Source organism: Methanomicrobia archaeon (assembly GCA_011049045.1).
Lineage (GTDB): Archaea > Halobacteriota > Syntropharchaeia > Alkanophagales > Methanospirareceae > JACGMN01.
The window spans coordinates 1-57671 of record DSCO01000038.1 but is presented as its reverse complement, the minus strand read 5'-3'; the positions used below and the strand labels follow the sequence as shown (position 1 = coordinate 57671).

The 57671-nt window shown below is 53.9% G+C and carries 50 protein-coding genes, 1 tRNA gene and 2 pseudogenes (1 of these 53 running past the window's edge); 25 read left to right on the top strand and 28 right to left on the bottom strand.

Annotation, left to right across the window (positions count from 1 at the left end; all coding sequences use genetic code 11):
- The 3 genes and pseudogenes from ENN68_04670 to ENN68_04660 form a co-directional block, all read left to right on the top strand.
- A protein-coding gene (locus ENN68_04670; GenBank protein HDS45374.1) for a glycosyltransferase crosses the window boundary here: on the top strand, positions 1–4 show its end. The gene continues 1139 nt to the left of window position 1, outside the view; the window shows 4 of its 1143 coding nt (coding positions 1140–1143); the start codon falls outside the window, past its left edge; the stop codon is at positions 2–4.
- Positions 5–95: 91 nt separating this feature from the next.
- The gene (locus ENN68_04665) at positions 96–1610 is read left to right on the top strand and encodes a flippase (GenBank protein HDS45373.1); all 1515 of its coding nucleotides are present in this window, start codon (positions 96–98) and stop codon (positions 1608–1610) included.
- Positions 1611–1676: 66 nt separating this feature from the next.
- Positions 1677–2552, top strand: a pseudogene (locus tag ENN68_04660) (IS5 family transposase).
- A 340-nt stretch (positions 2553–2892) separates the two neighbouring features.
- Here the strand turns inward: ENN68_04660 and ENN68_04655 are convergent.
- Positions 2893–3606 carry a hypothetical protein gene (locus tag ENN68_04655; protein ID HDS45372.1) on the bottom strand — a complete coding sequence of 238 codons (714 nt, stop codon included), beginning with the start codon at positions 3604–3606 and terminating at the stop codon, positions 2893–2895.
- Positions 3607–4052: 446 nt separating this feature from the next.
- Between ENN68_04655 and ENN68_04650 the strand changes: the two are divergent.
- The 3 genes and pseudogenes from ENN68_04650 to ENN68_04640 all read left to right on the top strand — a co-directional run bounded on the left by ENN68_04650 (position 4053) and on the right by ENN68_04640 (position 6525).
- Positions 4053–4583 (top strand): annotated as a pseudogene (locus tag ENN68_04650) (transposase).
- Positions 4584–4778: 195 nt separating this feature from the next.
- Positions 4779–5486 carry a phosphocholine cytidylyltransferase family protein gene (locus ENN68_04645; protein HDS45371.1) on the top strand — a complete coding sequence of 236 codons (708 nt, stop codon included), beginning with the start codon at positions 4779–4781 and terminating at the stop codon, positions 5484–5486.
- A 1-nt stretch (position 5487) separates the two neighbouring features.
- A complete protein-coding gene (locus ENN68_04640; GenBank protein HDS45370.1) occupies positions 5488–6525 on the top strand; it encodes a hypothetical protein in 1038 nt (345 codons plus the stop codon).
- A 4-nt stretch (positions 6526–6529) separates the two neighbouring features.
- Here the strand turns inward: ENN68_04640 and ENN68_04635 are convergent, their stop codons facing one another.
- Positions 6530–7759, bottom strand: coding sequence for a hypothetical protein (locus ENN68_04635; GenBank protein ID HDS45369.1), 1230 nt, complete (start codon positions 7757–7759; stop codon positions 6530–6532).
- A 209-nt stretch (positions 7760–7968) separates the two neighbouring features.
- Entirely contained in the window at positions 7969–9099 is a 1131-nt protein-coding gene (locus ENN68_04630; GenBank protein ID HDS45368.1) for a glycosyltransferase family 1 protein, read from the bottom strand.
- A 62-nt stretch (positions 9100–9161) separates the two neighbouring features.
- Here ENN68_04630 and ENN68_04625 point away from each other — a divergent pair, with 62 nt between their 5' ends.
- The 4 genes from ENN68_04625 (at position 9162) to ENN68_04610 (ending at position 14824) form a co-directional block, all read left to right on the top strand.
- On the top strand, positions 9162–9935 hold the full coding sequence (locus ENN68_04625; GenBank protein HDS45367.1) for a glycosyltransferase: 774 nt from the start codon (positions 9162–9164) through the stop codon (positions 9933–9935).
- Between the two features lie 139 nt (positions 9936–10074).
- On the top strand, positions 10075–13032 hold the full coding sequence (locus ENN68_04620) for an oligosaccharyl transferase, archaeosortase A system-associated (GenBank protein HDS45366.1): 2958 nt from the start codon (positions 10075–10077) through the stop codon (positions 13030–13032).
- Positions 13033–13295: 263 nt separating this feature from the next.
- Positions 13296–14201, top strand: coding sequence for a transcription initiation factor IIB (gene tfb, locus ENN68_04615; GenBank protein ID HDS45365.1), 906 nt, complete (start codon positions 13296–13298; stop codon positions 14199–14201).
- A gap of 113 nt (positions 14202–14314) precedes the next feature.
- Complete coding sequence (locus tag ENN68_04610; protein HDS45364.1) at positions 14315–14824, top strand: hypothetical protein; 510 nt, start codon at positions 14315–14317, stop codon at positions 14822–14824.
- A 115-nt stretch (positions 14825–14939) separates the two neighbouring features.
- Here the strand turns inward: ENN68_04610 and ENN68_04605 are convergent, their stop codons facing one another.
- Positions 14940–16823, bottom strand: coding sequence for a phosphoenolpyruvate carboxykinase (GTP) (locus ENN68_04605; GenBank protein ID HDS45363.1), 1884 nt, complete (start codon positions 16821–16823; stop codon positions 14940–14942).
- A gap of 108 nt (positions 16824–16931) precedes the next feature.
- Between ENN68_04605 and ENN68_04600 the strand changes: the two genes are divergently transcribed.
- Together ENN68_04600 and ENN68_04595 are read left to right on the top strand one after the other, a co-directional pair.
- The gene (locus ENN68_04600) at positions 16932–17411 is read left to right on the top strand and encodes an Lrp/AsnC family transcriptional regulator (GenBank protein HDS45362.1); all 480 of its coding nucleotides are present in this window, start codon (positions 16932–16934) and stop codon (positions 17409–17411) included.
- 40 nt (positions 17412–17451) lie between these two features.
- A complete protein-coding gene (locus ENN68_04595; protein ID HDS45361.1) occupies positions 17452–18978 on the top strand; it encodes a dihydropteroate synthase-like protein in 1527 nt (508 codons plus the stop codon).
- A 174-nt stretch (positions 18979–19152) separates the two neighbouring features.
- Here ENN68_04595 and ENN68_04590 read toward each other — a convergent pair whose 3' ends face one another.
- The gene (locus ENN68_04590) at positions 19153–20556 is read right to left on the bottom strand and encodes a hypothetical protein (protein HDS45360.1); all 1404 of its coding nucleotides are present in this window, start codon (positions 20554–20556) and stop codon (positions 19153–19155) included.
- Positions 20557–20792: 236 nt separating this feature from the next.
- Here ENN68_04590 and ENN68_04585 point away from each other — a divergent pair, with 236 nt between their 5' ends.
- The 5 genes from ENN68_04585 to ENN68_04565 all read left to right on the top strand — a co-directional run bounded on the left by ENN68_04585 (position 20793) and on the right by ENN68_04565 (position 25854).
- Positions 20793–21698 carry a shikimate kinase gene (locus ENN68_04585; GenBank protein HDS45359.1) on the top strand — a complete coding sequence of 302 codons (906 nt, stop codon included), beginning with the start codon at positions 20793–20795 and terminating at the stop codon, positions 21696–21698.
- A gap of 79 nt (positions 21699–21777) precedes the next feature.
- Positions 21778–22710 (top strand): branched-chain amino acid transaminase, encoded by a 933-nt coding sequence (locus ENN68_04580; GenBank protein HDS45358.1) that lies wholly within the window; start codon positions 21778–21780, stop codon positions 22708–22710.
- Positions 22711–22798: 88 nt separating this feature from the next.
- Entirely contained in the window at positions 22799–23338 is a 540-nt protein-coding gene (locus ENN68_04575) for a hypothetical protein (GenBank protein ID HDS45357.1), read from the top strand.
- Positions 23335–24495 carry a hypothetical protein gene (locus ENN68_04570; GenBank protein HDS45356.1) on the top strand — a complete coding sequence of 387 codons (1161 nt, stop codon included), beginning with the start codon at positions 23335–23337 and terminating at the stop codon, positions 24493–24495. Before ENN68_04575 ends, ENN68_04570 begins: the two co-directional genes overlap by 4 nt.
- Before the next feature lie 42 nt (positions 24496–24537).
- The gene (locus ENN68_04565) at positions 24538–25854 is read left to right on the top strand and encodes an HAD family hydrolase (GenBank protein ID HDS45355.1); all 1317 of its coding nucleotides are present in this window, start codon (positions 24538–24540) and stop codon (positions 25852–25854) included.
- Here the strand turns inward: ENN68_04565 and ENN68_04560 are convergent.
- Positions 25557–26513, bottom strand: a complete 957-nt coding sequence (locus ENN68_04560; protein HDS45354.1) for an NDP-sugar synthase — start codon at positions 26511–26513, stop codon at positions 25557–25559. The two genes, ENN68_04565 and ENN68_04560, sit on opposite strands and share 298 nt — an antisense overlap.
- Positions 26514–26609: 96 nt before the next feature.
- On the opposite strand from ENN68_04560, the gene gatC reads away from it, so the two are divergent.
- Positions 26610–26891 (top strand): Asp-tRNA(Asn)/Glu-tRNA(Gln) amidotransferase subunit GatC, encoded by a 282-nt coding sequence (gene gatC / locus ENN68_04555; GenBank protein ID HDS45353.1) that lies wholly within the window; start codon positions 26610–26612, stop codon positions 26889–26891.
- Positions 26892–27051: 160 nt separating this feature from the next.
- Here gatC and ENN68_04550 read toward each other — a convergent pair whose 3' ends face one another.
- The 9 genes from ENN68_04550 to ENN68_04510 are packed head-to-tail and all read right to left on the bottom strand — an operon-like array spanning position 27052 to position 34643.
- Positions 27052–27219 (bottom strand): 30S ribosomal protein S27ae, encoded by a 168-nt coding sequence (locus ENN68_04550; protein HDS45352.1) that lies wholly within the window; start codon positions 27217–27219, stop codon positions 27052–27054.
- Positions 27220–27247: 28 nt separating this feature from the next.
- On the bottom strand, positions 27248–27559 hold the full coding sequence (rps24e, locus tag ENN68_04545) for a 30S ribosomal protein S24e (GenBank protein ID HDS45351.1): 312 nt from the start codon (positions 27557–27559) through the stop codon (positions 27248–27250).
- 18 nt (positions 27560–27577) lie between these two features.
- On the bottom strand, positions 27578–27766 hold the full coding sequence (locus ENN68_04540) for a DNA-directed RNA polymerase, subunit E'' (GenBank protein ID HDS45350.1): 189 nt from the start codon (positions 27764–27766) through the stop codon (positions 27578–27580).
- Positions 27767–27791: 25 nt separating this feature from the next.
- Positions 27792–28406, bottom strand: coding sequence for a DNA-directed RNA polymerase (locus ENN68_04535; protein ID HDS45349.1), 615 nt, complete (start codon positions 28404–28406; stop codon positions 27792–27794).
- On the bottom strand, positions 28397–30805 hold the full coding sequence (locus tag ENN68_04530; GenBank protein ID HDS45348.1) for a phosphoenolpyruvate synthase: 2409 nt from the start codon (positions 30803–30805) through the stop codon (positions 28397–28399). The genes ENN68_04535 and ENN68_04530 overlap by 10 nt, the downstream gene beginning before the upstream one ends.
- Positions 30806–30849: 44 nt before the next feature.
- On the bottom strand, positions 30850–31638 hold the full coding sequence (locus ENN68_04525) for a hypothetical protein (GenBank protein HDS45347.1): 789 nt from the start codon (positions 31636–31638) through the stop codon (positions 30850–30852).
- A gap of 8 nt (positions 31639–31646) precedes the next feature.
- Complete coding sequence (locus ENN68_04520; protein HDS45346.1) at positions 31647–32648, bottom strand: HD domain-containing protein; 1002 nt, start codon at positions 32646–32648, stop codon at positions 31647–31649.
- 54 nt (positions 32649–32702) lie between these two features.
- Positions 32703–33506, bottom strand: a complete 804-nt coding sequence (locus ENN68_04515) for a 4-hydroxy-tetrahydrodipicolinate reductase (GenBank protein ID HDS45345.1) — start codon at positions 33504–33506, stop codon at positions 32703–32705.
- 39 nt (positions 33507–33545) lie between these two features.
- Positions 33546–34643 (bottom strand): TGS domain-containing protein, encoded by a 1098-nt coding sequence (locus ENN68_04510; GenBank protein HDS45344.1) that lies wholly within the window; start codon positions 34641–34643, stop codon positions 33546–33548.
- Positions 34644–34724: 81 nt separating this feature from the next.
- Between ENN68_04510 and ENN68_04505 the strand changes: the two genes are divergently transcribed.
- Positions 34725–35852 (top strand): hypothetical protein, encoded by a 1128-nt coding sequence (locus ENN68_04505; protein HDS45343.1) that lies wholly within the window; start codon positions 34725–34727, stop codon positions 35850–35852.
- A 58-nt stretch (positions 35853–35910) separates the two neighbouring features.
- On the opposite strand, the gene ENN68_04500 is transcribed toward ENN68_04505, so the two are convergent.
- The 4 genes from ENN68_04500 to ENN68_04485 all read right to left on the bottom strand — a co-directional run bounded on the left by ENN68_04500 (position 35911) and on the right by ENN68_04485 (position 40576).
- Positions 35911–36912: a prenyltransferase gene (locus ENN68_04500; protein HDS45342.1), complete on the bottom strand. Its 1002-nt coding sequence runs from the start codon at positions 36910–36912 to the stop codon at positions 35911–35913.
- A 217-nt stretch (positions 36913–37129) separates the two neighbouring features.
- On the bottom strand, positions 37130–37576 hold the full coding sequence (locus tag ENN68_04495) for a response regulator (GenBank protein ID HDS45341.1): 447 nt from the start codon (positions 37574–37576) through the stop codon (positions 37130–37132).
- Positions 37569–39854 (bottom strand): PAS domain S-box protein, encoded by a 2286-nt coding sequence (locus ENN68_04490; GenBank protein ID HDS45340.1) that lies wholly within the window; start codon positions 39852–39854, stop codon positions 37569–37571. Before ENN68_04490 ends, ENN68_04495 begins: the two co-directional genes overlap by 8 nt.
- 56 nt (positions 39855–39910) lie before the next feature.
- Positions 39911–40576, bottom strand: coding sequence for a DUF115 domain-containing protein (locus ENN68_04485; protein ID HDS45339.1), 666 nt, complete (start codon positions 40574–40576; stop codon positions 39911–39913).
- A 179-nt stretch (positions 40577–40755) separates the two neighbouring features.
- On the opposite strand from ENN68_04485, the gene ENN68_04480 reads away from it, so the two are divergent.
- Positions 40756–42186 (top strand): potassium transporter TrkA, encoded by a 1431-nt coding sequence (locus ENN68_04480; protein HDS45338.1) that lies wholly within the window; start codon positions 40756–40758, stop codon positions 42184–42186.
- A 75-nt stretch (positions 42187–42261) separates the two neighbouring features.
- Here ENN68_04480 and ENN68_04475 read toward each other — a convergent pair whose 3' ends face one another.
- Positions 42262–42570, bottom strand: a complete 309-nt coding sequence (locus ENN68_04475; protein HDS45337.1) for a DUF424 family protein — start codon at positions 42568–42570, stop codon at positions 42262–42264.
- Between the two features lie 82 nt (positions 42571–42652).
- On the opposite strand from ENN68_04475, the gene ENN68_04470 reads away from it, so the two are divergent.
- The 3 genes from ENN68_04470 to ENN68_04460 all read left to right on the top strand — a co-directional run bounded on the left by ENN68_04470 (position 42653) and on the right by ENN68_04460 (position 44461).
- Positions 42653–42727, top strand: a tRNA-Ile gene (locus ENN68_04470).
- A gap of 95 nt (positions 42728–42822) precedes the next feature.
- Entirely contained in the window at positions 42823–43185 is a 363-nt protein-coding gene (locus ENN68_04465; protein HDS45336.1) for a DUF2102 domain-containing protein, read from the top strand.
- 61 nt (positions 43186–43246) lie between these two features.
- Positions 43247–44461: a bifunctional 5,6,7,8-tetrahydromethanopterin hydro-lyase/3-hexulose-6-phosphate synthase gene (locus ENN68_04460; GenBank protein HDS45335.1), complete on the top strand. Its 1215-nt coding sequence runs from the start codon at positions 43247–43249 to the stop codon at positions 44459–44461.
- A 490-nt stretch (positions 44462–44951) separates the two neighbouring features.
- Here the strand turns inward: ENN68_04460 and ENN68_04455 are convergent, their stop codons facing one another.
- Both ENN68_04455 and ENN68_04450 read right to left on the bottom strand, forming a co-directional pair.
- Positions 44952–45596, bottom strand: coding sequence for a V-type ATP synthase subunit D (locus tag ENN68_04455; protein ID HDS45334.1), 645 nt, complete (start codon positions 45594–45596; stop codon positions 44952–44954).
- A gap of 118 nt (positions 45597–45714) precedes the next feature.
- A complete protein-coding gene (locus tag ENN68_04450) occupies positions 45715–46284 on the bottom strand; it encodes a 50S ribosomal protein L6 (GenBank protein HDS45333.1) in 570 nt (189 codons plus the stop codon).
- A 111-nt stretch (positions 46285–46395) separates the two neighbouring features.
- Here ENN68_04450 and hisD point away from each other — a divergent pair, with 111 nt between their 5' ends.
- Together hisD and ENN68_04440 are read left to right on the top strand one after the other, a co-directional pair.
- Complete coding sequence (hisD, locus tag ENN68_04445; GenBank protein HDS45332.1) at positions 46396–47649, top strand: histidinol dehydrogenase; 1254 nt, start codon at positions 46396–46398, stop codon at positions 47647–47649.
- Between the two features lie 132 nt (positions 47650–47781).
- Positions 47782–48918, top strand: a complete 1137-nt coding sequence (locus ENN68_04440; protein ID HDS45331.1) for a pyridoxal phosphate-dependent aminotransferase — start codon at positions 47782–47784, stop codon at positions 48916–48918.
- A gap of 180 nt (positions 48919–49098) precedes the next feature.
- Here the strand turns inward: ENN68_04440 and ENN68_04435 are convergent, their stop codons facing one another.
- The 6 genes from ENN68_04435 to ENN68_04410 all read right to left on the bottom strand — a co-directional run bounded on the left by ENN68_04435 (position 49099) and on the right by ENN68_04410 (position 57132).
- Positions 49099–50733, bottom strand: coding sequence for a peptidase S8 (locus ENN68_04435; GenBank protein HDS45330.1), 1635 nt, complete (start codon positions 50731–50733; stop codon positions 49099–49101).
- A 233-nt stretch (positions 50734–50966) separates the two neighbouring features.
- On the bottom strand, positions 50967–51941 hold the full coding sequence (locus tag ENN68_04430) for a hypothetical protein (GenBank protein HDS45329.1): 975 nt from the start codon (positions 51939–51941) through the stop codon (positions 50967–50969).
- A 40-nt stretch (positions 51942–51981) separates the two neighbouring features.
- The gene (locus tag ENN68_04425) at positions 51982–52989 is read right to left on the bottom strand and encodes a hypothetical protein (GenBank protein ID HDS45328.1); all 1008 of its coding nucleotides are present in this window, start codon (positions 52987–52989) and stop codon (positions 51982–51984) included.
- Positions 52990–53027: 38 nt separating this feature from the next.
- Entirely contained in the window at positions 53028–54287 is a 1260-nt protein-coding gene (locus tag ENN68_04420) for a hypothetical protein (protein ID HDS45327.1), read from the bottom strand.
- A 32-nt stretch (positions 54288–54319) separates the two neighbouring features.
- Positions 54320–55828 carry a hypothetical protein gene (locus ENN68_04415; protein HDS45326.1) on the bottom strand — a complete coding sequence of 503 codons (1509 nt, stop codon included), beginning with the start codon at positions 55826–55828 and terminating at the stop codon, positions 54320–54322.
- 602 nt (positions 55829–56430) lie between these two features.
- The gene (locus ENN68_04410) at positions 56431–57132 is read right to left on the bottom strand and encodes a hypothetical protein (GenBank protein ID HDS45325.1); all 702 of its coding nucleotides are present in this window, start codon (positions 57130–57132) and stop codon (positions 56431–56433) included.
- Positions 57133–57671: the final 539 nt, after the last annotated feature.

Here is a 57671-nt window from a genome sequence, read left to right as displayed (position 1 = left end):
CTAAAGAGGTGATAAATCGCATCAACTGCGACGTTAAATGCTTTTTGATAGCTTTTTGGCCTTTTATATAGCCATTTAACCATTATGTTCGTATCATGATCGCGCGAAAATCGACGTTGATCATTATCACGCATCTCCTCAATGGCTTGCTAGGCTATATCGCGTTAAAGTTCATCGCGCTGTACATGGAGCCGTGGGAATACGGCGTTGTCGGTTTTGCTTATGGTTTTGTCGCGTTATTTTCTTTTTTGAGTGACCTTGGATTTAATGCTGCGCATATAAAGAGGGTCTCAGAAGGCCGGGACCTGGAAACGTGCATAGCTACCTTTGCGGTGACAAAGCTCGCTTTAGCTGGTTTGATGGCAAGCGTCGTTATTGGTTCTCTGGCGGTATGGAAGTATGTAGTTGGTAACAGTTTTGAGACTCCATACCATGAATCCGCTGTCTATATTCTTCTCGCTTCCTTCCTTTTGCTCGGCGTTACCCGAACGATGATTTTTACGTTTAACGCGCGACAGGAAATCGCTAAGTCACAGCTACCGCATTTTGTGGCCACACTGGCACGAGTTGTTGCAACTATAGTTGTCGCTTATTTGGGATGGGGCGCATTAGCGCTGGCTTACACCTATCTTTTCGGTGAACTCTTTCAATTTAGTCTCGCGCTTTTTTTCTTCCGTAATTATTCGTTCGGTAGACCCTCTGCAGACTATTTCCGTGATTATCTCCGGTTTGCTCGTCCTATGGCACTGGCATCAGCCGCCTATATCATCATGACGAGCATGGATAAGGTCTTCATCCAGTTTTTCTGGGGTGCCACGCAGGTCGGCGAATATTTTGCCGTGTTCAATCTGTCTCACTTCGTCCTTTTATTTGTATATGCCGTTGGAACGCTTTTATTTCCGGCTATATCTGAATATCATGCGATCAACAACATTGAAGGCGTGAGAAAACTCTTTTTACAATCTGAGCGCTATTTAAGCATGATCGTTTTTCCGCTCGTTGTTTTGCTGGCCGCTCTGGCAGAACCGGTAATACACATATTGATCAGTGATCAGTACCTGCCAGCAGTACAAGTCTTGCGTATCTTACCCTTTTTTGTAGTACTTGAGACGTTATCGCTACCGTATGTGAGCAATTTACAGGGCATGAACGAGCCGCAAAAAGTACGTAATAGAGTTATTATAATGCTTATATTAAATATTACACTCAACCTTGTCTTAATTCCGCAAGAACTAGAAATAATCGGGCTACAATGCGCGGGTTTAGGAGCGCTCGGAGCAGCAATAGCAACGGTTGTAGCATATTTTGTAGGACTGATTTATATCAAACAGGTTGCCTTGAAGCTCATCGGAATAAAAGGATCGGGACGTATTATGTGGCATGTCATTGCTGCTGCATTGATGGGCGCTATCGTGCTTTATACAAATAATATTATGGCTATTGGAAGATGGTACGAATTATTGGGGATAGTAGTGGGTGGCTTACTCCTTTACTTTGTACTTCTGGTTGTATTCAGGGAATTTACTAGAGAAGACCTCGATTTCTTTCTGTATACCTTAAATATAAGGGAGTTGTTTAGGTACCTTAACGAGGAGCTCCGAGGGAGATAAGGCTCAAAAGATGATTCAAAAGCTGCAGAAGATCACCGGTAGTGGTAGATGTAACGTGATTACCCAATATCACTCGCGGGGGGCTTGAACGAGGCGAACAAGCGGGTGGCATAACTCGGCGATAAACTTGCAGAGATAGAATCGTTGCTTGATTGGGAAGCGTTCCGTCCGATAGTGGCCGAGCTGTACGATAACAAGAGCGAACGAGTCGGTCGACCGAAAAACGATGAAGTGCTGATGATCAAGCTGCGGTGCTTCCGCAGTGGCACGGGCTCTCTGATCCCGAACGGGAGAAAAAGGTCGCGGATCGGCTCTCGTTCAGGGTTCCTCGGGTTTCCACAGACTATTCCTGATTTTACGACCGTCTGGAGGTTTCGAGAGCGGTAGGCAGAGACCGGCAGAGATCAAGCGATCTGGGCGGAGCTCCAGCGGCAGCTTGGTGCGCTCGGCCTGCAGGTGCGAAAAGGAGTCGTTCAGGACGCGACTTTTATCACCGCGGATTCTGGGCATGCGAAGACGGACACGCCACGCGGCGATGAGGCGAAGACGCGGCGAAGCGCCAACGGGACGTGGGCGAAGAAGAACAATAAAACCTCTTTTGGCTATAAAGTCCACACCAAGGTAGATACAGACTTTGGTCTCATACGAGAGCTCGAAACGACCACTGCGTCGGTCCATGACAGCCAGATAGACCTCTCCAACGAGGGCGAGGTCGCCTATCGCGATAAGGGATATCAGGGTGCGGGATGCAGGGGCTATTCCGCGACGATGAAACGCGGGGCTCGTGATCATCATATCGGCATCTGTGATACGCTGCGAAATCGCCGCATCAACAAAAAGAGAGCCACTGGTGAACGTCACAATGCGATCAAGGATGTATTCACCGCTGGGCACGTGCAGCTTACCACGGTAGTGCGGGTCAACGTGAATATGACCTTTTAGCTTCAAACTGTTCCGGTTACGGAATTTCGAGCGGTAAGGAGTGATTTGAGGTAGCGTGAGCTTTCGAGAAAAAACGAGGAAAAAAGGAAAATAACGTCGAAAAAGCGTAAAAACCCCCAAAAAGACCTGCGAGAGACGAAAGGAAGCAGGAGAAAAATGGCTGGGCGTTGAAAAGGGCTAAATCAAAATCCACTGAGATAGATATAGGGAAACACACTTTCTGCTCGCTCAATCCGCCCTTTTGCTTTTTGCCCGCGCTTCTCCATTCTACAACTCGGGAAAAAGAAAAGACACTTAGCTCTCCCGAGCCATATTTACTTTGAAGTTAGCATAAAACTACCTAGCAGTTTTTGTCCTCCTTTTTTTCTCCATGGACTAATAAATAAGTAGGTTTATCATTAGAATACCACCATGAATACGAAACAGTATATCCTAACTCTTTTAACCTATCGACATATTCAAATTCATTGCCGTTATGAACTTCCATCTCAATTATTCTAAATCCTAACAAATCCGCATCTCTAAAACTCCACTCTGCACCCTCTATATCGCTTTTGAGAATTGTAGGTTCATATCCTTTATTTCTAATCAACTCCAAAAAATATCTAAGAGGTTTCGTTGGTACTGTAACTTTTTCATTATGCCATTGTACTATAATTTCTTTTGTATCTTCTGCAATAGCAAACTGTAACGGTATAATTTTACCTTCAACTCCGTTTAATTTAAGATTCAGTAATAATTTATCGTAATATACGGGTTCAACTGAAAAGACGGTACAGCCATACAAAGCTAAAGGTATTGAAATATCCCCAACGGTAGCGCCGAGATCAAGAATTATATCATTTTTAAAAATTTTATCTGGATGTAATAAAGGGTATTGATCCCATTCATAATAAATCTTTTTTATGATAACTGTTTTGTACGATCCAAAAGGGCTAGGAACTACAGCATATATCCCTTTTTCTTCCAAACGTTTTAAATCAACAATTGCCTTTCCTTGTTTTTGAAGATATGCATCAAGATACCCGCCCGCTAAATCCTTGAATCTACCCATTTCTCTCTGAAAAATTTTATTCTATCAGTTTAAAAAAGTGGCACTTCTCCTCTCTAAAAAATACCTCGCCCTATTTAGCCATGCGTTCTGATCCTATCTATACTTTACCCTCACCGTTCACATCAAGCGACATTCATCTTTTCGTGCTTTCCTCGGCACATGGTTACGCATCGTCAACGGCGGGCTCTACCCATTTTGACGATCCTCGAAGTGATCAGGGAGAAGACGATGCTCTTTACCTTAGGTTGTTTACAAGCTTCCTGCTTCGTTAATACCCAATAGACCGACTCTGCAAGATGACGCGCGGTAGCCACGTTCGATTTTTAAGCGCCTCTTCGCGCCCTTCACCTTCTGATAGATCCACTGGAATCGATTCTATATGGACGCCTCGGAGTTCGTAAAGAGGAGGCGTGCGCCCAGATTTGTCTCATTAAGTTAAAGCAGCCGTTCAGGACGCGACTTTTATCACCGCGGATCCTGGGCATGCGAAGACGGACACGCCACGCGGCAAGGAGGCGAAGACGCGGCGAAGCGCCAACGGAACGTGGGCGAAGGAGAGCAATAAATCCTATTTTGGCTACAAACTCCATAGCAAGGTAGATAATGACTTTGGTCTCATCCGAGAACTTGAAACGACCACTGCGTCGGTCCATGACAGCCAGATAGACCTCTCCAACGAGGGCGAGGTCGCCTATCGCGATAAGGGATATCAGGGTGCGGGATGCAAGGGCTATTCCGCGACGATGAAACGCGGTGCTCGGGAACATCCTATCGGAATCTTGGATACATTGCGAAATCGCCGCATCAGCAAAAAGAGAACTCCTGGTGAGCGGCACTATGCCGTAATCAAGAGAGTTTTCAAAGCCGGACACGTGCTGGTTACCACAGCCGAGCGGGTCCATGTGAAGATGATCTCCACAGGTCTTAGCTTCAATCTGTACCAGTTATGCACGCTCAAGAGGCAGGGAGCAGTTTAGGGTAGCGTAAGCTTTCGAGAAAAAGCGAGAAAGCGAGGAAAATAACGTCTAAACGGCGTAAAAAACCCCAAAATAGAACAAAAAAAGATGAAAAACCCGGGGGGAAAAATTTGGATGGCTTTAGATACACTTAATCAAAATCCTCTTATGTTATCATCGTAAAAATAATGAGTATCGTAACTCTGGGGAAGAAGCATGAAGGCAGTTATTCTCGCTGCAGGAAGAGGTACAAGGTTGGGCGAGATTACATGCCATAATCCCAAATGTTTAATGGATATAGGAGGGAGAACTATCCTAGAGCGCCAAATTGACCTATTATTTAAAAATTCTGTTACTAAGATCTATATCGTAATTGGATTCATGGCAGATAATATAAAAAAAAAACTTAAAAGCACCGAGAATTTAATATTCATAGAGAACAGGGAATACGAAACTACGGAGAATATATATTCGCTTTATTTGGCTTCTAACTATGTTAAAGGTGAAGAATTTTTTTTATTGAATGGGGATACAATTTTTGAAGAGGACATAATTAAAAAGTTGCTTAATTATTCAGAAAAAGACGTTGCTCCCGTGGATAGCTATTATTATGATCTAGAAGAACTTAAGGTGAAGGTAGAGGAAGGATTTATTAAAGAGATATTACCAAAAACCGCACCAAAAATGAGTAGTGATGGTTCAACAATTGGAATTTTTAAATTTTCTTCACATGGTAGTAGAATATTATTTGATGAGATAGAAACGCTTATTGCAAAAAACATAAAAAACAAGTGGTTTGAATATGCGTTAAATGAAACATTACGAGATATGAAAATGCACAAATTGGATATCCGTGGATTAAAATGGGTTGAGGTGGATACGTTAGAAGATATTGAAAAAGCAAAGGAGATCTTTATTACGTAAAATGATAATCAGCATTGTCGGAACAGGTATGTTTGGTTTTGCGCTCGCGCATCATCTGGGGGTAAAATATCTAGAAAATAAAGAGAATACCATAGTGACATATGATTCAAATTCTGAACTAATGCGGCATCTGGAGACAGATAGAAGCCACCCCTATCATTTTAAAGACAAAAAATTGCCAAAAAATGTATATTTCGCAAGAACCAAAAAAGAATTAATAGAAGATGCAGATGTTGTCATTTTAGCTGTTACATCACAAGCTATAAGAGAGATTATAAAAGAGATTAAGGCTTATTTAAAAGATAACATAATAATTGTAAATACCGCCAAAGCTCTAGAAATTGGAACAAACAAATTGTTCTCTGAAGTTATAGAAGAAGGGATAAGCAACACCACGTCAAATTATACCATTGCGAAACTATCAGGAGGCACTTTTGCAGAAGATCTGGTAAATGATGCCCCGTTAGGAGCTGATATCAGCTGTGAAAATATTGTCGTCCTCAAGAAGTTGCAAGAAATATTTCAGGGTAGAAATCTTAGAATATACGGGAATACTGACTTGATTGGTGTTGAATATGCCGGTGCGTTTAAAAATGTTATAGCAATTCTTGCAGGCGTTATTAACGGTTTAGGTTTACCATACGGAAGTGAAACACACATGATTTCGAGAGCTGCGAAAGAAGCTAAAGAAATTGCAGTTGCTTTAGGGGCACACCCGCACACTTTTTCAATGGAAAGTCAGTGCTGGGGTAATGATTTATGGATGAGTTGCACTGGGAGATCTAGAAACCGCGAATTTGGTAGACTAATCGGCACGGGATTATCTCCCAGCGATGCGCTGGAGAAAATGAAGGCAGGGCGTAAACTAGTAGAAGGATATTATACCATTGGAGCTATCCCGCAACTATGTAAAAAAGCGAATCTACGATCGCCAATATTTAATGAAATATACAATATGGTTTATGAAGAAAAAGCACCCAAAGGATCGATAAAGCATCTAATGAACAGGGAGGCGGAACATATAGGTGAAACTTTTTGATTTTTTACGAATTTAATAGTTTTTCTATAACTTTTACAACTCTTTCTGAGGCTTTACCATCAACGTCTCCGTGAATTATTTTTAATAACTTCTCCTGCTTTGCTTCAAATATGTTTCCGTTTTTTAAAACAGTTTCCAACGCTTCATAAAACTCTTTAGTATTATGAGCTATTTCTCCAACCCTACATTCTGGAGGTATTTCAGGTTTTCCTCTTAGTTCTGTTAAAAAATCTTTATTTGCTTCTAAATAGATAATTGGTCTTTGTGTTAAAAAATAATCCGTATAAATTGAAGACCAATCAGTAACCAGAATGTCTGAAAGAGCAAGCAATTTCATTGTATCTGGCTCTTTGGACATATCAAGCCAGTAAACGTTATCGTACTTGTTTATAATTTTTTTAAGTAGTCGCTTTTTAATTTTCGTATATGGGTGAAGCCGTAAAATCAGGATTAAATCATTTTCAGTGAAAAATTTGCAAAAATGATCAAATTCATAATAAGCATCACCCCAAGGCCATAGCCCCACATCGTAGGTAGGGGCATACAAAAGAATAACACCAGTGTTTTTTATTCCTACATCCTGCAATAACTTATCTCTTGAAATTATCAAATAATTATAAAGCATATCCATTTCGGCGAAGCCCGTCACCTTTAATCTCGCTTCAGGTGCATTCCATAATTCTATGTGCCTTTGCTTGGAATATTCTGACGCTAAACACCAGATATCATGCATTTCATAGTCTTGTAAGGTATGATGAATGCCTTTTGGTCCAACACCATGCCAGAGTTGTATAAGCTTATAATTTTTATGCGGCAGAAACGAGAAAACATCAAGTCCCGGGTGTGACCTGATCCATACATCTGTATTCAAAAACCACTTCAATCCAAACAGACTGTAAGAATAAAATACCTTACCCCCCGTCTTCTTAACGTGTTTTAGAGTCTCCCATCGCTTAGCGACCCAATAGCAATCGTATTTATCAGAGTACTCCTTCCTGATTTTTTCAAATACAGCTCGCGGATTGCCGGTATAATGGACACTGCTAAAAGCTAGTATAACTTTATTTTTTTTTTTAGTTTTGTTATAAAAAAGATAATAATATAGCCTGACTGCAATATAAAATAAGACAATATTAAAAATCCATAAGATTGATATTGGTAGAGAATGTAGCTTTCTTAAAAAAACAAAGCCACTTGTTAGACCACTCTTTAAATATATTATTTTATATATCATCTAATAGCACCTTCTTATAGAGCAACAAAATTCTGTTTATTATTTTTGCTTTATGGTTGCTTCTAGTTGATATACTTATTGCCTTCGTATAAAATGCCAATACTTTTCTAAGAAGTAACAACAAGTAACCGTAAACGCCCTTACACTTCAAGGTTCTATTTAAGTCAATAGCGCAGTATTCACTAAATGGTACCATTATAACTGGTCTATTATTGCACAAGCCTCTCGTACACCCCATCGATTTGTTTTACAACCCCTTTCCAATCAAATTTTTCTTTGACCTTTTCAAAACCACTCTCTCCAAATACAGCAGTATCCCACGCTTTTAATGCCTTATCATACAGATCGTCAATATCATCAGGCTCGAAAAGATAACCATCTGTTCCATCCGTTATTATCTCCTTAGGTCCTGCATTATTCGCGCCAACTACCACTTTCTTACAAGCCATAGCCTCCAACAAAACTGAGGGGAATGTGTCGTATTTACTTGTTAGAATGAAAACACTGCACGCCGAAAAGGCATTTATGAGATCTTCCCGAGTTAGTTCACCTAAACAGGTGAGATTTTGTGGCAAATCTGCCCCATAGTAATTTCTAACTTTATCGGGTGTAAGGTCTCTTCCCACCATCACAAATTTCCTATCTGTTATCCTTTCAGCCAAGTAAATGAACAAATTCGGTCTCTTGTATTCATCAAGCCGCCCTGCAAACAAATAAAAATCGTCACTCACAGCGAATTTTGCCCGAAAATCAGCAGGATGAGCAGTTGTAAATTCCGCTACATTTATGCCGTTGGGAATATAAAGTGCATCTACACCAGCTTCTTTGAGCCATGCTTTGAGCCATCGAGCAACTGCAATAACAACGTCACTTTCTTTGCAGGCGTTGAGCATTCGTTCATTCAATAAAGACCGATAATCCCAATCGTCGGGGTAATCCTCCTGCGTGTAAATACCGTGAACCGTATGAATATACTGTGCTTTTTTCTTCCGCGGTTTCGAATACAAACCCGGCCATTCAGGATGGCCATGCAGATGAACGATATCGTAGCAGGGTAAAAGTAGTTTGCTGTAAAAGAGCCCGTATACATCGAGAAATGACACCTTCCTGGTTGTTAACAGCGACGAGGCCGGCCGCAAATATCGGCTGTACGATGATAACAGAGGCGTGATTGGTTTCAAATCATATTTCGAATAGTCCATAATATTGAGTATGTGGCGCTGCACACCCCCGAATCCCGTTATCTGTAAGATAAGAGGTCCTATAGCTATCTTTTTGCTCGTGTCCTTCTTGGTGACGCTACTAGCCTCTTTCATGCCTTTCATAGCTTCTTCAGTCAACAAAGGTGGCGCGGTTTCCTGTCAAAATAAAGATATATAGGAGCTCCACTTAATATATTCTCGTGTTGGTTAGCATCGTAATAACGGTAAAGAATGAGGCACGGAGCATTGGTAAATTACTTGACAGCCTGCTCGCGCAAGAAAAAACGTTTGAAATTATTATCGTGGATGCTCATAGCATTGACACCACTCGTCAAATAGTTGAGGAGTATGCTGAGCAAAATCCCGAAATCCGGTTGTTTGTACATGAAGGAACCAGAGGCTACGGGAGAAATTTCGGTGTAGAAAAAGCACAGGGCGAGGTTATAGCATTCATAGACGGCGGCTGTAAAGCTGATAGTAAGTGGCTAAAAGAACTGCGAAGATCAATCGTAGAAGGTTATGATATAGTAGCGGGGAAAACCATAAATGTGGGCCCCTTCGCGGACATAACAAGGGTTGAAGTGAACCATAAAGGATATGATGTTACGTTTCCTGCGTGTAATCTCGCATACAAGAAAGAAATATTCCAAAAAATTGGCGGATTTGATACTGGTTTCGTTACTGCTGAGGATGTTGATCTCAATTTCAGGGCCGTCGATGCTGGTGCTCAACTGGCTTACAACGAACATGCCGTGGTGTATAGGGATACGAGCAGATCGGTAGTAGGTTTTTTGAAACAGGCGTTCTGGTATGGCTATGGACGGAAGCAGCTCACAATGAAGCATGGCAAATTATGGAGCAGGTATTCACCCCAAAAAACGCTTCAGACGCATTTTTCGCTCTTCGGCATTCTCCGGTTAGTTTTTGGATCACTGGGGTATATTTCGTGCTCTCTGCGAAGTAGAGCGATATAACGCGATTGCGGAGGGATACGGATCCGGACAACCAACCCGGTGAGACGATTCTCGTTGAAACCACTTCTACCCAAATGATAGCTATTTATAAAAGCGCATCTGAACTATAAAGGGGACGGTAAAGGGGAGATAAGAACGGATGGAGCTACCACAGATTCAGGTGAAACGGATTGATAAGCTGTCGTTGATCTATGGCGTCGCGGTCGCGCTGCTGGTCGCTGTATCGCTCTACATACGGGTCGCACTGCCCTATGACAGTGTGCTTGGCGGCGCGTTCGTGCGCTTCGGCGGTAACGACCCCTGGTACCACATGCGCATCGTTGATAACACGCTCCATAACTTCCCGCACCGGATCTATTACGATGCTTATACGTATTACCCCTACGGAACGACCAAGGGGTTCGCGCCACTCTTTGGCTACCTCCTTGCGGCCATTATCTGGATAATCGGGCGGGGGAACCCGTACGCTACGCTTGGCCAGGATAGCATCGATGTTATCGGTGCGTGGTATCCCGCGGTGCTGGGCGCGCTTACGGTCATACCCGTCTATTTCATTGGCAAGGCGGTGTGGAACCGTAATGCGGGGCTGCTTGCCGCTGCGCTTATCGCGATCCTTCCCGGGCAGTTCCTGTCACGGTCCATAGTGGGGTTCACGGACCATCACGTAATGGAAACCCTGCTCAGCACGACTGCTTTGCTGTTTTTCATTTTGGCACTCAAAGCGGCGAAGAATAACGAAATCACCTATTATTCGCTACTGGAAAAAGACTGGACCGCATTGAAACGGCCGATTAGCTATTCTCTTCTCGCTGGTATATTCCTCGGGAGCTTACAGCTCGCGTGGATCGGTGCCCCGCTCATCATGTTTGTCTTGATCGTGTATGCCATAGTGCAATATATAATTGACCACCTACGAGGAGCGAGCACAGATTATCTGTGCATAGTGAGCATTCCGGCCTTTATTATAGCATTACTTATGCTAGCACCGATACCCAAGTTCGGCGCACTCACGGGCATTCAGATGATCTCCATTTTCCTTGCTATCGCGGTAGTCCTGGCGCTGGGCGCGGTTTCATTTGTGCTGAACGCCAAAAAAATAGTGCCATATGTATTTCCTATTGTTGTTGTTCTACTCGCAGTGGTCTCACTTGTTCTGCTGAACGCTCTGGCACCCGCGCTCTATGCAAATGTTATCGGCGCGCTTCATGTCTTCGTCCCTTCGGAATCCAGCCTCACGATCGCGGAAGTGCACCCGATGCATATCTTCTCGCAGTATACGGGCAAGATTGTTGATGGCGAGGCCTGGCGGTGGTTCAGCACGACCTTTTTCATCGCCTTCGCCGGCTTTATCTTGCTCGGCTACAACATCGCGAAGCAGTTCCGTGCTGAAGAGGTGCTCGTCCTCGTATGGAGTGGCATCATGCTCTTCGCCTGCTTCGGGCAGAACCGTTTTGCCGCGCACTATGCGATCAATGTCGCACTGCTCTGCGGTCTCGTTTGCGGGGCTATTATTGATTATGTCTGGTCACGCGGCAAACCGTCGAGAACCGGCAAAGCGGCTACAAAGGGTGGCAAGGTAAAAGGGAAGATGAAGCTGAACGCAAAAGGCGGCGCGACAGAAAAGTCAAAAACCAAAACTACCGCTGCAGAGCCGGAAAACCGGCTCAAAGTTAATACCGGAAAAATTAGCGCTACCGTACGGCCTGAGCTCATCCTCGCGATTCTTGCTATTGGTCTGATCGTCTTCTACCCGCCGCTCACGACCACATTAGCGAGTGCGCGATCTGGTGGCGGGCCGGATGATAACTGGTATAAAGCGCTTACGTGGATGAAGGCGAACACACCCGAGCCAGGTCTGGATTACTACGGGCTTTACGAGGAGCCACCCTTCAACGAGACGACGAACGAAAGAGGGGTATATGATTACCCAGAACCCGCATATTCGGTTATCAGCTGGTGGGACTACGGGCACTGGATCACCCGTATCGGCCACCGGATACCTGTCGCTAATCCGCTCGGCCAGGACGGTATCGGCGGCCCCTATCGAGATAATGCCCCAGGTGCCTCTGTCTTCTTCATTGCGAATAATGAGCCTGATGCGAACGAGATTGCCGATGCGCTCGACGTGAAATACGTGGTCAGCGATTTCATGATGGCTGATGTCTGGAATTCATACTACAACAAATACGGCGCGATGACCGTCTGGGCCGGCGACCCACAACGGTACAGCAGCCTCGGGTACTACTACTATACCATGGTGGCACGCTTGCACATGTTCGACGGTACACGCACCAACGTGGATGGCACGATCTTTCCCGCCCTGCACCACTATCGCCTGGTGCACGAGTCTCCCACGTTCTTCCTGCCCATACTCTTTATGGACACGAACACGGGCTACATGAACTGGCGGAGCTACTCCAACGACTATACCACGACTGCCGCGCAGGCGCAGATCCTGCACGGGCATCTCTTCGAGTTCCCTGCCGGAACCTGGATCGAAGACGACCTGAACAACAATACGCTGCCGGAACTGCTCGTTAGCGCCTTTACGTCCTCCGGCATACCCTTCTCCGAGCAGAGCACCGTGAGCAAGATGGACGAAGGCCGGTGGATGATCCGCGATGTGACCAACAATAACGTCTTCATCATCGCCAGGACCGAAGAGGGGATGCTGCGGGTGAACCTCTACGGGGTCGGGACCGGGCAGGAGAATCTTAAAGCATGGACGCCCGAGTACCTCAACCCCGTGGGCTTCGTGAAGGTCTTCGAGTACGTGCCGGGCGCGCACATCACCGGTACCGCCGCGAATGGCTCCGTCATCGAGATTTCCACCGCGATCACCACGAACCAGGGCCGGCGGTTCACCTACGCGCTCGAAACCACCGCTTCACCGACCAACACCTACGAGTTCATTGTGCCCTACTCCACGGACGGCCCGATCGCAGGAGGTACACAGTTCGACCTCTCCGTAACCCCCTACACTCTGCGCGCAGGGCATTATGAGAACGGGACGTTGATCTGGGATACGGAGCAGGAAGTCCATGTTTCCGAAACGGACGTGCTCAACAGAGGAACGATCACCATCGACCTGTTGTGAGGTGCGTGAGCGCGACGAGGTGACAACAGCTACACCACCGGTTCGCACGGCGCCCCGCCCGTACCGTTGTCCGCCAGGATAGGGAATTAAATTTCCTGCAACTTTATATAGTATGAATGTATAGGTACTATCGTAACACCTTCCTTGGGAATAATGAAACTCCTTAGGATTACAATAGTAAATTATTGTGCGCTGAGTTCTGCAGTTCTTATGAGCGCGAGCGAGCGTCGTGTTACTCCGGTTTAGAGGTGCGGAGAGAATAGATGGGTGAGCGAATACGGACATGTCCTGAATGCGGATCGAAGAACATCGTCGTTGATTCAAAGCATGCTGAGTTGTACTGCGGTGACTGCGGGGTCGTCCTGGTCGAGGATATCGTTGATCTCGGCCCTGAATGGCGCTCCTACGACGAAGAACAGGCAGCGAAGCGGATAAGAACCGGACCACCCATGAGCTACCGGATACACGACAAAGGGCTGGGCACGCCGATGCCCGGACTGCCGGCACGTACCAAGCGGTTGCGCGGCATAAGCATCGACTCCAGCGACAAGACCCTTGCACTTGCGCTCGTCGAGATCGATCGCATGGCCTGTGCCCTGAAGCTCCCGAATAATATCAAGGAAGAGACCTCGGTCCTGTACCGTAAGGCGATGAAGAAGAACTTGATCAAGGGCCGCAGTATCGAGGAGCTGGTCTCCGCAATGCTGTATATCACCTGCCGCCGGTACGAGGTACCGCGCACCTTGAAGGAGATTGCCGCGGTCTCCCGGAGCCCGTTGAAGAAGATTCGAAGGGCCTATATCTTTCTCCTGCGCAAGTTGGAGATCAAGCTCGCGCCGGCCAATCCTGCACTCTATATCCCGCGATTCTGCTCGAAGCTCGGGCTGAGTGAGGAGATCAGGGAGCGGGCGATTGAGATCCTGAAGGATGACCAGGGAACCGGCGTCGCAAAAGGTTGGGGGCCGATAGGAACTGCCGCAGCCGCCATTTACATAGCCGCGATGCTGAGTGGCGAGAAGATCACGGAGAAGGAGATCGCTAAAGTCGCTGGCACTACCGAGATCACGATCAGGGACCGGTACAAGGAGCTGGTTAGTCGGTTGAATATCGACATGCTCGCGCCGCATACCACGCGAGAAGGGAAATACCTGGGGCTTGGAGTTACGTAACGTAAGTAAACCCAGCCGCGTCTTCTACGGATTGGGGGTTCTTTGGTAGCTCATTGCTGTACCATATAATTAATACAGAATCCGGGTAACCTGCACTGCACTGCACGAGCGTCATGAAAGCCATCATCAGCGTATACGATAAAACAAAGCTGGTAGAACTCGCGAAGGCATTGCACGAACGCGGCATCACCATTATCGCAACCGAAGGTACCGCCCGGACCATTGAGCGCGAAGATATCCCGGCCATTCCGGTTGCTGCGTTCACCGGTACCCCGGAGCTGCTCGGCGGCAGGGTGAAAACGCTGCATCCCCGCATCCACGCTGAGATCGCGACCGGGGAAATTGGTTTCGTCGTCGTCAATCTCATACCCCCTGATCAGAACTCCACGAAGCCGCTCGACCGAATGGACATCGGTGGCGTAGCGCTGCTCCGAAACGGGATAAAGCACTTCGAGCACGTTACCGTGATCGTGAACCCCGCGAGCTATGATGAGGTAGGTGCAGAGCTCAGAAAAGACGGAACGATCGCTCGTACTACTCGCCTGCGACTGGCAAGAGCGGCTATGAGCTATCTTTTAACGTATGACGTAAAAATCGCGCAGATGCTGGAGCTACTTGAGTAGTCCTTTCCGCGGTCGCTGATCTGATCGCTCTCGTATCCTCAGTCCGGTCATTGGGTATAGCCTTTCACTGACCAAACCAGCCGGTGATGAAAATACGCTGCATATCGTGCCCGTGCTATTCAAAGGCAAACGGGGATATGTAGTCCCCGTGTTGTTTCCGCGCCTCCTCGAGCCGTTCTTTCTGCTCGGCCAGAACGGTATAGAGCGCCGGCGGCGTGTCCGGCACGTTCGTCCGGTAAAACTGCTCCACGCGCTCGATCTTGGCCAGATTCTCCCGTACCCGCACGGTGAATTGCTGGCGGTACGCTGCTTCAGTATACTGCTTCTTGAGCACCGCTGCAAACAGCTCCTTGAGGTCATTGTAACGCGGAATACCCCCCGTGGGCGTTATGAACACCTCCACCTCGTTATGCACACGCCGCTCCATCCACTTCAGCCAGACCGCTTTGTCCGCCTTATCGTTCAGGAATTGCCCGCGTTTGTCGCGTATGAAATAGTTTACCGAGAAGATGCGCGGCGGCGCCTGCAATACCGTACCGAATTCGAGGTGCGCATCGATATAGGCGCCCAGCGGGATGGAGAGGAAATCCAGGTTCGACATCGGGTTGATCTTGCGCACGCCCTCTTTTCCCAGTGTCGCTGCGGTCGTCTCAGACTCCAGTGCGGCGCCCATGGTGATGACGCCGTGCACCCAATCAAAGGATTCCTCGAGCGGGACTTTCGTGTCCGAATCCCGGCCGCCGTAAATGATACCGCCGATCTCTACACCAGAGGGATTATTCAGCTCAGGATCGAGATTCTCTAAGAGCTGCATATCGAGCGTAAAGCGGGCATTCGGATGTGACGGGGGTATCTCGTTGCCGTCCTCATCTTTCTTCCCGAGGTACCACGCACCCGAGTGATTGAGCCCCCTTCGTGGTACTTCACCATCTTTCCCGATCCAGTATACCCCTTTATCCGCCGTTACCAGCACGTTGGAGAAGATGATCTCCGCCGGGCTGTGGAGCGCATCCCAGATGATCGGATCATCTTTGGCATTAACGCCCTGAATGATCCCGAATATGCCCCGCTCCGGATTTACGGCACGAATAACACCGTCCACTATCCGTAGATACGCGATATCATCGCCCACGATCGTCTCACCCTCCACCATAGACGTGGAGGTCTTACCGCAGAGCGAGGGGAAGGCCCCGGTAAAATACGTCACACGGTTATGTGGCCCGTGCACACCCATGATGAACATGTGCTCGGTCAGCCAGCCTTCTTCCGATGCACGACGGATCGCGGGCCGCATCGCCAGCTTCTTGTGCCCGATCGTGTTCCCGCCATACTGGGTATTCGCACTGTACACCGTTTCGTCCTCGAGATCGATGTACACGCGTCTATTCTCGATGTCCGTGCAGTTCTTGCGTTCGTCCAGCTCGCCCGCGGAATGCACGAACGTGAAGAACCGCGCCGTTCGGCCCAGGCGCACGAACTCCTCGTAGCCCTGCCGGTAGAGCAGATCCTCTGAATGCGCGACATAGCCGGAATCAGTAAGCTGAACGGCAGGGATGGAGAAGGTTGAGCTGAGCGGGCCCAAACAGAAGAAACGGACAAATAACTGGTGCCCCTTCATGATACCCTTCAAGATCTTGTGTATCTCTTCCAGCCCGGCCGCTCTACCCATGGCATTGATATCCGAGCCCAAATCAACGCCCGGTGGTAGCAGAAACTTCGTGTTCTTCTTGTCGCGTGCCTGATCGTAATAGCCATCGAAATGTGCCGTATGACCCGCGAGCGCGAGCTCAAGCTCCTCACCCGCCCGGATCGCCGCCTGCCGCACGTACGCGATATCCTCGACCGAATCCGTGCTGACAAATACACTATCTGGCTCACAGAGCTCAACGTACCGAGCTATTAAATGGTGCAGTGGTGGATGATCGATCTTCTCGAGTTTCCGAGCGTTGTCCTCACCCACCAGTGCGCTTAATCTCTCCACTATTCGTCCTTCTTCCATCTATCTGTACCCCTCCAGTTGCTTCACCGTCCGCTTTCGCAATCGTTGCTCAGCCAAGAAGAAAAAAAAGATAACTATTTATAAAATTTTCGATATTTATTTTTACAAATGGAATACCTGAAGCTGAAGAATAAGGACAAATGCATCCTCCGCGCGCTGCTCGCGGACGGACGTCGCTCGTACTCCGAACTGGGCCGGCAGTGCGGGGTGAGCAGACAGCTTGCCTTAGAGCATGTCCGGAAGCTTGCCGCAGCGGGTATTATCCGGGGCTTCTCCGTCTCCCTGGACGCTGAGAAGCTCGGGTTCGCGTTCCAGGCCTACACGCTGATCATCGCCAAGCCCGAGCGGCACCTGCGCGAGGAGCTCTCTGCGTTCTTAAGAGAGAGCACGCACGTGCGGAGGATCCAGCTCCTCTTCGGCCGGTTTGATTTCTTCCTCGAGCTGCTGTTCAGGGACAAGAACGAAATGACCGCGTTCCTGCAAGAGCTGCAAGCCTTTGAGGCGATCGAGCGAACTGAGACGTTTATCGTGAATCAAACGATCAAAGACAAACCGGATGACGCGTTTTTAGGCTTCCTTGCACAATAAATAAATACATATCCAGATAGAACGGTACAGGCGTGGACTCATGAGGATCACTCTGGCTACCGGGCGGAAAGCGGAAGGCATGGTGCGGGATGCGCTCAAAACCGCGGCTGTGCCCGATATCTCCTGCAAGGTGCTGACGCAGGACTTGAACATCGCCGCGTTTAGCACTCCGAGATCGTTGAAGCGCGCGCTCGAGCAGCAGCAGCACGCGACAGCGAGCGATCTGATATTAATCTCGGGCTTCTGTACCGCGGACTTCAGCGCCCTGGAAGCTGAGCTAGGAACACCCATACGCCTGGGACCACGGCACGCATACGACATTGGCGAGGCGTTACGATACCTGGAGGAGATCGAGTTCTCGGCACACGTTCCGGCCGATCAGTTCCTGACGACCAAGCGCCGAGCGGCTGCGAAGCAGAACCTGGAGGAGTTTGAGCGCCGAGCACGAGCGGTATTCTCCCTGAACGGGCTGAAGATCGGCGGTGGTTCGCGGATGAAGGTCTGCGCGGAACTCGTGGACGCCACGCTCATGACCGCGCGAGAGATACAGCGGCTCACGCACCAGTATCTGAGCAGCGGCGCGGACATTCTGGACGTGGGTGTTCATATCGGTGCGACCACAAGCGAGGTGGCACGGGCGGTACAAACGGTGCGGTCGTTCGCGCCGCACGTGCCCGTTTCCATCGACTCCCTTGATGTCGAGCATATTCGCACGGGTGTCGAGAACGGGGTGGACATGGTGCTCAGCGTGAACCGGGAGAACATTCCGGAGATTGGTGCCGCAGTTGCGGATCACGATGTGGCCGCGGTCGTTATACCGGACAGTGCTGACCCGCGGACAGCGAATGAGAGCTTGCTGGCGAATATAGCAGAAGCGAGAGCGGCAGGCATTACCCGCATCATCGGCGACCCGATCTTGAATGCCGTGGGCTATGGCATCGCCGATTCGTTGTACAACTATTATACGTTCCGCATGCAGGACAAGCACACCCCGCTCTTCTTCGGCGTCGGCAACGTCACTGAACTCATGGACGCTGATTCCGTGGGTATCAACGCGACCCTGGCCGGCATCGCTTCTGAACTGCGGGCCGATATCCTCTTTGCACCGGAATGCAGCGATAAGGCCCGGGGGAGTGTGCGCGAGTTGCGCGTGGCCGCGGAGATGATGCTGCTCGCGCGTGCGCGTCGTAGCGCACCGAAAGACCTCGGCATTGACCTGCTTGTACTCAAGGAGAAGCGGAAAGGACCACTTACTGACGTGCACGGCGATCAACTTGTTGCTGCGGCACCGGCCGAAACCTGGCAGCGTGATCCCCGGGGCTTCTTCAGGATCTTTCTCTGCGTGCTCGATAACGCAAGCGATTCACCGCGGCAGATCTGCGCGCACCATTCGCCCAGTGGCAAGCGGATCATCGGTGAAAGCGCAGGGGCGATAATGGATACGATACTACGTCTGGAGCTGGCTTCAATGCCGTCCCATATCGCCTATTTGAGTAGAGAGCTCACCAAAGCTGAACTCGCTCTCCGGCTGGATCGCACGTACGAGCAGGATGAGGCGCTCTTTTGATACCCGCGTTCTGCGGTGGTAACTGAGTGCGGCATCTGCTCATGCTCAGGGTTCCACCCGTACCGTACGGCCCACCAACTGCGAACGACCGTACGCACGGCCGTTGCAAACGGCGGTCTCGAAAAAAGAAAAGAAAAGCAGGAGTGCGAATAACGGATAGTTCAGCAGACTAAGCTAAGCGCTCTCCAGTGCTTTCTTTGCTGCGTCTACCGTCACGTCCTCCAGTTGCGCAACTGACGGATCGAAGCTCCGCTCCATGTTCCGCAGTTCCGCTGCGGTTAGCCCCGCTCGAATCGCGATCTCGAACTCATTTACTCGTTCGGCAACGCAGACTTCGCCCACCATCTGCGCGCCCAACAAGCGCAGAGTAAAGGCGTCGAAGATCAATTTCATGGTCATCGAGGTCGCACCGGGGAAGTATCGCGCCTTGACGAGCTTCGTCGCTGTGCCGCTGATCGTCTTTATACCCGCCCGGGTTGCCGCATCGGTGGTCACACCCACGGAACCCATCAGGAGCCCGCAGCCAATGTCCGCGACCGTCGGGCTGATGCAGTACTCACAGGTAGAGTATAAACGTGGCTGGCCCAGGATGTCGCTCAAGATGTTGTCACCGATGACCCGCGCCTGAACAACAGCGGTCGAGGCCATTTGATTCAATTTCGGACGATGGGTGATGCCATCAACGACCTCAACACAGTCACCGAGCGCGTACACCTCGTTCAACGAGCGCCGTCCTCGCTTCACATGCATTGAGCGATCAGTAACGATTCCGCCCGTCTCACCGATCGCAATTCCCGCCGCCTTCGCGAGATCCGTCTCGGGCAGCATCCACTTACCAATGATCACGATCTCGGCCGGGATCTCCTCTTTATCCGCCGCCGTCTCACCGATAACGACTGACCTCACCCAGCCATCCTTGCCCTTGATCGCCGTTATCTCGCGCCGATCAAGGATGAATCGCATCCCGTTCTTCTCCAGACGCTCCTTGATGATATCGCCTGTATCAGGATCCAGGCTCGAGGGTAATAACGACGGCGGTCCGCCGAGAATCGTGGTCTTGATGCCCCGTTCCGCAAATGCAACGGCGGATTGCAAGCCGATAATTCCGCGACCGCGGACAAACGCATGCTTCACGTCATGGGTCTTCAACGCCTCTTCGATCTTACACGCATCATTCTCGTCGTTAAAGGTAAACACACCGTCCAGCGTCGTCTCTTTCACCGACTGCTTACGCCCTGTTGCGATAACGAGGTAATCGTAATTCAGGGTTTCGCCATTCTTCAATTCCACGCTCTTCTCGTCCAGATTGAGCCTCGTAACCTCGCTCTCGCTCCGGAAATCAACGCCCTGCTCGAGGTAGAATCCGGGCTTCTGGATCTCCGTTCGCTCCAGTTCATACCAGCCGCGCAACGCAAAGGGCAAGCCGCAGGTGGAGACCCAGCCGCTCTTCTCGCGCTTGATTAAGGTTATATGGAGCCCGTCCGGCACCTTGTCCTTATCCGCGAACAAGTTCCGCAAGACGAATATTCCCGCGACGCCACCGCCAACAATGACAACTTCCTTTGGTTCCTTTGGCATTTTGCATCCCCGCTCCTTTTTCCCTTTTAGAATGCTAAACGTGAGTAACTGCTCATCGTATAAATAATTTCCGGTTTTGTTTTTGTTTGTGCGCGCGGGTTCACCCACACGCCCGTGACCGAGCGGAGAGGAGAGCCTTATGTAAGCAGCGCCTTATTATCTATCCCTACGAGGCGCCCGTGAACGGCACGTCGAAAGCTCGTATCGTGCGTGCGTGACGGTGGCAAAAGGACGAGATGGCTGCAGCGAGAAGCGGGAAAGGGCATGGGCGCGCCAGTGGCGCGGGAACGATCATCAATGCCATTGCGACCCTGAGAGGCGCGGCCTTCGGGCTCGATCTCTGGACTGAGGCGGAGGTGGAACTGGGTGCAGACCTGAAGTTCGTACAGGGAGAGATCAGGGATGACCGCGGAGCGGCGATGCCGGGGGATACCCGGTTAATTGAGCGGTGTGTGGAATTAGTGCTGCGGAAGTTCGACATGCCGTACGGCGCGTACGTAAAAACGCGCAGTGAAATACCCCTTGGGAGCGGTTTGAAGAGCAGCAGTGCCGCGGCAAATGCTACCGTGGCTGCGACCCTGAATGCGATCGGGGTCGAAGTGACGACCCTGCCCGGCGCTTTGGAGGCGATTGGGATCGGGATCGATGCCGCGCTCGATGTGGGCGTTTCCATAACGGGCGCGTTTGACGACGCCTGCGCCTCCGCGCTCGGTGGCATTGTCATCACCGACAACGAGAAGCGCGCGCTGCTGAAGCGAGTCGAGCGAGATGCCACCGTTCTCATCCTCGTGCCACGGACGCAAGCGTTCACCGCAGATACGAATGTGGTACGATCAAAGGTGATCGCGCCGTGGATCGGTCGTGCGCACGAATGGGCGCTGGACGGCAGGTTTGATGAGGCGATGACCTTGAACGGATTCCTGTATTGCGCGGCGCTGCGCTTCGACCCGGAGCCGATGCTCAGAGCGCTGGAATGCGGCGTAGCGGGCGTGAGCCTCTCGGGCACCGGGCCGTCATTCGTCGCCGTGTTGCACGAGGATGAGGAGCTCGAGGAGCGAGTCAGAGAAGCATGGCGTAGCTTGCAGCTCGAGGCGCGGATACTGAAGCGGCGTATTCAGAACCAGCCGTCCTTTCACTTCTAACCTAACTGTAGAGACTTTTAAGCGAAAAGTGATTATTAGAAAAGCGGCGATTCGATAAGACGGAGAGGGGGAGATACTGATGGCAGAGGCCTTTACCGGCGAGGGGAAAATTTGGCTGAACGGCACGTTCGTCGAGTGGAAGGACGCGAAGGTGCATGTGCTCGTCCACGGGTTACACTACGGCTCGGGCGTCTTTGAAGGGATTCGATGTTACGCGACGGAGCAGGGTGCGTTCATCTTCAGGCTGAAGGAGCACATGGATCGGATGTATCGGTCTGCGGCAGCCTACCAGATGGAGATCCCCTACACGAAGGCGGAACTGAGTGAAGCGATCAAGGGGACGATCCGGATCAACAAGCTTGACGCATGCTACATCCGTCCGATCGCGTTCTTTGGCTATCATCACCTGGGATTGAATCCAACGGGCTGTCCGGTGGATTGCGCCATCGCGGTTTGGCCCTGGGGTGCGTATTTGGGGGAAGAGGCTGCGGAAGGCGGAATCCGCTGCACCATCTCGCCCTGGCGCCGAATAGACCCGACCACCTTGCCGGTCACCGCAAAGGCCGTGGGTCACTATCTCAATTCGATCTTAGCCTCCCTGGACGCCAAGGCGCGGGGCTTTGGTGAGGCGATACTGCTCGATACCCGTGGTTACATTGCTGAAGGCCCCGGTGAGAACGTATTCATGGTGAAAGAAGGCATCATATACACGCCGGAAGCGGACTCCTCGATCTTACCCGGGATCACGCGTGCCTCCGTGATGGAACTCGCACGCGATATGGGCTATACGATCGTAGAGAAACGGATAACGAAAGAAGAACTCTGTGCGGCAGACGAAGCTTTCTTCACCGGAACCGCCGCGGAGATGGCGCCGATACGCGAGATCGACGGCGTGCTGATCGGCGGCGGGCGAAAAGGAGCGGTCACGAGCGCGCTCCAGAAGAAGTTCTTCGCGGTACTCAAAGCACGCGAGCCAAAGTACCTGAAATGGCTCGAGCCCGTGTCTCCGTAAGACCGGCAGCGTCGTGACTTCATCAGCGGCCCGTTACCGGTAGATGCACGCGCTATCGCTATGAACTCCTACGGTAGGATGTGACTGAATGAGCACCGCGATAAGTTCTGATTCCGGGGAGCGGGCGGAGACTGCATGGCACCTGCGGGAGTCAGCAGACGTTCTACAGGCCTTGCGGAGCTCGGATACGGGACTCGATGCGGTTGAGGTGCAACAGCGCCAGGCGCAGTTTGGACCGAACGAGCTCACCGCGGAGGAGCCGCTTTCTGTGCCAAAGCTCTTGCTCGCACAGTTCAAAAACGCGTTTATCCTTATCCTGCTCGCGGCGACGGTGATCTCCGCGGCGATCGGGGACCTTCTGGACTCCGTGGTAATCGCGGCAGCCGTCCTGCTCTGCGTTATCCTGGGCTTTCTCCTCGAGTATCGCGCTGAAAAAGCGATCAAGCGCTTAAAAGCGCTTACCGCGCCCACTGCGGCGGTGATCCGTGCAGGCAGTGAAGAGCTGATATGCACGTGTGATATTGTGCCGGGAGATATTCTGCTCCTCCGGCCGGGCGACCGCGTAGCTGCGAATGCGCGCCTCATCGAAAGCAAGAATCTCACGGTAGACGAGTCACGTCACTCCTGACCGGTGAATCCGTTCCCGTGAACAAGGACACAGCGGCGCTGACGGCGGCGGCCGTGAACCTTGCGGAGCGGAGCAATATGGTCTATCCGGGCACCACCGTCCTGGAAGGCCGGAGAAGGTGTGTGGTTACCGCTACCGGCATGCAAACGGAGTTCGGGAAGATTGCCGGGATGCTCGCTGCAGAGCCCGAAGTGGAAACCCCACTCAAACGACGGATTAACGAGATCGGGCGGTGGTTGAGCACCGCGTATGTGATCATCTGCGCAGCTATTCTCGCGGTCGGGGTGCTGCGCGGCTACGAGTTCCTGGATATGCTTATCTGGGGGATCAGCCTGGCGGTCGCGATCGTCCCCGAGACCTTGCCGCTCATCGTCACCGGAACGCTCGCGGCGGGTGTGCAGCGGATGGCGCGGAATAAGGCGATCATCCGGAAATTACCGGCTGTCGAGACCCTGGGCTGCATCACCACGATCTGCGCAGATAAAACCGGAACGCTGACAAAGAACGAGATGACCGTTCGCATCCTGTATGCCGGCGGACGGATGATCGAGGTTACCGGTCTGGGTTATGAGCCGGCCGGAGAATTCCTGGATCAGGAAACTGGCGAGCAGGTGGATCTCGCTACGAATGCATCGCTACGAATGGCCTTGCAGATCGCGGCGCTCTGCAACGATAGTGGCATTCGGAGAGAAGCTGCGGCCGTTAAGCTCAATGGCGCTCCCACCGAAGGTGCATTAGTGGTCGCAGCCGAGAAGGCGGGTCTCAAGAAGCAGGACCTGGAGCAGCGCTATCCACGTGAGGCTGAACTCCCCTTTGAACGAGACCGGATGCGAATGACCACCATTCATCGAGACACGGAGACCGGGAAGCTCGTGGCGTACGTCAAGGGCGCCCCGGAATCGCTCGTGCAGCTCTCGAACCGAATCTACCGCGAGGTCAACGGCGAGACCCGGGAAGAGCAACTCAGCGCGGACGAACGAACCAGGGTAGTAATGCTGAGCGATGAGCTCGCCTCACGTGCCTATCGGCTCATTGGCGTGGCATATCGCGAATTGCGGGAAGATGACCTGGAGCAGCTCACACCTGAAACGGTGGAGCGTGACCTTATCTTCGTTGGGCTCCTGGGCATGACTGACCCGCCGCGGGAAGAGGTATAAGAAGCGATCGGGTACTGCAAACGGGCAGGGATCGTCCTCATCATGATCACCGGCGACCATAAACTCACGGCGGTTGCGAGCGCAAAGGAGCTTGGGATCATCCCGGGTCCGTCGATGACCGGTGCTGATCTGGAACAATTAAGTGACGCGGAGTTTGAGCGCGTCTCGCCTGAGCACAAATTGAGGATCGGCGAAGTCTTGCAGCGGAACGGCGCGGTGGTTGCGATGACGGGCGATGGGATCGACGATGCACCGGCGTTAAAACGGAGCGACGCGGGTATCGCCATGAACTCAGGAACTGACGTCGCGAAGGAGGCCGCTGATCTGGTGCTGACAGATAATAACTTCGCCACGATCGTGGCCGCGATCCATGAAGGCCGCGCCATTTACGATAACGTCAAGAAATATCTCACGGACATCCTCTCTTATGGCGTTGCGGAGGTCTGCCTCCTGGCAGGTGCGTTCTGCTACGGGCTCCCTTTTCCGCTGATCGCGATCCAGATCCTCGGGGCGAATATCGTCATCGAAGACTTACCGGCGATGGGGCTGGGCGTAGAACCCCCAGATCCCGACATCGTGGACCGGCCACCGCGAGACCCGAACGAACGCGTCTTCACCGGAGGCATGCTCAAAACGCTCGCACTTATGGCTGCAGTAATTGTCAGTGGTTGCCTCGGTATCTTTCTCCACTATCTGCCCCGCTCTGCGCTCCCGAAGGCGCAAACGATGGTCTTCGCGACCTTTATCCTCTACGAGCTGATCAACGCCTTCACTTGCCGCTCTGCACGGCATTCGCTCTTCCGGATCGGGATATTCTCAAACAGAGGGCTGATCCTTGGCGTGTTCGGGTCACTTCTGCTCCTGCTCTTCGCGGTCCAGCTCCCCTCCATCGCGCGATTTTTCCACTCAGTCCCCCTATCGGGTTGCGAATGGGGGCTGGCGCTCGGTACCAGTATCTCGATCTTCATTGTCGTTGAGCTCTGGAAAGCGGTGAAAGCGCGAGGCAAGAGAAAAAGGGCTGAACAAGAGAATAAACAAACCGCCTATCCGCACGTACACAGTCATCGAATACAATTCACGATCTCTTCACCTTCGATCACCGCATTCTGCTGGATGATGCTGTTATGGAGTGTAGTATCAGCCAGCAGTGCCCCGGGAAGCACGACTGAGCTGTACAGCTTGCTCTTGCGCAGCGTTGCTCGGCTGCCGATGACCGCGGGCCCGCGCACAACCGAAGCATCAACCCGCGCGTGTTCGCCGATCGCCACGTTGCCCTGGATATCGCAATCGTCAATCTCCGCGGTATCCGCACACCGAAAGTCGCCCTTCTCCAGTATCCATCTGCTCGCCGCCAGATAGCCCTCGAGGTTGCCCACATCGGCCCAGAAACCCTCAACGACACACCCGTAAACCTCGCCGCGCGCGACGAGCCGGGGGAACAAATCTTTGGAGAAATCGAACGCACGATCCGAAGGTACTAGTTCGAGAGCCTCGGGCTCCAGGATGTACAGGCCGGTGTTCGCGAGGTTAGAGAAGCACTCGCCCGGAGCGGGCTTCTCCTTGAACTGCAGGATCTTCCCGGTCGCAGCGAGCTGCGCAATCCCGAAGAGCGACGGATCCAGCACGGGCAGTAGGGCGATAGTTACCAGCCCCCCGTGCTCATCGTGAAACCGCAGCAGGTGTCGCAGGTCTATTTCGGTGATGTTATCGCCTTGAATGACCAGCATCCGTTCGCTAATTGCCGCGTTCTTCACCGAGCCCGCGGTTCCTAACGGCGCGGGCTCCTCGGGATAGGCAATTGTCAAACCGACTCGACGCCGGGTGAGATACTCGATCGTCTGCTCGCGCAGGTAGTTCGTGGTGATGACGATATCGTTCAAGCCGTAGCCCGCGAGGTAATCCAGGATATAATCGATCACGGGCCGATTCACGAGCGGGATCATCGCCTTCGGCACCGTAGCCGTGAGCGGTCTGAGCCGCGTCCCGAAGCCCCCCGCGAGGATGACTGCTCGGGTCATCGGTCTTTGGCATTACGTCTTTCTTGCCCTATGAAGAATAAGGTATTTCTGTAGATAAATTTGTTTGATACCTGTAGGAGAAGGCACTGCAGCAGCATGCTGAAAAAAGAAGAGATCGAGCACCTTGGATGGCTGGCGCGGATAGCGCTGAGTGAAGCGGAGAAGGGCTTGTTTGAGCAGCAATTGAGCTCGATCCTGGATTACTTCGCTGTTCTGGATGAGGTGGACACGACCGACGTTGAGCCGACATACCACGTCATTGGCATCAAGGATGTAGTGCGGCAGGACGAGCCGAAGGAGCAGTTAAAGCAGTCAGAAGCGTTGCAGAACGCGGCAAAGACGGAGAAGGGGTATTTCAAAAGCCCGCGGATCTTATGAGTGCCCTGCACCGTGAGCTTCACGCCGCGCACTGACTGACGTGCCGTTATTCCATTCCACTCACTAAAGAAAAGAAGAGCTGGGCGGATAGAGCGTCACCGTGAGAACCGGCAAAAGGGATCGCTCCTGCGCGGTTCCCGACGGTGTCTCGCTCCGCGCTTTATTGCTTCCTGAATTCGGTATAGCCGCATTTGCCACAGGAATACCGGTCTTCGTGCTCGGCCAGGAACACCCCCGCGCCGCATCGCGGGCACATCTTCCGCTTCCTGCGCGCCTTTACCGTCCCTTTTTCCTCGACCAGCTCGTAAAATCCGTGTGTTGTCGCCATGTTTCTGTTCTTCGCTCCCGGGTTTAGCCTATTCTGCACCTGCTTTTGCCGCTCCGGCGCCCTCAAAGTTCCGTGTGAGGATATGCTTCCGCTCGATCTCGTTCAGCCGCTCTTCGGTCTCGTAGAGCTTCGCATAGCCAACCGTTTCCCGCTTACCATACTCGGTATTCATCCGATCGATGACAAGCAGGTGAGAATTGCACGTGAGCGCTTTGATCAAGGCGCTCCGCGCTTCCGCTCTACTCGGCGATGCTCCCTCAGCCTCATGCTTCAGCTTAAAAGAGATCTCCTTCCGCTTCAGCAATTGATTATCCTTCTTTTCCACTATCTCGATTTCCATCTCGGTTTCTCACTCACCTCATCTTACCTTCAAGGCGTACCTACCCGCCTTCGTGATCTCTAATTTTTCCGCGATCGCCGAGCCTTTCGCATCAATGATCGCCAGATAACCCGTCCAATCCGCGCTCATCGCATTCGAGCCACAGATACAGACCGCCCGTCCCGCCTCTATGAGTCGGTGACAATCTCTGCACGCCTTATCCATCATCGTTCCTCCTTCGTCGTTTGCTTATTTACTTCTTCGCCGGTTCCGTTCCTGCCGGTTTCACCTTTCGCGCCGCTTCATTCTCCTTCGCGGCCGCTTTCTGCCGCTCCTCTTCGAGCCACTCCAGTTTCCCCAAACCAGGCTGCCGCATCGTTAAGCCGATCTTACTCTCACTGGGATCACGTTCGTTGAGTGAGATAGCGACGATTCGCGCGCGAAGGCGATCGCCTTCACCCAGCGTCCTGCTCGTCTCCTTCGTTACGAGCTTCGCATTCTTCTCGTCATACGAGATGTACTCATCAGTAATCTGACTGATGTGCAACAACCCGTCGAGCGGGCCAATCTCGACGAAGGCGCCGAATTCGACGATCTCCACCACTTCGCCTTCCACGATCTCCTGCATCTTCGGTCTGAACACGAGCGCGTCAAACACCGTCTCGTAATAGACGCCCGCGTCGCCGATCATTATCCGCCCTTCTTTAATATCCACGACGTCCAGGATCGCGATGAACATCCCGACCTTCTTATCCAGACGGCCTTCCAGCTTATCCTGGAGCATCTCCGTGACCACCCCATCCAGATCGTCTCCCAGCCGTTCTGGAGGCACCCGTACGACGTCAATTGCGCGTATCTTTACGTACATTTTCCTAATCGCTTCTCTACTTCCGCCACCTGTAGCCGTGTGGAAATAACCGCATCGCTATTCAAGGACATTGAGTCGATCCCGCATTCCACGAGGAACTCGGCAAATTCGGGGAAATCGCTTGGCGCCTGACCGCAAATGCCGATCTTCCGCCTCGGCTCGTGCTCGTGCGCGACGTCGATAACATGCTTCACCAACCGCTTCACCGCTTCGTTACGCTCATCAAAGAGGTGCGCAACGAGATCTGAATCGCGATCAAGCCCCAGCGTGAGCTGCGTCAGGTCGTTCGAGCCGATGCTGAAGCCATCGAATACGTCGGCGAATTCATCGGCCAGGATCACATTCGAGGGGATCTCACACATCACGTATACTTCCAACCCCTCCTCGTTCTGCTTCAAGCCGTACTCCGCCATCGTCTCGATCACCTTACGTCCCTCCTCGGGCGTTCGACAGAAGGGGACCATGACCTTGATATTGGTCAGCCCCATGTCCTCGCGTACTTTCTTGATCGCCCGGCATTCCAGGCCAAAAGCGGCTTTGAACTTCGCATCATAGTAACGAGAAGCGCCGCGCCACCCGAGCATGGGATTGCTCTCCTGGGGCTCATAGAGATACCCGCCGATGAGATTGGCGTACTCATTCGTCTTGAAGTCAGAGAGCCGGACGATCACGTCGTTCGGATAAAAGCCAGCCGCGATCTTCGCGATACCCATGGCGAGATTATCGATGAAGAATTGCACCTTGTCAGAATATGATGCACTCCGCTCATCGATCGCCTTCACGACGTCCGCGATGCGCTCGTCCGCTTTAGCCTGCGCCTGCAACTGCTCGTAATCGAGCAGTGCGCGCGGGTGTATGCCGATGTATGAATTGATAATGAACTCCTCGCGGGCCAGTCCGACCCCGTCATTGGGGATTTGCCCCTGGACGAACGCCGTGTCAGGTATGGCGGCATTCATCATGATCTGCGTGCACGGTCGTGGCAGGTTCTCAGAAGAGCGCGTATCCACGCGGTATTTGAGCTTCCCCTCGAAGATCCGCCCAGTGCCCTCCGAGCAATCGACCGTGACCGCTTTGACATCCTTCAAGAGCTTCGAGCCCTTATCCGTGCCGATGACACAGGGTATACCGAGCTCACGGGAAATGATCGCGGCGTGACAGGTTCTACCCCCTCGATCAGTGACGATCGCACCCGCGACCTTCATGATCGGCTCCCAGTCCGGGTCGGTCATCTCCGTGACCAGCACCTGTCCCGGCTTGAATTTGTGGATGTCGCTCGCGTTCAGGATGACCGTCACCTCGCCGGACCCGATCTTGTGCCCCACGGCTTCACCGGTGACCAGCAGGTTACCGCTCTCCTCGAGCACATACGTCTCGATGGCTGCGAGATCCTTCTGTGAATGCACCGTCTCCGGTCGCGCCTGCACGATAAAGAGCTCGCCGGTACGCCCGTCCTTGGCCCATTCGATATCCATCGGTAGCCCGTAATGCTCCTCGATAATGACCGCCCAGCGGGCGAGCACCAGCAGCTCATCGTCCGTCAATATGAATTGCTGCGCCTCCTCCTTCGTGATATACTGCTGCTCGGTCCCCACCTCGTTCTCCTTGTAGACCAGCTTCTTTCGCTTCGTACCCAATTTCCGCTCCACGATGGGATGGAAGCCTTGAGCCAGCGTGGGCTTGAAGACATAGAACTGATCAGGATTGACGGTGCCCTGCACGACGTTCTCGCCCAGCCCGTAAGCGCCCGTAAGGTAAACCGCATTGCTGAAGCCCGATTCGGGATCGATAGAGAAGATAACACCGGCGGATGCCAGATCAGACCGAACCATCTTCTGCACGCCGACGGAGAGATAAACGCTGAGATGGTCGAAGCCTTTATCAACACGGTAGGAAATTGCCCGATCGGTGAAGAGCGAGGCAAAGCAGTCCATCACCCGCTCCATGAGCTCCTCCTCGCCCCGAACGTTCAAGTAGGTCTCCTGTTGCCCGGCGAAACTCGCGGTTGGGAGATCCTCCGCGGTAGCACTGCTCCGTACCGCAACGTCCACATTCGTGCCGTAGCGCTGCTCCATCTCCCGATACGCCGCACGGATCTCATCCTCGAGATCCCGGGGACACGGTGCCGTCCTGATCAGCTCACGCAGCTTACGACCACGCGTGGATAAGTTCGCCATATCATGCGTATCCAGGTCTGCCAGCGTCTCCTCGATCTTCCCGCGTATGCCCGCCTGATCAATAACATACCGGTAGGCCTCCGCAGTGACCGCAAAGCCGGAGGGCACATTCACGCCCTTCGCGCGCAGATTTTGGATCATCTCGCCAAGAGATGCATTCTTACCGCCGACCAGAGCTACATCTCCTGACCCTACCTCTTCAAACCACTTTACAAATTTCATTATTCGCTCCCCATTTGGTGTGTGCACTCATACAACGATAGGATTCAAATAACCTTTTTTACCCCTACATATAAGAGCGGGCTGCACATATAAAATGCTGTCAACGCGAGTACCACGAAGGCGAGATAAACGAACCCGAACGAGAGTAGATAAGAAAGAAAGAGCGCGAGAAAGATAAGCCCCACGGTGACCGTGATGCGCCGATCTCTGAGCTTGTGATAGCGTATTCGACTCGTCATCAAAGAGCAGAGCAGGGCCATCACGCCAATCAGCAGCGCCGCGCTCGTTACTGGCGGGATCGGTAGCCCGGTGATCAGGAGCATAAAGGAGGCCAGGAACATGGCGCTGCCGGTAATAGGAAAGCCGAGGAACTCGTCGCTCCGTTCTCGTTGTTCGTGAGCACTCGTTACGAGCAGGTTCGCATTGAATCGCGCCAGCCGGAGCATGCCGCAGATGATATATGAGCCGCCGATTGCGAGAGCGAGAGCGCTATACGGCGCGGCCAGTCCAGAAGAGTCCGTGATGAAGACATAGGCAAGAATCGCCGGTGCAATACCGAATGAGACCATATCGGCAAGCGAATCGAGGAATTCACCCAGCAGCGAGCTCTCCAATGCTCGCGCTACTATACCGTCGAGACCATCGAGCACGGCCGCGAGTAAGATCAGGATGAGCGCCGTGGCCATTGTCGTTCCCGTGCCCCTGCGGTCATCAAGTACAAGGATAATCGCACCGAATCCGAGCATGGCATTGAGCATCGAAAAGAGATCGGGTAATCTGATCACCCGAAGTATACTGTGAACGGTCGTGGTGTCCGCAGTCTCTTTGTCCATAGCCAGCCTCAGGTTCTCTCGCGCTCCTGAGCTGCTGTTCTCTTCTTCTCAGGGCTCAGGTAGAGGAAACGATCCAGGCTGCGGATGAAGTCGCTCCAGATACCATCCTTGCCCTTTCCTTCCTCATAGCGCTGGAGCTGCACGAATTCCTGGAGCTGCGAATCGAGCATGTCCGCATGACATAACGCCTCAGCCTCTGCGAAGAGCGGTCTGACCGGAGAGCCCCACTCCCCGTAATTATGGTGGCTCAGAATGAGATGGAGCAACCGCAGACGCAGTTCATCGGGAAAGTCTTTGTATCGTCGTATGCTCTCGTCCACCATCTGATAGCCGAGCACGATGTGGTTCACGAGCCCGCCCTCATCCGTGACATCGATTCGGACGGTATATTCATAGGCCGCGGTCTTCCCCAGGTCGTGCAAGATGGCCCCGGCGAGCAGCAGATCGCGATCGAGCTCTGGATGAAGGCCAGTAATCGTCTCGCAGAGCGTCACCACCGCGAGTGTGTGCTCGAGCAGCCCGCCGATATAATTGTGATGATGGATCTTCGCGGCTGGCGCTTTCTTGAAGGCTTGCGCACCGGCGGGATCAATGAGGAACGAAAGAACGATGCGTTTCAGATACTCGTTCTCAATGCGCTCGGCCTTCGCCAGGAGCTCGACGAACATCTGATCAATGTCCCGCGTGGTCCGGGGGAGATAGTCGGTGACATCGTAGGATATCGCACGCCGTTCGATCCCGTTGGGCTCGAAAATGAGCTGCAGCCGGCCCTTAAACGAGTCCACAACACCCCGTACACGAACGATATCCCCGAGTTCAAAGGTCGCGGCCACCGCTTCTGCACGGTCCCAGCAGCGCGCCCAGATACTGCCGGTGCTATCGCCGAGTTTCACCTGGAGATAGTGCCCTGGTTTCGCAACGAATTCCCGCAACTCCTTCTCCATGACGAGGAACGTGGCGTCGACACTGCTACCCGTCTTTAAGTCCTTTACCTGCTTCGATCCACTCATGTTCGTTCCTTCCTCTTCACGGCACACAGCACGCCCTGCATCTGCGACGGCGGACTAAGCCAGTTCCAGCTCGTGCAGCATCTCAGCCATGGAAAAGATCCGGCACTCAGCCTTCTCGTGAATCCAGGCTATAGCCGTGAGCGCACCGTGTGCGAACGCATCGCGGCTCTGTGCACGGTGTGTTATCTCCAATCGCTCGCCGTTACCCGCATAGAGCACGGTATGCTCGCCGACGATCTCGCCCGCGCGTATCGCGTGTATACCGATCTCGTCCTGTGTTCGCTCGCCGGTCATGCCCTGCCGACCATACACAAACCTGCGATCAGCAGCGGGGAGATAGGCGGCCAGCAGTTCTGCGGCTTTCAATGCCGTGCCGCTCGGTGCATCCTTTTTGTGCGCATGATGCAACTCGATCACCTCCATATGGTACTGATAGGTGTGGAGCTGCCGGGCCGCCTCGGCAATGACGTTCCAGAAGACGTTGACGCCGATGGAGAAATTTGGTGAGATGATAGCGGGGACGTGACCGGTGATTGCGGTTTCCAGCTCCTTGAACTGCTCGGCTGAGAAGCCGGTCGTGCCAACCACGAGTTTGACGTTCTGCTGTGCCGCGATCTTCACGTTCTCAACCGCTGAGGCAGCGTTCGTGAAATCCACGAGCACCTGTGGTTTCGCCGCTTTGAGCAGGGTGCCCAGCTCGTCCGGACTCGCCACGCGGACGCCCGGTGCGAGCACCTCGCCAACGCCCTGGAGATCCACGCCCACAACCAGTTCCATATTCGCGTGCGCTAAGACGCCCTGAACGATATGCGAGCCCGTCCGGCCCTTTGCGCCTGCTACCGCTACCCGTATTGCCATGCATAACCATTGTTCGCTGTTGTTTAAAAGCGGTGGGCTTTATTTCCGCATCACGAGGGAGACCACATCGCCGTCTGCAAGCACGTGCGAGAGGCCGACGCGTTGGCCGCCGTGTTTCGCGGATGGCCCCCAGATGCGTGCGTAGCGGAACTTCTCCACGAACTCACGATGAATCGTCGCGCAGACGTCCGCGACGGTCGCATGCCGTTTAATGACCAGCGGGTTTTCCGTATCCGCCGTTCCACCCTGAGGTCTCATGTACACACGAATGAACTCGAGCGCGGCGTACATCCGTGCCCGTAGCAGTTCGAGGTTGGTACCCGCAGCAGCGGCGGTGACAATGGCCCCAGGAAACCGCTGGAGCAGCGTCGTGAGCTGCCCGCGGCTGAGCAGATCGCATTTATTGAGGACCGTGAGAGCGGGGATGTACCTCCGGTTCCCCAGCACGGCGTCAATGAGCTCATCGATGCTCATTCGTTCGCGTATGAGCACCTCCGCGTTGTGTACCTTGTACTCGGCCAGTACCGCCTTGATCAGTTGCTCACCGAACTCGAGCTCAACGGTGCTGTTCACGACGATTCCGCCTCGACTTACTTTGTGGATGGTAATCTCGGGCGGTCTCGCGTTCACCCGGACGCCGGCATCATAGAGCTCCTGTGTGAGCGTTTCGTACTGCTCGGGGTGCTGGACCTCCACGATGATGAGGATGAGGTCTGCGTTCCTGATCACCGAGAGCACCTCCCTGCCACGACCACGCCCGGATGCTGCGCCTGAGATGAGTCCGGGGACGTCAAGCACCTGTATGCGCGCGCCTTTATAAAGCAGCGTGCCGGGAATCACGTCGACCGTGGTGAAGTCATAGTCGGCGACTTCGGCAGAGGTGCCGGTAAGCTGGTTGAGGAGCGTGGATTTGCCGACCGAAGGAAAGCCCACCATGACCACTGTCGCATCGCCCGACTTCTTTATCCCGTAACCGTCACCTTTGTACGCCGATTTCGCAACAGCATGCCTCTGCCGCTCTTCTCTGAGCCGTGCGAGCTTCGCCTTGAGCCGCCCGATATGGTGCATGGTTGCCTTGTTATAAGCGGTCGTTCGAATCTCGTCCTCGATTGCTTTGATCTCCTCTTCGATGCTCATGGCTGTACCGTCCCGAAACACGGTGGAACGGGAGTTCTCAATTTCACCTAGTTATAGATAGATGAGCGTTGATATTGTTTTATTACGGTGAGAGTGGTAGTCCTGGGCTGCGGATTTGGCGGCGTGGAAGTGGCACGGACGCTCAGAAAGGAGACGAATGAGCTCGAACTCGTGATGGTAGACCGCAGCACGCGTTTTGATTATCAACCGGCATATCCAGAGCTCCTGAGCGGTAAAGTTACTCCGGAGGAGATATCAGCGGATCTGTCGACCTTTGCTGCGAAGATCGGCGCGAGCTTCCTGCATGCCGAAGTCCAGGAGATCAAGTTCCCTGCTCAAACGGTGACGCTTGGCTCGATACCCGCGGGTAAAGCGCAGGAAGTGCGGTACGATTTCCTCGTGCTCGCGCTTGGCGCGGAACAGACGTTTTTCGGCATTCCAGGCGCTGAGGAGTTCTCATACACCGTGGATACCATGGCCGCGGCAACGGAGACGAAGAGCGCGCTGGACCAGCGGGAGTATACGAACGCGCCGAATATCTTTGTCATCGGTGGCGGGCTCTCGGGCATCGAAGTGGCTGGCGAGCTGGTCGATTATCTCAAGGCCCGGGACGCGCATGCGCACATCTTCCTCGTCGAGATGATGCCGCGGCTATTGCCCGGGTTCCCGCGCGAGACGGTTAGTAACTACGTCAGCACATTCCTCAGGGCACGTGGCGTTGAGATCATGACGAATACCGCGGTGCAGGAGGTGGAGAAGAGGGAGATAACCTTCAGAGACGGGCGAAAGCTCCCGTATGAACTCATCATCTGGACAGCGGGCATCAAACCAAGCTGCCTCTGTGAGCAGCTCGATCTGCCCAAGCAGAAGGGATGGCTCAACGTAGATCGGTATCTCCGTATCGCTGGTATGGAGCGCGTTTTTGCCGTCGGCGATGCCGCGTGCTTCGAGGCTCACGGCCTTCGCTCCGGTCAGAACGTGGAGGAAGCGGAGGCGCAGGGGACGCGCGCAGCGAGGAATATCCTGCGCACACTGCGGGGAGCGCGATTACGGGCATATAAACCGAAGAACACGATACAGAATCCGCGCGCGATTATTTCGCTCGGTGACGGTAAAGCCGTCGTGTATTCCAACCGGTTCATGTTCACCACGCTCGGCTACCGGATCAAGAAGTTCATCGAACGGCACTACATGATGCGGTTCAGGTAGGTAGGGAAGTCACGGTTCTCCCAAGAATCCGTCACGCACGAGTACGTTTCTCCTTATACTATACTACCATTTTCCCGAGCCCGAGAATCAGCATGAGCGCCACGGGGATGAGAATCATGCCCGTGAAGGCGTTCCTCGTTAGCGCGCGCACATCTTGCTTCAGCTCCGCTCTACGCCGATTCTCGGCGAGACGCTGTTTGAATGACTGCAGTGCGATCAAGCTCTTTGCCGTAAAGAACATCGGGAGTGCCAGGAGCAGGAAGAGCAGTTTCGGGATGGCGGTATCAACGAGCAAGAAGATCGGGATAAAAGCGAGCCAGGAGCAGAGCGTCAGGGGGAGGTAGAGGTTCGCGGTCGCACGTTTGCCCATGCGGACCACGAGATTCCGGCGGTTGATCAGGCGGTCGCACTCATAGTCAGGAATCTCTCGGGTCAATTTCAGCTTGAAGACGTCGATCACCCAGGGTAACGCGACGATCGTTGGCAGTACGCTTGCCCGCGCTGCCTGGAGATAGTAGCCGCTGAAGACCGTCATCCAGCCGACGCCGAGGGTGATAGCGACCTCGCCCAGGCCGTGGTACGAGAACCGCGGTCCGCGTGAATAGGAGTAGGCAATGAAGATCCCGATCAGTCCGAGCGGTAACGTCAATGCTCCGGTCTGGTAATGGAACTGTAAGAGCACGCCGATCGGAATCGCAGCAAGGACGCAGAGTACCGCACCGAAATCCGCCTGCTCCGGTGTGATCAACCCTTTTGCTAACGCGTTGAAGCGCCCGCTGGTCGCGGTATTGTGTAGCGCGCTCGCGTCTTTGACGTGGGCTGGATCGCGACCTTTTCGCTTTACGTCGGCGTAGACGCTGCTCGCATTGAGCACGAAGCAGAATTCGGAGAGCAGAAAGACCGCGGCCAGAGAGAGCACAAACACCGGCGCGTTGAAACGGGCAGGATCCTCGAACCAGGCAACGACGGAGCCCAGCAGGAAGGGGAGCATCGAAGTGGTGAACTTCGGAAAGCCGGAGAGCTCAATCCAGCCAGAAAGCAGGTCTTTCGCGTTCGCCATCTCAGTACCGCGTCCTCTTTTCTCTTTCTTAGATTAGTGCTCGTGCTAAAAGAACTTCTCAAAAGTCAGTTCCGGTCGAGCCAGCAGATCGCCTCAGATACGGTGACGATGACCCTGAACGAACGGTCTGTTTCAGCCACTCCACGCGCCGATTCGATCCTGATCAGACAGCCCACCGCAGCGCTTGGTATGAGCCCGGAATCGTTCAGGCAGTCACTCACTCGGGCGGCAGTCGCACGATCGTGAGCCAGAAGTCCTCAATGGTCTTCACCACGTTGACGAACTGGTCGAAATCGACGGGTTTGGTGATGTAGCAGTTCGCGTGCTGGTTATACGTGCTCTTGATGTCCTCCTCAGCCCGTGAGGTGGTTAAAATAACGACCGGTATGCGTCTCAATTGGGGATCGCTCTTGATCTCTATGAGCACTTCACGACCGTCCTTCTTCGGCAAGTTCAGGTCGAGCAGGATGAGATCCGGGCGAGGCGCATCAGCATATTCGGCTTCACGACGCAGGAACGCCATCGCCTCAACACCGTCCTCCACGACCGAGAGATTGTTTAAGATCCGGCCCTCTTTGAGCCCCTCGCGCGTCAGCCGTATATCGCCCGGGTTATCCTCCACCAGAAGAATCTCAATCGGCTTTCCGATATGCTCATCACTCATCGGTACTTGCCCCTTCTTCTTTAATAGGTATGGAGAAATAAAAAGTCGTGCCCTTTCCCAGCTCTGAGTCTACCCAGATTCGGCCGCCGTGCCGTTCCACAATCCGCTTACAGATCGCCAAGCCGATGCCGGTACCCGGGTAGTCCCGCGCATTGTGCAGCCGCTGAAAGATACCGAAGATCTTTTCCGCATACTGTGGCTCGATCCCGATGCCATTGTCAGAGATCGAGAAGATCCACTCATTCTGCTCTTTTTCGACGGCGACGTGAATTCGAGGCGGCTCATCACCGCGGAATTTGATCGCGTTACTGATCAGGTTCTGAAAGAGCTGAGCAAGCTGGACTTCATCGGCCAGTACTGTTGGTAGCGGATCGTGCGTGATTTCCGCTTCGCTCTCTCCGATCGCCGTCTGCAGGTTCTTCAAGGTCAGGCCCAGAACCCGCTCAGCGTCCGTGGGTTCAAAGTGCTTGCCACGTGTTTGCACGCGCGAAAACGCCAAAAGATCGTTGATCAGTGCCTGCATCCGTTTCGCGCCATCAACGGCGTAGAAGATGAAGTCGTCGGCATCCGCATCGAGCCGCCCTTTATACCGCCGCTCGAGCAACTGGAGATAGCTCGAGATCATACGCAGGGGCTCCTGAAGATCGTGCGAGGCGACGTAAGCGAACTGTTGTAGCTCCGCATTGGATCGCTCGAGTTCAGCGGTGCGCGCTTCAACTAACTCTTCCAGATGCGCATGATACTTCCGCAGCTCCTCTTCCGCTTTCTTGCGCTCCGTGATATCCTGTAAGGTTTCCAATGCGCCGTAAATCGTCCCTTTAGCGTCTTTTAACGGCGCGGCCGTGAAGAAGAGCCACTTACCCGCGGCACCCAGGGTGGGGAAGAAATCTTCAGCCTCGTACGCGCCGTCGATTAACGGTGATTTCTTGCAGGTATCACCGTAAAGCGCCTTCACGTCACGCTCTGGCGCCCCATCTGCGATGAGATCAGCCAATACCGGCCGCTTCTCGGGATAAAAGGCGGTCCATTGCTTATCAGACCCTATGAGCTCGGACTTGCTGATACCCGTGAGTGCTTCAAGTGCCGCGTTCCAATGCGAGATTGTGTGCGTTTCGGTGATCACAAAGGTGGGAATGGAGGAGCCCTCAACGATATTCTTGAGCTTCTCCTCACCCTTCTTGCGCTCTGTGATGTCTTCAACCACGTTAACGATATAGTGTGGCCGTTCATTCGAATAGGGAAAGAACCCCGCGCGTATAACGACATCCCGCACAGAGCCGTCTTTACGGACAAACCGGTTCTCGAATTCCACGTGCTCGGTACCCGCGAGCAGCTCCTGGAAATAGCGCTGGCTCTTCGCTCTATCCTCGGGATGGGTAATGTCTGTGAAGGTCATAGTGCGCAGCTCATCGACCGAATACCCGAGGAGGTCGAGGTACGCCTTGTTTAACCTCTGGAAATGGCCGTCACGATCGGCCGTCCCGATACCGACCGATGCATTTTCCAGGGTAAAACGCAGGCGCGCTTCACTCTCGCGAAGGGCGTCTTCCGCCTGCTTACGTTGTGTGACGTCATCATAAACCGCTACCAGTTCGCCCGAGGGCAATTTATAGACGTAGTTCTCCCGCCATCCCACGATCCGTTCGTCCCGGTAAAGCGCGAGGGGATGCTGCTCGGGCCTGCCGGTCTGAAAGACACGCTGGAATACCGCGAAGAGGCCGAAGTCTTTCACGCCCGGGAAGACCTCGGTTACCCGTTTACCCAGTAGCGCGTCCTTCGTAATACCCTCTATTCGCTCGCCCGCTTTGTTCATGTCCTTGAAGATGAAATCCTCGCCCTGGTTCATCGCCTCATAGATCGCGACGCCACTGCTCATGTTATTGAAGAGCTCCCGAAACCGCTCCTCGCTCTCCAGCAAGGTAGCTTCGGTCTGTTTACGGCGCTGCTGCTCGACCCGTGCTCGTTCGCTCACGAGACCGACGACGTAGGCCACGAGGAGAAAGATAAGCACGCGGGCGAATTCGTTCACGGAGAGCGGTATGACCGAGAGATACGTCACGATAAGGTGAATGGCGCCAAGCGCGAGCGCGACGTAGACCGCGCGTTTCGGGAACCAGATGCCGGTCAACAGTATCGGGAGGTAGAAGAGGTGCGTATAAATAACCGCGATGCCGAGGACAAAGCCAGCAGAAACGGCCAGGAGAACGCAGATAATGAGCGAAACGAACACAATAGCTTTTCTTATCAGCGTCACGCGATCAGCACGATTCCATCCCATCGTACGCTCCTACAGTATTAATGGCGGGCGATTCTTTAAATAAGAGTCCCTGAGCACTACCGAATAGCGCTGATTAACCGTTTCGCCCACTGCAACTTCTTGCGCTTGCGTTCCGTGACCGAGGGATCCTCGAAGTCGAAGCCAATGAGCTCGATGCTCCGTGCACCGCACGCCTGTGCGAGAAATACACACCGATCGCCGTCAGTCAACCCGCCAAAATTGAAGACCGTCGGCAGCGGCTCGCTCTGCGTCGTGCAGAGCAGATTCTCGTTTAGAACCGGTATGACCTTCTTCAGAAGCGGGATATTATCGCCATGAGCATGGACCACCACGATCGTTCCGAGTCGGTTTGCGGCGATGATGTCCGCAATCGTTCCGTCAAGGTCGGTACAGACGATATCGGGCAAGAGACCCGCATGGATGAGCACCGAGGTTGCCCCATCTGCCGCGATCACGACTATATCAGTAGAACCAAACGCGCGCTCTAACTCCTGGGCCCGCATCTCCAGATCGTGCGCCAGGCAGGGCGCATTACCGCAGACAAAAGCGCGTCGGTCCCGGATACGCGTTTCTATCGCTGCTTTAACGGGTTCCGCCGCCCAACCCTGTTTAGCTGCGAGCAGCTCTGCGGCTATTCGCGCTGCTTCCTCATCTTTCGCACGATCAAAGCCAAAATCTCGTAAGATCGCCGCATACAGCGGTTCCCAGTCACGGTACCTCATTGCTGCACCCATCCGTGTAAAAGAGAAAAACTAATCACGGTAAAAAATCTTTGTTAGTAGCGAGAGAGATAAGGGCAGGGATACCGGGTGAGATTACGATGTCCACCGAAAAAGCGAAAGCCGAGCATAAAGCAAAGGCCAAGTCAACCGCGACGACGAGCAAGGCGAAAGGTCAACCGGTGCGGCTGATCCTTGGCTGTGGACGTATCGGCTATGCAATCGCGAAGGAGCTGGAAGATCGCGGGGAAGAAGTGCTGATTATTGATATCGATGAGAAGCGCGTGGACTTTCTCACTGATGAAGATTTCACGGCGTTCGTTGGTGACATCGGAGACCCCAAGGTGCTCAAGAAGCTGCTGAAAGAGATCGAGCCTGAGAAGGTCTTCATCATGAGCAATAGCAGCGAAGGGAACAAGAAAGCAGTCCGGAACCTTAAAGATGCTTTACCTGATGCGCATATGATTGTACGAGCAGTAGATCCGGGTGATAAGGATGAGTTGCCGGGTCTGGGCGTTGATCTGGTCTTATCCATACCTGATCTCACCGCGCGTGCGGTGCTCGACGAGCTGCGGAAGGCCGATTTAGCGCGAACGGTGCGGGGATTGGTGGGTGTTATGGGCGCGTTAAAAGCACACGAGGATGCGCGTTTGGCGATTGTTGTCCATGACAGCCCGGACCCCGATGCGATCGCCTCGGCACTTGCACTGAAGCATATTGCGCGTCACGAGGGTGTAGCTGCGGATATCATGTATCGCGGAGAGATCGGGCACCACGTTAATCGCGCCTTTGTGAATATTCTGGGTATCGAGATGAAGCGTATCGCGCAGCCCGAGGATCTCCAGGTGTACCCGAAGCGGGCACTGGTCGATGCCCGTCTACCCGGCGTCAATAATCCGATTCCCGCTGAGGGCGGCGTGGACATCATCATTGACCATCACGCGGCGAATAACGAGGCGAAGATCAAGGCGGATTTTGTCGATGTTCGACCTGACAGAGGCGCGACCTCCACGATCTTGACGGAATACCTGCGGGTGCTGGATATCCCGGTTGATAAGATTTTGGCGACCGCGCTCTTGCACGGAATACGAACTGATACCAGCGGATTTAAGCGCGAGACGCATCCCGCGGACTTCTCAGCCGCGGCGTTCCTGCACGTGAAGGCGGATAAAGAGCTCCTGGACCAAATAGAGGCACCACCGATGTCCACCGAGATGCTCAACGTCGTTGGCGATGCGATCTTGAACAAGAAGATAAGGGGGAGCTATTTGATCACCAACGTCGGGTCGGTGGTCAATCGCGATTCCATACCCATGGCCGCCGATTATCTGCTCAATCTGGAAGGAATCGCCACGGTTATTGTCATCGGGCTCTACGAGGAGACGATCGTCGTCTCCGGCCGGAGCAAGGACGTGCGGGTGAATATCGGCGATGCGTTCGCGCGCGCCTTTGCGGAGATCGGTTCCGCGGGCGGTCACGCCTCGATGGCTGCGGCACAGATCCCACTCGGCATTTTCAGTGGGCTTAAGGACAAGAATACGATCATGCAGCTCGTTGAGGATGCGGTTTCGAAGCGTTTCCTCTCCGTGATGAAGGCAGACACGAGCGAATAACCACGTGAGTTCGTCTGTCTCTTCAGCCAGGCACTAGCTAGCTAGCTCAGCTTAGCAGCTTAGCTTAGCTTCGACTCAGAGCTTCAGCATCTGGGCATGCGGGACGCCATCAACGACCAGTATGCTCGTCTCCTCGATGAACTTATGGTCCAGGGCGCATTGTACCGCTCGCCGGCCCACCAAATTCGCGATGGTCGCCTGCTGGAGCGAGCGAATCAAATCCTCCTCGGTCGCTTCCACGCCCTTATAGAATCGCTCCGAAACGGTAAGGCGCAGTTTTCCGTCTTCAAAACGCCGCCCCACCAGGTCCTGGTCACAGACCGCAACCAGCACCTCGGACCCCGAAAGGTATTCCTTGATATACAGGTTCGTGCGCTCGCTCATCGCTTTAAAGATAGGCCGCTGAAAGATAAAAGTTATAAAAGGCACGAGCGTATAACATCTTAGAAAGGTCGAGAAGCGGCAGGGGCTCGTAGCTTAGCATGGTTGGAGCGCCCGGCTGATAACCGGGAGGTCCGGAGTTCAAATCTCCGCGGGCCCATCACGAACCGTTTGGAAGAAGTTAGATCGGACGGAAGAGCAACCCGGGGCGGCTTTTTAATAAAAAAATAGAAACGAAAAAGAAGGAAACGTGAAATGGGTGTCGAGACGCGGGTCATTTTGATCTCACCGGATTCTGAGATAACGCCAGCACAGGTGAAGAGCAGGATCCTCGCGCTGCTCAGTGAGGCGCCGAAGCTAACCGCAGCGGGAATTAGAGTGAAAGAGACGTGCTTTGGCGTATTTGTGGAAGGCGAGCGCGAGAACCTGCGCACGATCGTGGAGGAGGTCCGGAAGATGGATCCGAACGGTATCTTCTCGAAGCCGCGTGGCTTCCCGATCGGTGACTCCCGGATCTGCAGATCGACGCGAAAAGGCGGGCCACGCCCAGGATTCCACCAGTTAGAGCTGGAATACCAGCTCCTGCCGAAGGTGCGGCGGGCACTGGACAAGAAATAAATAAATAAATAAATAAAGCAGATGCCGCTCATAGTAAGGAGTGAATGTGAGGTAGATCACGATGTTTGTGGGTGAAGCCTTGATAGGCGAAGGAGCTGAAGTTGCGCACATCGATCTGATGATCGGCGATAAATTTGGGCCCGTGGGGATCGCGTTTACCAATGCACTCAGTCAGATGTCAGCGGGGCACACGCCGCTCTTTGCCGTGATACGACCCAATCTGCCGGTCAAGCCGTCGACGGTAGTCGTGCCCAAGGTCACGGTGCGGAACCTGAAGGAGGCACAGAAGATCTTTGGGCCCGCACAGAGCGCGATCGCGAAAGCGGTGGCCGATTCCGTGGAGGAGGGTGTCATTCCGGAAGAGAAGGTCGAGGACTACGTGGTGATCGTCAGCGTCTTCATGCACCCGCACGCGTCCGATTACAATAAGATCTACCGGTACAATTACGGCGCGACAAAGTTGGCGCTAAAGCGTGCGATGGAAGGTTTCCCGGACATCAAGAAGGTGCTGTATGAGAAAGATCGCTCGCGGCATCCTTCGATCGGTATGAAAGTGACGAAACTGTGGGACCCGCCGTATCTGCAGGTCGCGCTCGACATCCCGAAATGGGAGCACATGGAACGGGTAGTTCGTGAGTTGCCGCTGAACGATCACTTAATAATAGAGGCGGGCACGCCGCTGATCAAGCGCTACGGCGTGGATATTGTGGAGAAGATCAAGGCGATTAAGCCAGATACGTTTGTGGTCGCGGATTTGAAGACGCTGGACACCGGCAATCTGGAGACACGCATGGTCGCGGATGCCGGTGCGGACGCCGTGGTGATCTCGGGCCTGGCACCACTCAGAACGATCGAGAAGGCGATCGAGGAGGCGCGGAAGACCGGGATCTACGCCTCGATCGATATGCTGAATGTACGGAACGTGCTGGATGTGCTGAATGACCTAAGCGTCAGCGGATTTATACCGGACATTGTGGAGCTGCACCGTGCGATCGATGTGGAAGAGCTGGAACGGCACGCGTGGGGCAACATCGAGGAGATCAAGCAAGTGGACAGCAAGGGCAAGATGCTGGTCGCCGTTGCCGGCGGCGTGCGCGAGGAGTCGGTGGAATACGCGCTCAGAGCGGGTGCGGACATCCTGATCGTTGGCCGGGGAATAACGAACGCGAGCGATGTAGAAGGCGCTGCACGGCGGTACTTGCGATTGGCACGACTCTCTGAGAAAGGGGAGACGCTGGGCGAGATCGATCAGTACCGGGTAATGACCGACTTCTGAGGCCGGCGGGAACCAAAAGCCGAGAAGCGGACACAAGAATAGAGCCATACTATCGCGCTGAACTTTGAATGAAAACCGATCTCATAGCTAGAGCTAGGGACGCGAGAAGCGCAGTAACTGAACGAAGTCTTCATCTAAAAGCCCATAATGCGTAATAACTATCACTTGCCGATGATCGGGAATGGTTAGAGTCACGGGAAAGTTACGTGAAATCAGGGATAAAAGAGAATTGAGCATAATCAGAACTTGATGGAGGTATAGACTCTGGCCTGATGTGGGTGTCGCCACAGTAGTCGCGGTACTTACTTAAGAGAGGCGAGAGAAAGGTTATCGGCTGGGAGGCTATTTGGCTTAGCACATTGATTATGATGAGAGAGAGGATTCACAAGAATGGTGGCGATGTATCGAAGATGCTTATGAGCGCCTTGTAAAATATAGTGGTGATGACTTCACAGTTTCCCGAGATATCTTATCTACCGAGGGATCTGGTTCAGCCTTTCTGCTCCAGCATTGATTTGATCTTCTTCAAGCGCGTAAAATTCTCACGCTCCATCTCCGCCAGGCGCATCTGGATGTACTTCCGGGTGCCTCGCAGCCGGGGGATCATGACATATTCAAGCGCGTTGACACGCCGTTTGGTCTTCTCCACTTCGCCCGCGAGATTGCGGACCGCTTCCTCCAGCTCTGCGAGCTTGAGGAGCCTCTCCAGGGCCTCTTCGAAGGCGCGTGCGCTGGTGTCCACTGCGGCCGAAGTGTCTGTGAAGCCGTACCCGCGATCCGCAGCGTTCCGCGTTAATGTGCCCGGCAATTCGATGATCGGAACAGCCACACCCATAATGCTGCGGTACGAGAAATCGAACGCGATCTCCTGCGAGGTCATCAAGGACAACTGACGCACTTCATCCACGCCCAATCGCGCCTGTGCGAGGATGAGGTTGGTGAACGCTTCCCGTAACTTCGCCTCCGCTTCCTTCCGCTCGCTGCGCACCTCGCAGACCACGCTCAGGAATTCGGCAATGAGCGCGTCGCGCTTCTCGCGCAGCAGATCATGCCCCTTCTCCGCTAACTTCTCTCGTCGCCGCAGAGACAGCAGCGCCATCCGCGTGGGGCTTACCCCTTCGATTATGTCTGGCATACGCCTTCACCTAGGATATTATACCAGCAGCTATTAGTAGTTACTTTCCCTTCTTTCATCCTGGTGGATACGGACTGACTGACGTGCGAGGCTGCGCTCTGCGGGAGGTAAAGAGACCCTAGGTGCCCATACCGATGCCCTTCTCCAGCAGATAAATACCGTCCTGGAAGACGCGTGGATCGTATCCCCGTATCTTGGTCTTCTGCTCGATGTTGGCCGCGGTCTGCCCCACCGCCTCCTTATTCATGCCCGAGACGAGGATCTCCTTGCCACGCAGCTCCACGGTAACGCCCGATACGATCTTCGCCATTCGCGGCTTTCGCTCACCGAGGAAGTTGGCGATCGAGACGGCGTTGCCCTCTTTGGTAAGGGCGATCTGCATAGGGAAGTGAGCATGGACGACCGCCAATTTATAGAAGAAACCCTCCGTCACACCGGTGATCATATTCTTGATATGGGAGACAAAGGTACCAGCAACGGCGCGTAGTTTCTTCCGCCCCGTGTCGCTCGTGACAACGACCTGCTCGGCGCCGTCCTTGTGCTCCACCTGAATATGCACGCCGGGGTGCCACAGCTCGCGCTCCAGTGCACCTTTCGGCCCCTGAACCGTGATCGTCTTGCCGGTAAGGGTAACCGTTACCCCGTCAGGAATAGCCACGTCTAAGCTGATGTTTTCGTCCTTCTCCATCGTTTCGGTCATCTTTAAGTATCACCGCGCTCTTTTTTGTTTAACGTAGAATAGGGTAGAATAGAACCGGCGAGTATAAAAATTTTGGACTGCGTTTGGTGCGTGGGGTACATGATACGAAAGATAGTCGAGGTTCGGGAGGCAGAAGAGCTATTCAGCAGCCGCACACTTGACCTCGCGGCCGTGATGCCGCTCGCAGAGGAGATCTTCAGGGCCGTGAAGCAGCGAGGTGATGCGGCACTGCGGGCCTATACCGAGCAGTTCGATCAAGTCACTCTGATAAAGCTCGCGGTAACGGAGGAAGAGCTTGCGGCGGCGCGAACGAAGGTAACAGAAAAGATGCTGTCGTGCATCGAAGCGGCCGCGGAGGCGATCTGGCAGTTTCATTATCGGCAGAAGCGGAAGTCGTGGCTGGAGGAATTCACCGAGGGGATCTACCTCGGTGAGCAGTTCGTGCCCTTTGACATAGTGGGCGCGTACGTGCCGGGCTCTTATTTCAGCAGCGCGCTGATGTGCGTGATCCCTGCGAAGATCGCGGGTGTTCGTGAGATAGTGGTCTGCACGCCGCCGCTGAAGGATGGCACCGTTGACCCGCACACGCTGGTCGCTGCTGATCTCGCCGGTGCGACACTGATCTGTAAGGTCGGTGGTGCGCAAGCGATTGCCGCGCTCGCCTTCGGCACGGAGACCGTTCCGCGGGTGCAAAAGATCGTGGGCCCGGGGAACGTGTACGTAACGGCGGCGAAGATGGCGGCACGCGCAGCGGGTGTCGAGATCGATTTCCCGGCCGGGCCTTCCGAAGTGCTCATCATCGGCGATGAAACGGCGAATCCCGCGTTCATTGCTGCGGATATGCGGGCACAGGCGGAGCACGGCGCGAAATCGCAGGCCGTGCTGCTGACCACCTCGCGCGAATTAGCTCGAGCGGTTGAGCGCGAACTTACCGCAGCCGATCCGGTCCGTGGAACGGCACAGCACTGGCTACTCGTGGGCGAGAGCCTTGACGAATGCTTTGCGTTCGCCAACGAGTATGCGCCCGAGCACCTCGAGTTAGTGGTGCGCGAGCCGATGGCTGCTCTGAAACGGATCAAGCATGCAGGCTCGGTCTTCATCGGGAATTATGCGCCGGTCGCCGCAGGCGATTATGCAACGGGCGCGAACCATGTGCTCCCTACCGCGGGCTATCCGGCGCTCTTCTCAGGGCTTGATGTTGACCACTTCATGCACCGGATGACGCTACAGTGGCTCGATAAGGACGGGTTAGCGCGTATAAAAGAGGTCGTGGTGCAGTCGTGCAGAGCGGAGGGTATGGAGCGGCATGCGCAATCGGTCGAGAAGCGGTTCTCGGACGAGGCCGCAGATTGAATTGAATGACCTGAACGCTTTGTCTGGCTTTACCGGGTTCCGTGATCGAATGGCGGCGAGAAAGTATAACTTGATGTAAGTTAAACCTGATAGACAAACGCCGCTCGCTGCGGCGTGCTGTGAGTAAGGAAGATGGTATCAAAACGAGTGAGTGGGATCACCGAGTCGGCGACCATCAGGATGGGGCAGATCGCGGAGCAGTTACGAGTAGAGGGTAAGAGCGTGCTGAACTTTACGCTCGGTGAGCCGGACTTCATCACGCCGGCGCATATCTGCGCCGCGGCGAAGGATGCTATGGACCGCGGCTACACGCACTACACGAGTAGCGCGGGCATTCCCGAGCTGCGTGAGGAGATCGCGCAGAAGATACGAGCGGAGAACAGGATAGAGGCGCAGGCGGAGAACGTAATCGTGACGCCGGGAGGAAAGCAGGCGATCTACGAGGTGATGACGAGCCTTCTGGACGAGGGCGATGAGGTGCTCTTGCTCGACCCGTTCTGGGTGAGTTTTGAGGCCGCGGTCAGACTCGCTGGCGGGCAGCCACGCTGGGTATCACGCTTGCAGCAGGAATTAACGTACGAAGCCCTGGAGGTTGCGAGCTCGGCGCGGACGAAGCTGATCGTTATTAACAGCCCGAACAATCCCGCCGGCTATGTGCTCAGCGATCAGGAGTTGAGAACCGTGGCGGACTTCGCCCGTGAGCATGATGTGCTGGTGCTCTCCGACGAGATCTACGAGAAGATCATATATGGCCGCAGACATACGAGCATCGGCTCCCTGGAAGGCATGCATGAGCGCACGATCATGATCAACGGGTTCTCGAAGACCTATGCGATGACCGGCTGGCGCATCGGGTATGCCGTGGCGCCCCGATGGTTACTGCGGGAGATGGTGAAGGTGCAGCAGCACACGGTGAGCTGTGCCGCGTCCATTTCACAGTATGCCGCGCTGGCTGCGCTCCAAAGTTCTCAGGCCTGCGTTACTGAGATGGCTGGAGAATTCAGACGGCGGAGAGACGTGATCGTCAAGCGGCTCAACGAGATCGGGCTGCGGTGCGTGAATCCCGAAGGTGCCTTTTACGCCTTCGTCGGCACTCCGGATCACAGCGACGATGTCCAATTCACCGAGCGGCTGCTCACCGAGGCGTATATCGTGGTAACGCCCGGCTCGGCGTTTGGTGATGTAGGCCGGGGATACGTGCGGTTCTCATTTGCCGCCTCGATGGCGAAGATCGTGGAGGCGATGGATCGGCTCGCGAATATCCTCTGAGCGTGCGCTTACTCACAGGTAACCAGGAGAATCAATCAATCCCTAATTAAGCCCTCGTCCGCCCGCCATCAGTTGGTTCTGAGTCACGCCTTGATGGCCACGATCGTGAAAGCGGTGGAATGCTTGGCAAGGTTAGCTAGCGCCCCTGGTCGCATGCCGACGCTGGTAACCGCGCTGAGCTTAATGCAAGAGCCGGATGGCCGGGATCCGATCATGATGAACCCAGCCATTGTGATCGGTAAAGGCGGTGCAGGTAATCGTGCCGACGGGCGTGGTCAGCGATGCGGTATGGTGTATTTGCGGGTACGAAGCAGTCTCGATGGTGTAGTTATAGGTCTTACCGGCCTCGAGGAGGAAGACCTGGTCAAAGGGGATCGTCTGCCAATCACCCGGGTAGCCGGTCCAGGCGGCAGTAACGTTGAGCGAGTCATTCCAAATTCGCGCGTTGATGGTACGTCCGCCGGTACCCGGGCAGGGATAAGTAGAGAGTTTTGAGACGTCAAGGTCATAGAACGGCGTGATGGTCCCGGTATGGATGCCGGATATGCTGGGGTACGGCACCTCGGGGCGCATCGTGTCGAAGTTAAGATTGAGCAGTAGCGCGTTCAGAGCATTGACCTTTCCATAGCCGAAATACATATCGAAGCCCGGTGCGCCAAGATCGTCCGCCGTTTGTGTTAGAATAGTCCGCACCTGCTGGTTGGTGAGCGAAGGATACTGCGACCACAGGAGTGCTGCCACACCGGCGACGTGCGGAGTGGCCATTGAGGTACCCGCGACGGAGGCGTAACCGCCGTAAAGTGAGGTTGAAAGGATGCTCACGCCCGGTGCGACCAGCTCTAATTCTGGGCCCCAGGTACCCCGTCTCTGGTCGGTTTGATCGATGCTGCCAACCGCGATCACAGACTCATAGGCGGCCGGATACAGGACACCCTCGACCATCTGATTCCCAGCAGCAGCGACGAGCAAGCAGCCGTTATCCCACGCGTAACGGCACGCATCTTCCTCCACCTGCGCGTTCTCGTCACCGCCGAGGCTCAAACTAATAATGGTCGCGCCGTGACCCACGGCATGGACAATGGCCAGCGCCACATCCCATTCGGTACCCCGACCCGTATGGTCAAGCACCTTCTCGGCCATGAGGTTTACCTGCGCGATGCCCGCGATCCCTTTGCCGTTGTCGATCACGGCCGCCGCGATGCCGGCGCACTGGGTGCCGTGACCAAAGTCGTCCCTGGGATCAGGGTCATGGTTCACCCAATCGTAGCCACCCGGGAGGTAATTCGCACTGAGGTCTTCATGCGTATAATCGATACCCGAATCGATAATGGCAATAGTGACGGTTTTATTGCCGCGCTCATAGTCCCATGCCTGATCCACCTTGATGCTCGGCAGAGCCCACTGGTCCGGGAAATAGAGGTCATTGGGTGTGTAGAGCGCGCGCACAGGCTTATTGGGCTCGAGATAGCGCACGATCTCCTCGCGCGCTCCGCGCGTTAGCACGCGTTTCTGCACGGCTGAGTCAGGCCGCACGAGGATACAGTTCAAAGCGTCATTACGGTCAAGGATCGTATACCCGTAGGTGGCCGCGAACGCATCCTGATCTGCGGTTGTTGCATCACCCGTAAAGCCGATGATCAGCTCGCCGGTATCGGTCGTCAGTACCGGATTTATGGACGTCAATGCCAGCGGCAAGGCCGGGAGACTGAGCAGTAGCAGCAGCAGGAGCGTTAGTACACGCTTTTCGGTCGCTGTGAGCGATATACGACGCCTCCGGCCATTCTTCATTCTCCTGGATCTCCGATTCCCGGGCATAATAGCGCGCTCAAGTCCTTCTCCTCCCACGTAACGAGTGGCCCGCCAGCCTCACCACCCGCGCTCGCTCAGGTGAAGCGGCTCAAGCACCTATCCTGCTGATTACAACAGGGAATACAGATAAAAAAGAGAGAGAGAAAGGGAATAAAAAAAAAGTCCCTCTCTACTTCCGTTCACGTTTTCTGTTTGTTCTTTCAGGTTAGTGCGCTTTGTATCTAGCTGATTGTGTCCGGTTACTGTTTCCGCCTCAGGATCACGAACGCGATCGCCAGCAGGCCACCGATGGCCAGGAGTGCCTCGAAACCGGGCTCTTCAGGTGTCGGTGTCGCCGGTACTGGTGTTGGTGCTGGTGTTGGTACCGGCGTTGGTACCGGTGTTGGTACCGGCGTTGCTGGGGCTGGTGTTGGTGTTGCTGGGGCTGGTGTTGGCGTTGCTGCAGCGCCCGGGTAGTCGGTTGGATCAAAGGGGTCAGTACCCGCTAAGATCTCTTCGATATCCGTGAAGCCATCACCGTCCGAATCAACTGGGCCGCCACCGCCGCCACGCAGAATTGCTGGTGTTACTGTTGGTGCTGGTGTTGGGGTCGGTGTTGGTGTTGGTTCTGGTGTTGGGGTCGGTGTCGGGGTTGGTTCTGGTGTTGGGGTCGGTGTCGGGGTTGGGGTCGGTGTCGGGCCTACGCCAACCGTCACTGTTCCATCGTTCAAAACAATACCGGGTATCACCGCAAAAGACCCGTCCAGAAGCTGCAGGTTCGTTATGTCCAGATCATACGTTCCATCCGCTGCACCCGCATCGACCGTCATGGTAATCGTGACGTATACTCCATCTGGCGTTGGCGGTGTGACAAATCCTAAACGCGCAAGCGCCACTGACACCGTTCCCGCCGTATTATTAAAACAGGTTGCCAATGGGGGGACCGCGTTAGGAGTAGCACCGAGCAGATCCCCGGCAGCAACACTGACAACCTGCAGGACCGTCGGATCAAAGGCGAAGTCGAACTGTGAGCCTTGGATTCCATAGTCATCGGTTTCGACATAGATATCGATCACGAAGGTATCACCCGGATTAACCGTCTGCGCAGCTGGCGATACACTCGCGGTCGGCGCTGGATCTGCTAAAGCGGGTAGTGCCACGGTGCAGAGCATTATCGAAAGCACTAATACAGACACTGCTAGTTTGGTTCTTATTCCTTTTATATATCTTCCCATTTCTCTTTTTCACCTCCTAATAAGCATTTTATATTGCGCATCACCAATATACCTCAAGCCAATGTGCTGATAATATCGTTAGATCTATGAAGTTCACTATCCCGTCCGCATTGATATCGTACGCAGGATATGGTGGTGTTGTTGTCTCAAGCCAGTGTGCGGATAATATCGTTAGATCTATGAAGTTTACCGTACCGTCCGCGTTAAGGTCCCACGGAGTCTCCGACGATGTCACGAAATAACTATGGCTTGGTGTGGAATTCCAGTTGTCTGAGGTATCATTCATGTACCATTTGTACGTATGCTGGCCAACAGCCAACCCCGTGAACTGGTACGAGAATACTGAGTCGGGGTAGGCGTAAGCGGTATAGTTAGCACCATCGAATTCAAGCAACACGGTATCTATCGCCACATTGTCTTGAACGGTGATGTTGAAGGTGTAGTTTTGGTCAGGATCGTGTCTCGCTGGAGATAGTGGCCACACGATGATATTCGAGTAGGTTGGCGGTAGGTCATCTTGAATCGTGACCGTAACAGTGCCGTTGTTGATGACAATCCCAAGTATCGTCGCAAAGTTCTCATCCGAAAGCTGCAGATTGGTTATGTCCAGAGCATACGTCCCTTCCGGGGCATCCGCAGTAACGGTTAGTGTTATCGTTGCAAATGTCCCGTCTGGCGTTGGTGGCGTGGTCATTCCAATACGCCCAAGCGCCATTTCAACCGTGCCGTTCACATTATCGATAAATGGACCGATTGTGTTGAACACCGTGCCGAACAAATCACCAGCCGCAACGCTGTCAACCTGCATGGCACTCGCATCAAATCCGATGATGAACTGCCCGCCTGAGACGCCGTTATTATCGGTATTAACGAAGATCTCGATCGTGAAGGATTCCCCGGGACCAACCGTCTGTGCCGCCGGAGATACACTCGCGCCTGGCTCAGGATCTGCTAAAGCGGGTAGTGACACGGTGCAGAGTATCATCGAAAGCAGTAAAACTGCTACTGCTAGCTTGGATCTAATTCCCCACATATTATCTTTTCCCATTTCTTTGGTTTATTCACCTCGGCTCTATTCTATATACCTCACCAATAGGTCTCACCCATATGCGCGGAGAGAATTGCTAGATCGATGTAATTCACCGTCCCGTCCCTGTTGAGATCGTACCGGGGGTAGGGTTCTGTAGTTACCTCATCCCAGTGAGCTGATAAGATGGTCATGTCTATAAAGTCGACCGTCCCGTCAGCATTGATATCCCACGGGTAGGTCACGGTTACCCAGTGGGTCGCACTCGTGCCCGTGTAATTCCCATCACCAGGATACGACGCGGTTACGTTATGCGGGCCCAAATCAAGCGTGGTCACGTTTTCGAGCTCGACTGAGCCCATCTCCGTCCCGACGGCTATACCATCCACAGAGAGCGTCAGGATATCCGGAATGCTCAGCGTTGCACTCAGGTTCACCGGTTCGCCCGGGTCTATCACGAGATCGCCCTCTACGCCGTTGAGTAACAGCGTGACCGTGGTTGCTGCCTGGTTGATGATATACCCGAGATTAGGCGTGGAATTCCAGTTGTCTGACGTATCGTTCATGTACCAGCGGTAGGTATAGGTGCCTGCAGCCAGATCGGTTAGCTGGTACGAATAGACGTCGCCAACGTTCGTAAGGTTCGTGTGGTTAACACCCTCGAATTGGAACACCACGGTCTCGACGGCCACGTTGTCCAGGACCGTGATGGAAAAGGTATAGTTTTGACCCGGCACGTAGACGGTTGGGCTGGCGGGTACGGTGATAATCGTGGAGTACGTAGGTGGCATTTCGTCTGCAATGGTAACAGCTCCGTCATTGATGGCTATCCCTGTTATCTCCACAAAGGTCTCATCTGCAAGCCGCAGATTCGTGATGTCCAGCGCATACGTCCCTTCCGGGGCATCCTCGTTGACGGTTAGTGTTATCGTTGCAAAGGTCCCGGTCGGCGTTGGCGGCGTGGTAAAGCCCTTACGCGCGAGCGCCAATGAGACGGTACCGGCCACATTATCGAGGTCCAGACCCGCCGGGGTGGGATTCGCGCCGAACAAATTACCGGCAGTAACACTGTCGACCTGCATGGCAGTTGCATCAAATGCGAAGTCGAGTTGACCCGCGGATAGCCCTTCTCCATCAGGGGCAACAACAATAGTAATGGAGAAGGTATCTCCGGGACCAACGCTCTGTGAAGCGGGTGAAACACTGGCGATTGGCGATGGGTTTGCTAACACGGGAATCGTTGTTGCACCGAGTAGCATCGCTAGTACAACTATAGCCCCAACTACAGGGAGCCCTATTTGTGGTATACGTAGCCTCATTCCGTTCCTGCCCTCGCCTGCCTTATACCTGCCTAACAAGTCGACTCGCCCCAGTGCGCTGATAAGATCGCCAGATCTATGAAGTTCACCACGCCGTCCTCATTGATATCGTACCGTGGATATGGTGCGGTGGTTGTCTCACCCCAGTGCGCTGAAAGTATTGCCAGATCTATGAAGTTCACGATACAATCTTCGTTGATGTCCCATCTTGGTATTCCTGCGGCGAAGTTCGCCATGATCGTATAGTTATCGTCCATCGTGATCGTTGTCGTTGCCGCGTTTACGTCCGCTATGGTGCCCACGTCGCCCGTCCAGTTCACGAACACATAGCCGGAATCCGGGGTCGCCACCAGGTCCGCAACATCACCCTCGATGTAATAGAAATCACCTTCTCCGGGCTCTGTTACGTTTCCACCTGAAGTGCTCGATGTCGTTAGTTTAACGCCAGTAACCAGGAATATAAAGGCCGCTTCAATCTCGTAGTTACCGTTCATCACGATCGTTGTCGACGCCGCTTTCACGTTCGCCACCGTGCCCACGTCACCCGTCCACTCATAGAAGTACACGCCCACATCGGGCGTTGCCACCAGGTTCACTACCGTGCCCTCGTCGTACGTGAACGTACCTTCTCCAGGCGTGGTGACGCTGCCACCGAACGTGCTCGTGATCGTCAGATCGTATTGTGGTGTCGGTGTTGGTGTCGGGGTTGGAGTTGGTGTTGGTGTTGGTGTTGGTGTTGGTACGGGTGGCTCACTCGCCGTGGTGAATGAATAGGTATCAGTGGCCATCGCATTCCCGGCAGCATCAGAAGCATCGATACTGACGGTGACGGTCGCGCTATAGGCGAAATCCACGGGCGGATTGTACGTCACGGCAAAATTGTTCGTTCCGGGGCTGGGCACAATGCTCAATGGTGATACTGGATTGCCGTTTACGCGCATCACAATGGTGCTGGGATCGACCTCGAAGTTGTCCTTGACATGCACGACGATATTCGACGTTATCGGCACATTCGTAGCGCCCTTTGCGGGATAATGGTTAGCAGTATAGGGTGGTACCCCATCTACCTTCGTCACCAAATCGCCGGTGATAACACCCGTTTCAGGCTCTACACAACCAAAGACCAACGTTTTATAGGTACCTGAGAAGGTCACCGTCGCCTGGGTCGCGGGGCTCGCTTGCACGCCATAGCTTATTACAGACTCGTTGCGGAACCACACCTGGAGCGTTCGCGTTGCGGGATCATAATTAACCCAATCCGGAGCTCCACCGGTGTAACTCCCGGCAATATACTGGAAGCCAACCGGCAGCACTTCCTGGATCAAACCAGTATCGAGCACGAATCCTGACTGTGTGAGAGTAACCGTAAAGGTTTGATTCGGAGTGATGTACGTAGGGAGAGACCTGGTCACCGTCGCCACCGTGCTGGGCGCCGCGCCGATCGGCGTAATCGCTAGCGTTGCTGTGACAATGGATAGTACTACTATCGCCGCTGACAGCAAACCAACCATTTTTTTATGCTCGCTTCTCTTTCCGTTCATTTTTTCTTCTTATCCTCACTCTACCGTTCCTTTTTTTACCTCCCTTTTTTGGTATGCATGTAACCGAGAGATCACACGCTAAAGGTTTAGTACTCCGTGGGTATATAAATAAGTTTCGATTTATTAGCCTGCCATGCGGTTCGTGCTTGGCGGTTACAGACCGCTCACACCACCACCGAGCGATGACGACACTTCCTCAGCATGACTGAACGCGCACGTTGGTTACTGACACGAACGAGCATACCGGTAGCCCTGAATCGGCTTTGCCATTTCTGGCCGGATAGCCCTGCTCGGTGCCCGCCGGTAACTTCCTTGGTCGAGTCCACGATACGCGCATAGATACTCGGCAGCATGGCCCGCCGGTGCCCGCCGCGGGTGTATCGTGGCGCGATACGCAGGTGGGGGGGGGCGACTCGCGTGCGGCATCCGGTAACTGTCCCTGATAGCTCCCGATTCAACCAACGGTCTGAGCAGCCGGGGATACACGTGCTCGTGCCGGGCTCTGGATCTGCGGGCACGCCGGGATAGCCCCGAACACGGGGCACTTGCTATCCCGTATACGTCGCCGGATACCGTTTCTGCCCTTAGTTATACCTGACTGACTAACACGGCGACTCGCCCCAGTGCGCTGATAAGATGGTCAGATCTATGTAGTTCACCGTTCCGTCCGCATTGATATCGTACCGTGGATATGGTGCTATGGTCGTCTCACCCCAGTGCGCGGACAATATTGCCAGATCTATGTAGTTCACGGCACAATCTTCGTTGATGTCCCATCGGGGGATGTCTGGCGTTGGTGTTGGCGTTGGCGTTGGTGTTGGCGTTGGTGATACTATTACCGTCACCGTCGTTTTACCGGTAACAGTACCTTCTTTGACCTCCCAGTCAGACCCCGTATATCTAAATGTTCCGCTAAACACTGCAGTTTGTGTGTATGAGCTCGCTTGCACCTTGTAGCTTATTACTGACTCTTCTTGGAAGCCGACCCTCAATGTGCGCGTTGCGGGATCGTAGGTAACAACCCAATCCGCAGCTCCACCGGTGTAACTCCCGTTAACGTACTGGAAGCCGACCGGCAGGACTTCATAGACGATACCTACATCGAGCGGAAATCCGGACTGCGTCAAGGTGACCGTGAACTGGCTAGTGGGCGCAACATAATCTGGAAGATTCCGGGTCACCGAGACCGCATCCGCCCCGCCGACGGTCGTTATTCCCATCACCGCGGTAATGAAAGACAGTACTACTATCGCCGTTGAGATCAACCCAACCGTTTTTATATGCTCGTTTCTTTTCCCATTCATATTTTTTTCTTCTTATCCTCCCTCACTCAACCGAGTGAATGACGTGACTCTGTGCAGAGCGAGCAGCATCGAGAATATAAGGATAGATAGCCCCGCCCCCACCAACCTACCCGGGCGAACGCCATTGACAGCATACGTTACGTTACGCATTCCGTTCCCTTATACCTACCTAACACGTCGACTCGCCCCAATGCGCCGATAAGATGGTCAGATCTATGTAGTTCACCGTTCCATCTGCATTGATATCGTAGCGTGGATATGGTGCTATGGTCGTCTCACCCCAGTGCGCGGATAATATGGTCAGATCTATGTAGTTCACGGTGCAATCTTCGTTGATGTCCCATCGGGGGATGTCTGGCGTTGGTGTTGGCGTCGGGGTTGGCGTTGGGCTTGGGCTTGGTTCGGTGGATACTGTTCGCGCCGTGCCGTTCACCCAGGCCGGGTTCACATTGCCCGTGAAATCGACGGTCTTCGTGCCCACCCGGTACTCCGTGTCCGGCACCAGGCTCGCGGCCATATACCAGTTCGCCGTCACGTTC

What these genes read in the sequence shown, in the direction of transcription:
- ENN68_04450 (HDS45333.1), bottom strand. Translation starts at nt 46,284, where the DNA reads ATGGAGAAGGACGAAAACATCAGCTTAGACGTGGCTATTCCTGACGGG.
- ENN68_04415 (HDS45326.1), bottom strand. Translation starts at nt 55,828, where the DNA reads ATGAACGGAAAGAGAAGCGAGCATAAAAAAATGGTTGGTTTGCTGTCA.
- ENN68_04575 (HDS45357.1), top strand. Translation starts at nt 22,799, where the DNA reads ATGAGCACCGCGATAAGTTCTGATTCCGGGGAGCGGGCGGAGACTGCA.
- ENN68_04640 (HDS45370.1), top strand. Translation starts at nt 5,488, where the DNA reads ATGATAATCAGCATTGTCGGAACAGGTATGTTTGGTTTTGCGCTCGCG.
- ENN68_04560 (HDS45354.1), bottom strand. Translation starts at nt 26,513, where the DNA reads ATGACCCGAGCAGTCATCCTCGCGGGGGGCTTCGGGACGCGGCTCAGA.
- ENN68_04565 (HDS45355.1), top strand. Translation starts at nt 24,538, where the DNA reads ATGATCACCGGCGACCATAAACTCACGGCGGTTGCGAGCGCAAAGGAG.
- ENN68_04485 (HDS45339.1), bottom strand. Translation starts at nt 40,576, where the DNA reads ATGAGGTACCGTGACTGGGAACCGCTGTATGCGGCGATCTTACGAGAT.
- ENN68_04430 (HDS45329.1), bottom strand. Translation starts at nt 51,941, where the DNA reads ATGGGAAGATATATAAAAGGAATAAGAACCAAACTAGCAGTGTCTGTA.
- ENN68_04500 (HDS45342.1), bottom strand. Translation starts at nt 36,912, where the DNA reads ATGGCGAACGCGAAAGACCTGCTTTCTGGCTGGATTGAGCTCTCCGGC.
- ENN68_04550 (HDS45352.1), bottom strand. Translation starts at nt 27,219, where the DNA reads ATGGCGACAACACACGGATTTTACGAGCTGGTCGAGGAAAAAGGGACG.
- ENN68_04475 (HDS45337.1), bottom strand. Translation starts at nt 42,570, where the DNA reads ATGAGCGAGCGCACGAACCTGTATATCAAGGAATACCTTTCGGGGTCC.
- ENN68_04655 (HDS45372.1), bottom strand. Translation starts at nt 3,606, where the DNA reads ATGGGTAGATTCAAGGATTTAGCGGGCGGGTATCTTGATGCATATCTT.
- ENN68_04495 (HDS45341.1), bottom strand. Translation starts at nt 37,576, where the DNA reads ATGAGTGATGAGCATATCGGAAAGCCGATTGAGATTCTTCTGGTGGAG.
- rps24e (HDS45351.1), bottom strand. Translation starts at nt 27,559, where the DNA reads ATGGAAATCGAGATAGTGGAAAAGAAGGATAATCAATTGCTGAAGCGG.
- ENN68_04580 (HDS45358.1), top strand. Translation starts at nt 21,778, where the DNA reads ATGGCAGAGGCCTTTACCGGCGAGGGGAAAATTTGGCTGAACGGCACG.
- ENN68_04410 (HDS45325.1), bottom strand. Translation starts at nt 57,132, where the DNA reads ATGAATGGGAAAAGAAACGAGCATATAAAAACGGTTGGGTTGATCTCA.
- ENN68_04635 (HDS45369.1), bottom strand. Translation starts at nt 7,759, where the DNA reads ATGATATATAAAATAATATATTTAAAGAGTGGTCTAACAAGTGGCTTT.
- ENN68_04435 (HDS45330.1), bottom strand. Translation starts at nt 50,733, where the DNA reads ATGCCCGGGAATCGGAGATCCAGGAGAATGAAGAATGGCCGGAGGCGT.
- ENN68_04425 (HDS45328.1), bottom strand. Translation starts at nt 52,989, where the DNA reads ATGGGAAAAGATAATATGTGGGGAATTAGATCCAAGCTAGCAGTAGCA.
- ENN68_04585 (HDS45359.1), top strand. Translation starts at nt 20,793, where the DNA reads ATGGCTGCAGCGAGAAGCGGGAAAGGGCATGGGCGCGCCAGTGGCGCG.
- ENN68_04420 (HDS45327.1), bottom strand. Translation starts at nt 54,287, where the DNA reads ATGAGGCTACGTATACCACAAATAGGGCTCCCTGTAGTTGGGGCTATA.
- ENN68_04610 (HDS45364.1), top strand. Translation starts at nt 14,315, where the DNA reads ATGAAAGCCATCATCAGCGTATACGATAAAACAAAGCTGGTAGAACTC.
- gatC (HDS45353.1), top strand. Translation starts at nt 26,610, where the DNA reads ATGCTGAAAAAAGAAGAGATCGAGCACCTTGGATGGCTGGCGCGGATA.
- ENN68_04515 (HDS45345.1), bottom strand. Translation starts at nt 33,506, where the DNA reads ATGGCAATACGGGTAGCGGTAGCAGGCGCAAAGGGCCGGACGGGCTCG.
- hisD (HDS45332.1), top strand. Translation starts at nt 46,396, where the DNA reads ATGATACGAAAGATAGTCGAGGTTCGGGAGGCAGAAGAGCTATTCAGC.
- ENN68_04595 (HDS45361.1), top strand. Translation starts at nt 17,452, where the DNA reads ATGAGGATCACTCTGGCTACCGGGCGGAAAGCGGAAGGCATGGTGCGG.
- ENN68_04520 (HDS45346.1), bottom strand. Translation starts at nt 32,648, where the DNA reads ATGAGTGGATCGAAGCAGGTAAAGGACTTAAAGACGGGTAGCAGTGTC.
- ENN68_04605 (HDS45363.1), bottom strand. Translation starts at nt 16,823, where the DNA reads ATGGAAGAAGGACGAATAGTGGAGAGATTAAGCGCACTGGTGGGTGAG.
- tfb (HDS45365.1), top strand. Translation starts at nt 13,296, where the DNA reads ATGGGTGAGCGAATACGGACATGTCCTGAATGCGGATCGAAGAACATC.
- ENN68_04525 (HDS45347.1), bottom strand. Translation starts at nt 31,638, where the DNA reads ATGGACAAAGAGACTGCGGACACCACGACCGTTCACAGTATACTTCGG.
- ENN68_04440 (HDS45331.1), top strand. Translation starts at nt 47,782, where the DNA reads ATGGTATCAAAACGAGTGAGTGGGATCACCGAGTCGGCGACCATCAGG.
- ENN68_04455 (HDS45334.1), bottom strand. Translation starts at nt 45,596, where the DNA reads ATGCCAGACATAATCGAAGGGGTAAGCCCCACGCGGATGGCGCTGCTG.
- ENN68_04620 (HDS45366.1), top strand. Translation starts at nt 10,075, where the DNA reads ATGGAGCTACCACAGATTCAGGTGAAACGGATTGATAAGCTGTCGTTG.
- ENN68_04540 (HDS45350.1), bottom strand. Translation starts at nt 27,766, where the DNA reads ATGATGGATAAGGCGTGCAGAGATTGTCACCGACTCATAGAGGCGGGA.
- ENN68_04510 (HDS45344.1), bottom strand. Translation starts at nt 34,643, where the DNA reads ATGAGCATCGAAGAGGAGATCAAAGCAATCGAGGACGAGATTCGAACG.
- ENN68_04460 (HDS45335.1), top strand. Translation starts at nt 43,247, where the DNA reads ATGTTTGTGGGTGAAGCCTTGATAGGCGAAGGAGCTGAAGTTGCGCAC.
- ENN68_04665 (HDS45373.1), top strand. Translation starts at nt 96, where the DNA reads ATGATCGCGCGAAAATCGACGTTGATCATTATCACGCATCTCCTCAAT.
- ENN68_04590 (HDS45360.1), bottom strand. Translation starts at nt 20,556, where the DNA reads ATGCCAAAGGAACCAAAGGAAGTTGTCATTGTTGGCGGTGGCGTCGCG.
- ENN68_04465 (HDS45336.1), top strand. Translation starts at nt 42,823, where the DNA reads ATGGGTGTCGAGACGCGGGTCATTTTGATCTCACCGGATTCTGAGATA.
- ENN68_04535 (HDS45349.1), bottom strand. Translation starts at nt 28,406, where the DNA reads ATGTACGTAAAGATACGCGCAATTGACGTCGTACGGGTGCCTCCAGAA.
- ENN68_04490 (HDS45340.1), bottom strand. Translation starts at nt 39,854, where the DNA reads ATGGGATGGAATCGTGCTGATCGCGTGACGCTGATAAGAAAAGCTATT.
- ENN68_04530 (HDS45348.1), bottom strand. Translation starts at nt 30,805, where the DNA reads ATGAAATTTGTAAAGTGGTTTGAAGAGGTAGGGTCAGGAGATGTAGCT.
- ENN68_04600 (HDS45362.1), top strand. Translation starts at nt 16,932, where the DNA reads ATGGAATACCTGAAGCTGAAGAATAAGGACAAATGCATCCTCCGCGCG.
- ENN68_04645 (HDS45371.1), top strand. Translation starts at nt 4,779, where the DNA reads ATGAAGGCAGTTATTCTCGCTGCAGGAAGAGGTACAAGGTTGGGCGAG.